The sequence below is a fragment of the Chryseobacterium hilariae genome, from assembly GCF_051400735.1.
In the GTDB taxonomy this organism is placed as follows: domain Bacteria; phylum Bacteroidota; class Bacteroidia; order Flavobacteriales; family Weeksellaceae; genus Chryseobacterium.
Genome location: NZ_JBLFFJ010000002.1, coordinates 461,371 through 519,041 on the forward strand (window position 1 = coordinate 461,371; position 57,671 = coordinate 519,041).

Below are 57,671 nucleotides of genomic sequence, written 5' to 3' on the forward strand. Positions count from 1 at the left end.
GGACTGGGCGCGGTAACGCCTTTGGGGAACAATGTCGAAGATTTTTGGCAAAATAGCATTAACGGTGTCAGTGGAACAGGTTTAATTACTCATTTTGATTCAGAAAAATTTAAAGTGCACTTCGCCTGTGAGGTGAAAAATTTTGATCCGAAAATTCATTTGACCCACAATGAAATAAAAAGAAGCGATTTATTTTCACAATATGCTATGTATGCCTCCACGGAAGCGATTCAGGATTCAGGTCTTGAACTGGAAAAAATGGATCCATTTGACACGGGCGTGATCTGGGGAACCGGACAGGGCGGTATGGTGACATTTGAGACCGAGGTTATGAATTTTGCAGAGGGAGACGGAACACCAAAATTTAATCCTTTCTTTGTGCCTAAATTTATCGCCAATATGGCTTCAGGGATGATCTCAATGAAATTCGGGCTGAAGGGAATCAATTATACAACTATTTCAGCCTGTGCCACAGGAAATACAGCGCTGATGGATGCATTCAACTATATTCGTCTTGGAAAAGCAAAAGTGATCATTAGTGGTGGTTCTGAAGCTGCAATCACACCTGCTTCTATAGGTGGTTTCTCAGTTATGAAAGCGATGTCTACCAGAAATGATGATTTTGCCACAGCAAGCCGTCCTTATGATGCAGACAGAGACGGTTTTGTCATGGGTGAAGGTGCCGGCGCTTTGATCCTTGAAGAATATGAGCACGCCAAAGCAAGAGGTGCTAAAATTTATGCTGAACTGGCTGGTGCCGCTATGACAGCTGACGCTTATCATATGACTGCACCTCATCCGGAGGGAATCAGTGCCATTAAAGCCATGCAGCTGGCCATGAAAGAAGCAGGAGCCAATATTGAAGATCTTGATTATCTTAATCCTCATGCTACTTCCACTCCGCTTGGAGATCTGGTAGAGCTGAAAGCAATCAGTAAGTTATTCGGAGGAAATAAAAAACTTGATATCAGTGCCACGAAATCCATGACAGGACATTTACTAGGGGCCGCCGGCGCTGCAGAAGCTATTCTTTCCATTAAGGCCGTGGAAAAAGGAATTATCCCTCCTACGATCAATCTTCATCAAATTGATGAAAGCATTCCGAAAGATATAAATATTGTTTTTGGAGAAGCCAAAGAAAAAGATATCAATTTCGCTTTAAGCAATGCCTTCGGGTTTGGAGGGCATAATGCGACTTTGGTTTTTAAAAAATTCAAATAAATTTTATAAAAAAAGCAGTCTGGTTGACTGCTTTTCTGTTTTATCAATTAATTTAAAATAGTTTCCTCTACTTCGCATCAGCAATAAAATAGTCTTCTGTATGATCAGCAATCGGGATATAAAGCCTCTCCCATTTCTCATCCCCAATCATATCCCAACTGTGACCTTCTCCTTTAGTATCTTCAGCCAAAAGAATAATGCCTGGCTCAATAAGAAATGTAGAACCATTGCTTACTTTGAACCTGATCTTTCCTTTTAATGTTACCACATACTGTCTTCTTGGAGCGGGATGAGTAACTTTTTCCCATTCTTCAACTGTGGTACTTATCCAAAAAGTATTGATATTCAACGGCTTTAAAGTCGGAATCTTCCCTTTTTCGAAAGTACTTGTCCCATCGGGGTTATTCATCAGCCTGACAGCAGAAATAAATTCTGAAGTATCCTCCATTCTCAGACTGTTATGACTTTAACCATTCCGAAGAGGAAAGGTAATTCTGATCGGGATAATAAATAAAAAGACAATTTCGTCCTTTTATGGTATTAATGATCGGCTGCGTTAATGATCTCGGTACTGCCGGGCATCCCCAGCTTCTTCCGATTCTTTTGTGCATAGATGCAAACTCGTCGCTTACATAATCTGCTCCGTGCATCACGATAGCTCTTCTGTAGGCCGCATCATTAAAACCTTTGTCCATCCCAAGCAATTTCAAAGAATACCCGTTGTCTCCCTGGTAAGTAGCATCTGTGATATAAAATCCTAGGCTGGTCTGCAGCGAACTTTCCGTATTAGAAAAATTCGTCGCAAATTCTTCGCCTGTATTTTTTCCGTGTGCTACCAGTGAATTGAACAGTACTTTCTTCTCATCAGTATCAATTACCCAAAGTCTTTTTGTATTTGAAGACATAGAAAAATCGCAGATAGTCAATAAATGCGAGTCTTGGTTAAGCAATCCTGCTTTCTTTAAATTTTCAAACCCTGTTAATGCTTTTGCGAAAACTTCGTAATTCAGCTCATGTTCAGGGTCAAATGGAATTGATTTGTACAATTCTTCTGATGAAGATGCTGTACCAGCGGTCTTCTCAGTTTTCATCTCTGCTACTTTTTCAATTTTTGCTGTATTGACATTCTCATTCTTTACTGCCTTCTCCGGCGAAAGATAGAATGATGTTGTGACCATATAAACCAGGCCTAATACACTATAAATTCCTTTCATTCAATAATATTAAATTCCAAATTAGTGTGGCAAAATTATAAAAACATAATTACCAGACACTTATAAGTCCACAAAGTTTAACTGAATTTAAGAAACTTTAACGTCCTGATTTTGTGAATTAAAGCTTTATATTTTTGTTAATCTGCAACAAATTCCAGGCTTATGGAATTCATGCAATAACGCAGCCCCGTAGGTTCCGGACCATCGTCGAAAACGTGTCCAAGATGAGAATCACATCGTTTGCAAAGCACTTCTACCCTTTCCATTCCATAGGCAGTGTCTCTTTTGTAATAAACGCCTTCTTTATCTGCTTCAAAAAAGCTCGGCCATCCGCAGCTGCTCGCAAATTTTGAGGTAGAACGGAAGAGATGATTACCGCAGACTGCACAGTAATAATCTCCAATTTCATCGAATTCATTATACTTTCCGGTAAATGCTCTTTCTGTAGCCGCTTCTCTGGCGATGGAATATAAATCCGGGGCAAGGATCTTTTTCCACTCATCATTAGAAATATCAAGTTTTGAAGTGTCGGTTCTGGAATAGTATGGATTGTTTTTTGCTTCTTTATTTTCCATAGGAAGTTTTAATAGGCTTGGGTTTCTGCGGACACGCCAGCAAAAAGGTTAATAATATGATGAAAACTAAAAATTTCATTGTAAATTTTAGTCCTGAATTTCATCCCGGTTTAGGATGATGGTTTCATTACCAAATTTAGTAAATTTGAGCATATGAATGACGAAGCGAAAAGAAAACAGCTGAGAAAATATAAAATGTTTGCCACCGGACTATTTGTCCTGATGGCCGTTATTTTTATTGCCACCACCCTACTTCAAAAGTCGAATCCATCTCATTGGCTTGGTTATGTAAGGGCTTTTTCCGAGGCGGCAATGGTTGGAGCTTTAGCAGACTGGTTCGCCGTGACAGCGCTTTTCAGGCATCCGCTTGGGCTTCCTATTCCGCATACGAACCTTATTGAAAACGGTAAACAGAGGCTGGGTGATAATCTGGGCAGCTTTGTGGTGAGTAATTTCCTTTCACCTCAAAATATTCGTCCTTATATCCAGAAGCTTAAAATTTCGAATTTCGTCGGAGAATGGCTTGGGAAAGAAAAAAGCCAGGAAATCCTGATCAGGAATCTTTCGGATATTGTTCTGGATATCCTCAATAAACTTGATGATACTTCTGTGAGCCAGTTTATCAGCAAAAAGGTATCTGAAATGACGGATGATATCAAGCTTAATAAAGTGGTGGGAAACGGTATCAGCTATATTCTGGAAAAAAATGATCACCAGAGAATTGTTACCAATCTTTCCAGACAGATCAAAGAGTATATCGTCGAAAATGATGAAATGATCAAAGACCGGGTACAGAAAGGGAGTTATTCATTCATTCCTTCTTTTGTTGATAATAAAATTGCGGATAAAATCGCCAGTGGACTTTCAGATTTTTTCAGGGAAATAGAAGAAGATCCTGGCCATGAAATCCGAAATCTGATTACCCGGAGAATCCAGGATTTTTCTACCGACCTGAAGGAAGATCCGAAATGGGATGATGAATTTAAAACGATCAAAAACGGCCTTCTGAAAAATGATAAACTGGATGAATACTCCAATGACATCTGGATTTCCATTAAGAAAACTTTGATGAAAGAATTACAGGATGACCAGTCTTCTTTAAAAAATTATCTCACGAAAAACCTTAATGAATTTTCTGAAAATTTAAAAACGGATGAAAATTTACAGAATAAGATTGATCATTGGGTAAGGGTGACTGCTTATAAATACATCCTCAAAAACACCCATCAGTTCGGAAACCTCATCAGTTCCACCGTAGGAAACTGGCAGGGCAAAGAATTAAGCGAAAAAATGGAACTTGAAGTGGGAAAAGACCTGCAGTTTATCCGTGTAAACGGAACACTAGTTGGAGGACTGGTGGGGCTGATCATCTATACCATCGCTAATTTCTTCCTCTAAAACTATTCAAACCAACCATGAAAAAACTATTAATCACTTTGCTTATTCCTCTTTTTGCACTCTGTTTCTGTCAGAAAGTTGAATTAAAAGCAGTAACGGATTCTTCGCAGATCTTCAAAGGAGAGATCGCAGGAATGCCTGTTACCATGCAGCTTTATTTTGCCGGAATTGCTGATTGCAGCCTTTACCAGTATTTTGTTGACGGTTGGTATTATTACGACAAGTATCAGAAAAAAATACCCCTGATCGGTATTTACGATTACGGAAAGCTTTCTTTATATAATTTTGGAAAGAAACAGAAGCAAAATTCCAAAGTATTTAAAGATCAGATTACTTCACCTCAAAAAGTGGAAAGAATCGCTGAAATTGCAGAAACGCTGTCTCCAAAAGAATCCATTGTTTTTGAACAGGATAATCCTAAGGGAAATTCAGTCTCAGGAAATTTTTATTTGAATAATAAAGCTCAACCTGCCAAGTTATTTACCGGCAATGATATGGTCTACCGTTATAATAATTACCTGACCTTACCCAACAACAAAAAGATCAATACATTTGATTTTATCAATAAGCATGGCGGAAATCAACTGATTTCTTATGCTTCCGGAGAGAATGGAAATCGGGTTTTATTATATTTTGAGCATTCGTCCAATTTCAATGCATGTGGAAGATGCGGCGCCAGTGAAGGAGAAAAAGGTTACAGAATTCTGTACTTTACCAAAGACTGGAATTATAAAAACTATGAAGAATTTCTGACAGAAAGCTGTTTGGAAAATATTTACGATACCATCGAAACAAAATCCCGTGATCGGAAAATTTTAAAATATAAAATCAATAAATCTTCATCTTCTCCTGCCTGTATCCTTACAGTTGACATAAAAAATGCAACGGTTGTAAAATCAAAATAAAAAAGAGAACATTACGCTCTCTTTCTTTTTTATCTTGGAAGCCTGCTGGCTCTCTTTAACAGTTCTTTATTGATCTCATTGATCAGTTCGGGACCTTCGTAGATAAATCCTGTATAAAGCTGTATCAGGCTTGCTCCGGCATCCAGTTTCTCTATAGCATCTTTTGCACTATGGATTCCTCCCACTCCGATGATTGGGAAAGCTCTGTTGCTTTTATCGGAAAGGTATTGGATCATTTTTGTGCTTCTTTCACGGATAGGCTTTCCACTCAATCCTCCATTTCCTATCTGTTCCAAAGCTTCAGGAGAGGTTTTCAGACCTTCCCGGTTGACAGAGGTATTGGAAACAATCACCCCATCAATTTTTGTCTCTGCAATCAATTCGACAATTTCATCTAACTGATTGTTATTAAGATCCGGAGCAATTTTCAGTAATATAGGTTTCTGTACAGATTTTGACTGATTGATTTTTTTTACTGCTGTAATCAGCTCACGCAGATACTCTACATCTTCCAGCTTGGCGTGGCTTCCTACATTCGGACAGCTTACGTTCAGTACAAAATAATCTACATGAGGATGAAGGCCTTCAAAACAGTCGAGATAATCCTGGGTGTAATTTTCAGGGCTTGTGTCGGTATTTTTCCCGATGTTTCCACCGATGATTATTTTTCCTTTATTTCCTTTGAGTTTTTCTATGGCAGCTTGAAGACCATCGTTATTAAACCCCATTCTGTTGATAATTCCGCCATCTTCAATTAAACGGAACAGTCTCTTCTGAGGATTTCCTGCCTGAGCTTTTGGTGTTACGGTTCCGATTTCTACAAATCCGAAACCAAGATCTCCCAGCTCGTTGAACAAGACTGCATTTTTATCAAAACCGGCAGCCAATCCTACAGGATTTTTAAATTTTAATCCGAAAACTTCTCTTTCCAGACGCTTGTCTTCAATAGGTTTGGGTAAAAATAATTTGGTAAGAAATCCAAAATTTTTAAGCATTGAAAATGTAAAATGATGAACTTCCTCGGGATCAAATTTGAAGAGAATGGGTCTGATGATACTTTTGTACATTGAAAAAAAGTTTTACAAAAATACTCAATTTAAAATTAATGTCCGGCTAACCTGTGATATTTTATTGAGAATTGTTTTATAAATATTATCTATATATAACAATTATATGATTGATTTGCAGATCAGCGAGATAAAGAAACTATTGTTTCCTGGAACCTTTGTTCTTTAATACCGAAATTATTCAATAAAATGTTTGCGTTTAAATCAGGAATACGGTTTCAAATCCAAATTTAAAATATCACCTACTCTTTTGAACTCATCATCTATGGTGGCATTTACCGTAATTCTCTCGTTAGAAACAGGATGATTAAAAATCAATTGATGGGCGTGAAGCGTCATTTTGTTGATGTCAAATGTTTGAAGCCACAATTTATTCTGTTTATTGCAACCGTGTTTCCGACAACCTAAAATTGGATGCAGAATATGTTTAAAATGTTTTCTCAACTGATGAAATCTTCCCGTTTCAGGAATGGCTTCTACCAGACAATATCTGGAAGTCTGATGTTTTAAAAAAGGTAAATCTATTTCCGAAGTCTGCAAACGACGATAGTAAGTAACTGCATTTTGTTTGACTTCATTTTCATTAATCAAATCGTAATCGATCGTCTCTTCTTCTTTTGTCCAACCACGAAGAATGGCTATGTATTTCTTTTCAACTTCCCGTGATGCAAACTGATCGCTCATGGTTCTCAATGTTTCTTTATCTAAAGTGAACAGCAAAACACCCGAAGTTTTTCGGTCTAATCGATGTACAGGAAAAACTTTTTGCCCAATTTGATTTCTCAACTCCCGAATAGCATAAGTATCAGCTTCTCCTGAATAAAAAGATTTATGAACCAATAGTCCGCTTGGCTTATTGATGGCAATAAGATGCTCGTCACGATAAAGAATTTCTAACATGGGACAAAAGTAGAAATTTTATACTGATTTAGCCCTGATGGCAGCGACATCCTTTTGCGAAGCGAAAGATACAGCGGACAGCAGGTTCCCGGCTCCTTAAAAAGCAAAAAAGGAATCAGTAAGCTGATTTGATGAAGCAGAAGTTTGTTTGTGCCCATGTTGGTTAATTGGAAAATTGGATGAACAGCTCTTTTTTCGGTTAATACACTCTTTTTTTATTTGAATTTCATGAATTTGGGTTCCAAATTCATATTTTTGCACATCAGACGTAAAAAAATTATGGCAAAGCAAGAAGATGTTTTCAAGAAAGTGATTTCTCACGCTAAAGAATATGGTTTTATTTTCCCTTCCAGTGAGATCTATGACGGTTTATCCGCTGTTTATGATTATGGACAGAATGGTGCCGAATTAAAAAACAATATCAAACAATATTGGTGGAAAGCTATGGTACAGCTTAACGAAAATATTGTCGGCATTGATTCGGCAATCCTTATGCATCCTACCACATGGAAGGCATCGGGCCACGTAGACGCTTTCAACGATCCATTGATTGATAATAAAGATTCTAAAAAACGTTTCAGAGCAGATGTTCTGGTAGAAGACTACTGCGCAAAAATTGAAGATAAAGAGAATAAAGAAATTGAAAAGGCAGCGAAAAGATTCGGGGATTCTTTTGACAAGGCTCAATTTGAAGCTACAAATCCAAAAGTTTTGGAATACAGAGCAAAAAGAGAGGCAATTCTTTCAAGATTGGCAAAATCTCTGGAAAATGAGGACCTTGCTGATGTAAAAGCTTTAATTGAAGAACTTGAGATTGCTGATCCTGATACCGGTTCTAAAAACTGGACGGAAGTAAGACAGTTCAACCTGATGTTCGGAACTAAATTAGGGGCTTCTGCAGATTCTGCGATGGATCTTTATTTAAGACCGGAAACAGCTCAGGGTATCTTCGTTAACTTCCTGAATGTACAGAAGACTTCACGTCACAGGCTTCCTTTCGGTATTGCTCAAATTGGTAAAGCGTTCAGAAACGAGATTGTTGCCAGACAGTTTATTTTCAGAATGCGTGAATTCGAGCAAATGGAAATGCAGTTTTTTGTAGCTCCGGGAACTGAACTGGAATTCTACGAACAGTGGAAAACAAAACGTCTGAACTGGCACTTAGCTCTTGGATTAGGCAATGAAAATTACAGATTCCACGATCACGAAAAACTGGCGCACTATGCCAATGCTGCAGCTGATATTGAATTCAACTTCCCATTCGGATTTAAGGAACTGGAAGGTATTCACTCCAGAACTGATTTCGATTTAAAAGCTCATGAAAAACATTCGGGAAGAAAACTTCAGTTCTTCGATCCTGAAAGAAATGAAAACTATGTTCCTTACGTTGTAGAAACTTCTGTAGGTTTAGACAGATTATTCCTTTCCATATTCTCTCACTGTCTGAAAGACGAAGTATTGGAAGATGGTTCAGAAAGAACGGTTTTATCTTTACCTCCGGCTTTAGCACCAATTAAAGCAGCAATTCTTCCGTTAATGAAAAAAGACGGTCTTGCTGAATACGCTGAACAGGTGTTCAATGACCTGAAATATGATTTCAACTTATTCTACGAAGAGAAGGATGCCATCGGAAAACGTTACAGAAGACAGGATGCCATCGGTACGCCTTACTGTATTACTATCGATCACGACTCTCTGACAGATCATACGGTTACGATAAGAGACCGGGATACTATGAAGCAGGAAAGAGTTCCTGTTTCTGAACTAAGAAGGATCATCGACGAGAAAACGAATTTCAGAAATTTACTTTCTAAAATATAAATCAAAGCCCCAGCATTTGGGGCTTTTTTTATTTCTTATAAGCACCTAATACTGAATATTTTTAAGCTCCCGCAGGTTTAACAGACAGTTCAGATTCTTTTTTGCTTTTTATTTTCGATAAAGAAAATGAAACTTCTCCGACATATGTGTTAATTTCCTATTTTTGGAAAAATAATAACTATGAAAAAAATATATTTTCTGCTCTTTGGATTGTTTCAGACTTTATCCTATTCCCAGACCCAAGACCTTACAACACTCGCAGCCGGCGATCATGTAGGCATGAATGCCTTGTTCGATGATAAAGATAACCTTTATGGCTATGTCTCTCTTTATTCTTATGGAAAAGCAGGTGATAAGACTAAGAAATTCGAATATGTAATCCTGGACAAAAACCTTAACCCCGTTGCCAATAAAGAGTTTGAAGGTGATATTACAGCCGGTTCATACCTTGGGTATGTTGACTTTAAGGGACAGATCATTCTAAAACCTTCCATGATGGATTATTCCCTGGTAAAAAGCAGAGAAATTTTCACACCGGTTTCTATGGTGATAGATCCGAAAACCAATACGATCAAAAGAAAAATATACTATGATTATCTGGAAGACGGCACCTTCAAGGAGATCAATGAGCCTAAAAACTGGAAAGCACAGCGCAAGGAAAACCGTGAAGAGAAAAAAGAAAAAGGCTATAACTATGTTTCCGCTGTAGGAGAAGTAAAGGAAGGAGGCTATTTTGCCATAGAGTATAAAGACTACGGAAAATATGTGAACAATAACAGCATCATTAAATTTGATGACAATAAAAAGGAGCTTTGGCGATACAAATACAATACTGACGGCAGCAAAAAGGTTTTCTCCACATTGTCCGTTCTGGAAAGGGATGAGAAGTATATGTACTGCATCATGAAAAAGGCAGATGATGATAAAAAATCTTTCAGTCTTGTGGTGATCGATATGAAAACCGGAAAAGAAACTACCAATAAACCTATCACAGGCCTTTCCGATACGACCATCGACCTCATCGACAGTTTTTCTTTGGGCTATGGCAGCAGCCTTGACAATGATAAGACATTTGATGATAAGATCGTTTTGCTGGGAAGAAACTTTGCTAAGTACGACTTTATAGGCTATGCCAGAATGATGGTCAATAAATCGGATTTTACCGTAGATACGAAAGAGATCAATTTCAAGCCGGATTTTGCCTCATTCCTTCCGAAGATTAATTCCAATGGAATGGTAGAAAGCGGTTACATGCTTCAGACTAAAGATATGTATTTTATGAATGACGGAAGTGTTGGGATTCTTACAGAGAAATACAAGCCGGCCGGCCAGTACAACGCACCTAAAACTACCGATCTTGTTTATATTTACACAGATAAAGATTTCAAGATCAAAAATGTTCAGGTTTTTGAGAAAGAGAAAACGAAATGGGTGAACAGTGATTATCTTTTCTCCCAATACCTTAACGGCGGAAAAGATGTTGTATTTTTCTACCGTGACTATCAGAAAGATGAAGTTACCAGACAGAAAAAATGGAATCTTTTCATCAATACGGTTATTGACGGAAAGTTCAAACAGGAAATCATTCCTATTTCTGAGAAAGACAATTATGCCGTTACGCCGTATGTTGGAAAAGAAGGGTATATCCTTCTCCGTGAGTATAACGAGAAAGAAAAATTCAATAAAATACGTTTAGAAAAACTGAACTATTAAAAATAAGAATCCTGATTGTACATCAGGATTCTTTTATTTGTTAGCTGCTTTGGTAAAAGTCTGCTATATTCTTTATATCATCCAGGCTCAGATTCCACATAAAGTTCAGGAACTGCTGATAGCTTTCACTTTGATTTTTAGGCTCTATTCTGTCCAGATAGCGGTTCAGATTATAATTTTTACGGGCCTCATATATTTTCGAAAAACATTTGCCCAGCCAGCCTTTATAATACTTTTCCTCTTCGCCGTCTTGCAGAAATTGCATGGATGCATAAATTCCCAGCCCGTAATCTTCGGAGTGATAGTAATTGGGAAGAATTTCCATTCTGGCCATTTTCTTTAATGTTGTAAAAGCATCAGAAGCCTTGTCCGGCTCCGCAGATGTTTTCAGTTCTGTGAAGCTTTTTTTAAGTCTTTCGATCCTTCTGGACATTTCGGGATGTGATGCCAGGGAATCTTTATCCAGTTTTTCTTTGTAAAAATTATAATTATACAGCGAAAAATCTTCCTTTTTCATCCACTTTTCATTGAAAGCCTGCTTTGGAAGATCAAAAAGTTTTTTATAGGTTTCCACTTTTAATTCACGGGGAGAAATTGTGTCAAAATCCCGCAGCCGCTGAAGTGCATTAACAAACTCAGCTTTTTTAAAATCACTGTTTTTAAAGATCACATAACCCAGCGAGTCAGCCTTCATTTCCTGCTTCCTTCTTTCCACCCCTTTTTTATAAGCCCGGTTCTTCAGGATGTCGAAAGCCTTTTGGTTTTGGCCCTGGCTACGTCTCTCTGTTGTTTCCTTCAGGTTCTGAACGGTCATTTTATCCAGCTGGTTCTGTTCAATGATGTTTAAAAATGTCTTCAGCGAATGTTCATCTATTTTATGTCCTAATTCGTGAGTGATCACTGCAGCAATTTGGTCTTCGCTGTTCAGCCAGTTGTAGAGCCCCATATTGATCACAAATGTACCGTCTGCAAGGCAGTAAGCATTGGGAGTATTGTCCCTTGCCACCAAAATGTTCAGATCCTGGGGAATGCTTGGGTTATTTTTTCTGAGACGCTGGATCAGGCTTTTTATTTCAGTTTCAAATTCAGATTTGAAAATAAAATCTTTGTTCTTCACCTGTTTTTCGAAATCAGTCCCGAATTCTTTATAAATTCTGGACAGTTCAGAACCGGTCTTCCCGGAATACTGTGATCTTAATTTTTTAATAAAAACCTCGTTATTTCCGGCAAAACTTTTTAAAAATTCTTTTCTCTGCAAATAATCTGCGGTATCAATCATTTTATAGGTCTGGGCGGCTCCCATCACCGAAAAAATGAAAAACACAAATACAATGAGTTTTCTGGTCATATTTTTCATCATTAATCGCAAAAATAGTTTATTTCCCGTTTCTTTTTTATTTTCTTATCAAAATTATTCTAAATTTGTTTGAGACTGATACTCATAACTATATGAAGGTATTAAAATATGTAATAGGCGGAGCAGCTTTAGGTGTAGCCGCAGTTTATCTTTTGGGATACGACTATTTATTCAGTGGAATTTCCAAAACATATTTCAAGGGAAGATCAAGCGCTTATATTGACGACGGAATACTGTTCCCCGGAAACCCCATCGCTACAAAAGATCCGGAACGATGGACAGAAGATCCGGAATATAATAAAAAGGAGCTTCCGGAAAATATTATCGAGAATTTAAAGCATTCCAAAACAGCCGCTTTTGTTGTTATAAAAAACGGAAAAATCCTTCATGAACAGTATTGGGACGGCTATAACCAGCTTTCACAGACCAATTCTTTTTCTATGGCAAAGGCTGTTACTGTCATGTTGTTAGGAAAAGCTTTGGAGGAAGGGATCATTAAAAGTATTGATGAAAAACTTTCTGATTTTTATCCTGAGTTTAAAGAAAAACAGTTCGGGAGAGATGTTACGCTTAAAAATTTAGCCCAAATGGAAGCGGGGCTCGACTGGGATGAAAATTACAATAATCCTTTTTTGCCGAACGCAAAAGCCTATTATGGCAGGAATCTCATTAAAGCAGTCTTCTCAAGGAGGTTTAAAGAAGAACCGGGCACCCTATTTGAATACCAGAGCGGATCTACACAACTCCTCGGTTTTGCTCTGAAGAAAGCTCTGGACCGGACACTGGCAAGCTATTTATCAGAAAAATTCTGGATCCCGATGGGAATGGAGCAGAATGCATCATGGAGCACAGACAGTTATGGAATGGAAAAAACATACTGCTGTATTCATTCTAACGCAAGAGATTATGCGAAACTGGGGCAGCTGTTTTTAGATAATGGAAAGGTAGGAGATCATCAGATCCTCAACAGGGATTTTATCGAACAGATGAGAACACCTACCGAAAAATCCAGAGAAATCTACGGAATGGGCCTCTGGATCAACCATGACAACCCTATTAAACATTATTACTTTCTGGGACTTCAGGGACAATATATTATTATGGTTCCTGATCACAATATGATTATTGTAAGAACCGGAAGCTACAGCAATAATCCTAAAAACGACAGAGAAAGACCGGATCAGGTAAGATTCCTTGTCAACGAAACCGTATCATTATTTCAGTAAAAAGCTATGGGAAATTATCATATAAAAGTCGATGAGTACATTGAAAAGTCTCCGTATTTTGCAAAACCTATTTTAAATTATCTTAGGGAAACTATTCATGAATACTGTCCTGAAGCAGAAGAAGCCATAAAATGGAAATTTCCCACTTTCATGTATAAAGGAAAAATCCTTTGCTCAATCACTTCTTTCAAACAGTATTGCAGTCTGGGATTCTGGCTTCATCAGGATATGAAAACTTTAAAGGAAATAAAAACGACAGCCAAAGAAAGTTCAATGTTCAGTTTAGGCAAGCTGACCAAAATGGAAGATCTGCCTTCAAAACCTCAGCTTAAAAAGGCGATTAAAGAAGCAATGGAACTTACAGATATGGGTGTTACCATGAAGAAAGCAGCACCATCCAAAGTGGAAACTGAAATTCCTGATTATTTTCAAAATGCTTTGAAGAAAAATAAAGATGCCTTAGCCGTCTTTGAGAAAAAATCGCCTTCTTTCAGAAAAGAATATATCAACTGGATCGCTGAAGCTAAAACTGAAACAACCAGAAATAAAAGAATGGAACAGTCTTTGGAATGGATAGCCGAAGGAAAATCCAGAAACTGGAAATACGAAAAAAAATAAACAAATTAAGCACAGATGGGGAAAAAAATTACACTCTTTCTCTTCCTTATATTTTCAAATTCCCTATTCTCTCAACATTTTGATTTTGAGAGACAGTATAAATATGCCCGGTCACTTTCTTCTAAAAATCCGGACAGCTCTGAAATTGTCCTGAATGCCATCATAGATTCTGCCCAGAGAAAAAACCAGCCTAATTATATTGCCAAAGCTTATTATCTGAAATCATTCAACAGCTATTTAAGATCGGATGCAAAAGAAAGCCTTGATTTTGCAGAAAAAGCCCTGAAAATCTCTACAGAGAACAGCTATGCCCCTGGAAAGGCGCTTGCCTACAGGATGCAGGGAACACAGTATGCAAAACTCGGGCTGTTAAAAGAAGCTTCGCAAAGCCTGAATAAGGGTTTGTCCGAAATAAAAAACGAAAAAACGGATGAGAGCCATGAACTGAAAGGAATGATCTACAATTCTTTTCTGATCCTTTTTAATCAGAATGAATACCAAAAGAAAGAATCTTATTCTAAAAATGCAGTCCGGGAATTTCAGCAGATCAAAAATGTTCAGAGAAGAAATGAGCTTTTGGTTTCTGCATATACCAATCTGGGTTATAATCTGTCTGAAATTAAAAAGTTTGAGGAGGCCCAGTCTTATTTTGTGAAGGCTCTCGCCCTGGTTGGGAATGATAATTATTATCTGAGATCCAATATTCTTCATGATATAGGATTCTCGTATTCACAGCAAAATAAACAGGATAGTGCTGTTGTATATTTTAAAAAGGCTTTAAAAATTGCCAGTCAGTATGGTTTTACCGAAAAGAAAATAGAAATTACAAAAGGTCTTGAGGAAGCCTACAAAAAATTGAATGACCCTGAAAATGTCCAGAAATATAAATTAGAAAACCTTGAATTAAAAGACAGCGTTGCCTACAATCAGAAAATGGCCGTCAATAAAACCCTTACCCAAAAGGAAGAGAATTTTGACAGCCAACTCATCAAAAGCCATAGTCTCTCAAAAGGCCTGATTGCAGCCTGTATCATACTGCTTCTTGTTTTGGGAGCGGTTATTTTTAATATGATCAGCCTCCAAAAAAAACACAAAAGAACCGTAACCCAAATTTATCAGCAGGGAATCACCCCTGTTGCGTACGAAGAAGATCCTAACGAGGCTGAAGATCAACCGGGAAACAGCATTCCGGCTGATATAAAAATTTCACCAGAAACAGAGGAACACATTTTAACAGGCTTAAAGGCCTTCGAAGAGAACTTTGACTTTAACAACAAAAACATTTCACGCTACAACGTATCTAATACCCTGAACGTGAACACAAAATATCTTTCTGCGGTTATCAGAAAGCATAAAAATTTCAATTTTAATCAATATATCAATCATCTGAGGATCAATTATATTGTTGATAAGTTAAAAAATGATCCTCAATACCGTAAATACAAGATCAATCACCTCGCGGAAATCACAGGATATTCCTCTCACAGTGCTTTCTCCCTTGAATTTAAAAAAATAACGGGAATACACCCTTCTGTATTCATCAAAGCTCTGGAAGGAATATCATAATTATTGTTCCGCTATGGTCAGGTTATTATATCCTCCCGTATTATTCAACGAGAAACCTGCTGTATTTAAGCCATTTAAATTGAACCAGATATAAGGCATCAAACGTTGTCCAGCAGTCATATAAAAGGAAGCTGTGCAATTACTTCCTGCATCAATATTCCCGTTACTATTTGAAGACATGGTGTTGACGCATTTTACGGTATTTACAATATTGGCGGGCAGTACTCCTGCTGTGTTATCATAGAGTTGCCAGATCGCTTCTATCTGGATAGGATTCAAAGGATCTGCTGTATAATTAATGGCAAGAGGAGCCAGATCTGTAGTAAAAGAAGCTACATAAACTCCGTTCCGGGGTGCAGTAAAAATTCCTGTAGAAGCATTGAAACTGCTACCTGAATTGCTTTCAAAAGCTTTCGTCCAGCCCACCAGATAATTGCTTGCACGGTTTTGTAAACCTGTAGTGGTAGCTGCAGCAGGAGAGACCAGCTTTACCGTATTGTCCGTTTTTGCAGCGATAACAATAACCTTATTGACTGCCGGCTGAGCGGTAAGCAGGGGAAGCCACTGATTTCCGTTGGAATATTCCATTCCGGTATTGTAGCGAACGGCACCTTCGTCTGCCGCTGCTGCTGTAAGTGAAGATGTTCCAAAACCGATTGCTCCGTCCCCTGAATTTCTGGCATCTACTTTTACAGTCGGGCTGTGTGTTCCCGCTCCTATTCTTCCGGTGTTCGTGATCAAAACATCATTAGCCTGCTGAGCAGGTGTAAAGGAAGATCCTGACACGGGATTGTCCTTTTGCCCGTCGGTATGAAGAATCCCTGCTGGGTTCGGTGTATTAACCCCAACCTGTGAAAATGCAAAATTGAAGCTTGAGGCTAAAATTATTATTAAATATCTTTTTTTCATCATTCCTGTTTTTTATAATCCGAAAATGCTTAGAGAAGTCAGTGAGCCGTCCGTATCTAATGTTTTTGTAGTTCCTAAAGCCTGATTGAGGCTTACTGTGATATTGTCTCCTTTGTTAAGGTTAAAAATTCCGGAACAGTTTCCCGCAACACGGTTGGAAAGGGAATTCGTTCCCGGGTAGCTTCCGACACATTTGAAGACCTTATTCGTCGTTGAAGAGGCGGAATTGGTCTGAATAAGGGTTTCATAGCGTGAATCATTGGCAATAGTCCCGGAAGCCAGTGAAAACGTGAAAGAGACAATATATACTCCGGTTTTGGAAGCAATAAAAACTCCCGTTCCTGAATTAAAACTGCCGTTAACGTCTGTCTTTTTCGTCCAGTTAGTAACAGCTGTCTGTGTCTCGCTGGTAAAACTCTGTGCCGAAGAGTTTTCGGCATCTACAAAATCACTGGAGACTTTATGTGCCAGTGTGACCCATGAAGTTCCATTGGAATAGCTTAGATCCTGTGTTCCGGTATTGTACCTCATCGCACCTGCTTTTGCTGCAGAAGCGGTCTGTAATGTTCCGCCAATACCTATAGCATTCACGCGTTCAGCGGATCTTAAATCCAATCTTACTTTGGGTGATTTTGTTCCGGCTCCCATATTTCCTGAAGAAGTAACCACTACATCATCATAATAGCTGGCCGGAACTGCCGAAGCCGTATTTTTCTGTCCGTCTATATGAAGTATTGCTTCGGGAGCAGATATATTGATTCCTATCTGTGCCTTAATCAATAGGCTTCCACCCATCATTAAAGCAATTGCTAATCTTTTTTTCATATCAAGTGTGTTATTGTTCTACAATGGAAAGATTCACAAAACCGTACTCATTACTGGCTGGGGTGATATCTGTCCGCAGGCTTAAGCTTCCGTTATACACCGACTGGTAAATATGCGGCTGAAAAGTATCTCCTTTATTGAGCTGTACTCCGGCCACGCATGAACCCGCAACCTGTGCCTGCTTTGAAGTATTCGAAAAAGATTTTACACATTTTTTAACGATAGTGCTTCCGTTCACAACGTATCTTGCTTCGGAAAAATATCCTGAAACAATGGGGATCCTTACAAAATCATATGTAAAAGAAATTAAGTAAACACCGGTTCTTGGCGCTGTGAAAATGCCCGTTCCGGGAGTGAAATTAGCAGTAGGGTCAGAAATTTCTGTCCATGAGGAGATTCCTGTAGAAACCTGATAAGGAACTTTAACAGCAAAATTAGCAGCCTGGAGATTGGCTACTACAACAGCCTTTGTGGGTGAAGAAATAAGATCCTGCCAGACAATTCCGTCTGAATACTGCATTTTCCCACCATTCAGCGGGTTATACCTCATCGCTCCTGAACCTGCCACGGATGCTGTCTGGGTAGTCTCTCCTATTCCTATGGAATTATCTGCATTATTAGCAGACCGGACGTCTATTTTTACCGCGGGAGCAAGAGTTCCCACACCTATTTCCCCGTTGGCGGTGAACACCACATCGTTCGCTGCCTGGGCAGCAGTTGGGATTCCGGAGACAGGATTATCTTTGGCACCATCGGTATGCAGTACGGCTTGAGGACTTGATGTATTAATGCCAACTTGAGCATTAGCAAAGCTCATCAAAAAGCATCCTCCAGCCACTACACTTTTCATCAATGTGTTTATTTTTTTCATGTAATTTGTGGTTTTTAGAATGTAAAAAATTCTTCTGCAAAGATAGATTGAAGTGAATCACTTGTACAATACATAAATTGGCCAGATAAATTCAACACACTGACAATGTATCAATTACAAACTTTTAAATAATATCAAAATTCGGAATTTTAATAAATTTTGATGACAAAATTCAAAAAAACGTGTATTTTTTTAACCGGAAGTATATTTATAAGAAATATATAAACATTAATGAAACCTGAAATTGGCTTCAGGGAGTGTATTGTTTTTTAAGAATGCTTCATATTCCGGAGACAGCCTGGCCCGCCCGAATGTATTCTCTCCGCTCATGCTTCCGAGACGTACTTTATCTTTCCCGAATTTTTTATTCATGGCATCCATTGCCCTCATGACGGGAAGATGCTGGTTTTGGGTATCTTCTTCAAAGAGGCTGATCAGTCTTTCGTTTTCAGGAACGAAATCATTGACGATAACCCCTGCTCTTTTGTAATGGAACCCTTCTCTGTAAACAGCCTCAAAAAGCTCATTCACCACCCGCCCTATCAAAATAGAGGAATTCGTAGGGTTAGGAAGAATTTGCGTCATTGCATTTTTATACTCGGGAAGGTCTTTTCTGAAACGATTGGTCTGGACAAAAACGGTAACCATTCTGCAGCATGTATTTTGTTTACGGAGCCTTTCAGAGCAATACATCCCAAAGGTTTCCACACGCTCCCGGACTTCTTCTTTTTTACTAAGCATTTCCATAAAGCTTCGGGTAACTGCAATTGACTTTTTAGGAGATGGGGCATCAAGTTCCAGCTGGCGGATTCCTTTCAGCTCATTGATCATTCTTACTCCGTGGATCCCCATAATTTTCCGAACCCACATTTCAGGCTTCTGGAGAAGATCCCAGGCTTTATAAACACCGCTGTCATTCATTTTTGCGGCAAGTTTCCGTCCTATTCCCCAGACATCGCCTATATTGAGCCATTTCAGGGCTTTCTCAATTTTTTCAGGGGTATCGAGGGTATAGACTCCGTCGAACTGATCCGGAAATTCTTTTACAATCCTGTTGGCTACTTTACAAAGCGTTTTAGTGGGGGCAATTCCTATGCTTACGGGAATATTTTCCTGGTTTTTGATATCATTCTTAATCTTAAGGCAATAATCATGGATATCTATATATTTAAAACCTGAAAGCTCCAAAAAAAGCTCATCGATGCTATACACTTCATATTCCAGAACGTATGACCTTGAGATTTCAATAACCCGCTGGCTTTTATAATTATAGAGTTCAAACTTTGCAGAAAAACTTTTTACATCATGCTGCTTGAAAAGGTCTTTATATTTGAAAGCAGGAGCAGCCATAGGAATACCCAGGTCTTTTGCTTCTTTGCTTCTGGAAACTACACATCCGTCATTATTAGAAAGCACCACAACAGCTTTTCCCTCAAGAGACGGGTCCAGAGTTCTCTCGCAGGAAACAAAAAAGTTGTTGCAATCTACTAAAGCATACATGATAGAATAATGTAATTTTAATGCAAAATTACATTTTAAAAAATAATTATCATCTTTTACATTAAATATTAACACGATATTTAACGCTCTGAATATGATATAGTTATTTATTTCAAACACGTCAAGTTTTGTCGCATTAACCCTATAATTTGTACGCCCTGAATTCAGCGGTTCCAGATTATTTTTAAGCGTTTTTCCTTCAGATTAATCTGGCATAAGTGCTGACGAATGACCTCTTCATTAATGGATACATCTTATTAAGGTCTGAAATATTGCTCTGACTTACGAGCATTTCAATAAAATGATTTTGTATCTGAACTTAAATTTTTACTGAGTTGTAAAGAATTCCCCGATCACTGAATTTGTACATTAAATTTTTAAAATATCATCTATTGTTAAGGCATAAGGTTGCATGAAAATTTTTATATTTAAAATATATTTTTATTTAATATTTTCATTAAACACGTCAAGTTCCGTCGCCCTTAACCTATACTTTTGTTTCATAGAATAAATAACAATGAATCATGGATAAAGTAACGTCAGAAAGAATAAATAAGCTTCACCCTTCTGTAAGAGATGAGGTAAAACAGATCATAAAAGAATGCGATGAAGCTCTTAACGGAAGAGCTAAAGTAAGAATCACCCAAGGCCTGAGATCTTTTGAAGAGCAGGAAAAACTGTATGCCATTGGAAGAATTACGTCCGGAAAAAAAGTAACAAATGCCAAAGCCGGTCAGAGCATCCATAATTATGGACTTGCTGTTGACATATGCCTGATGATCGACGGAAAGGTTGCAAGCTGGGATACGGTGAAAGACTGGGACAATGACAGGGTAGCCGACTGGTATGAATGTGTAAAAATTTTCGCAAGACACGGCTGGGACTGGGGCGGAAACTGGAAAACCTTCAAAGACCTTCCCCACTTCGAAAAAAAGAATATCCAGACTAAAAAAGGACTGGTAAAAACCAACTGGCGAATATTATCCAAGATGCCAAAGGATAAACAAAATTATATCCTGTTTTAATTCCCTTTTACTTGAAAACAATTATATTACGACAAGTTCTGTCGCTTCCCCGGCCTACCTTTGTTTTATAAGAAAATGTTAGTTAACTGAGATCTCAAATACTAAAACCAGCATCCGCTTTTAAAGGCAGAAAGTTGGTTTTAGTTGTCTCAGGACCTTAATTTTCTTTTAAAACCAACAAAACAACACATGAAAAAGACAACCATTCTTTCTTTGGACGGGGGCGGAATAAGGGGTATTATCACCTGCATTATTCTCCGCTACATAGAAGAGCAGCTTCAGTATCATGATAATCCGGGTGCCAAACTTGGTGATTATTTTGATCTGGTTGCAGGAAGCAGTACAGGAGGACTGATCGCTTCTATTATTCTATGTCCCGATGAACACCGAAAGGCGAAATATTCTATCCAGAAAGGGCTAGAATTATACGCTGAAAAGGGAGGCGACATCTTTCAGGTTTCTTTTTGGGAAAAGCTGGTCAACCCGTTTGGCCTGCTGAATGAAAAAATTTCCCAGGATGCACTTGAAAAAAATCTGAATGACTTTTTTGGAACTTTGGAACTTAAAGAATTTATAAAACCATGTTTAATAACCAGCTATGATATTGAAAACAGAAGAGCAAAACTTTTCAATTCCTGGGAGGCTAATCTGAGTACGGATAACTTTTATGTAAAAGATATCTGCAGAGCGACAGCAGCAGCTCCTACTTATTTCAGTCCTGTACAGATCAAATCGATGTACGGACAGATCTTCAGCCTGATTGACGGCGGCATGTTTGCCAATAATCCTGCTCTTTGTGCTTATGCAGAAGCCCGAAAAATTCCTTTTGCAGAAGTATTGAAGAATCATCAGAAGGCCAATCATCCCGGTGTAAATGATATGATCATGGTTTCTATCGGAACGGGTATTGAGGCCAAGCCTTATTCTTTCAGAAAACTTCAAAAGTCAGGAAAAATAGGCTGGGTAAATCCAATCATTGATATATTAATGTCTGCGAATGCGGAAACTGTAGATTATCAGCTTTGCCAGATGTTTCAGACTTTAGGCCAGCGAAACCAGAAAAATTACTACCGCCTGAATCCTTCGTTAAAAAACGCGTCTCCGGCAATGGACAATGTCAGAAGATCAAACATTGAAAACCTGATTCAGGCAGGATTGAGCTATATTGATGATAACAGAGAAATTCTGAACCAGATTGTACAGAAGCTGATTAAAAATAAAATATAAGTTTTTTACCTTATAAAGGACCCATATAAGCTAAATAGCTAATATTTAAAAAATGTAAAAAGTTTTAAAAACACGTCAAGTTTTGTCGTCTTCTCCCACTATTTTTGGAGTATAAACAAAGACACAAAAAAACAATCATTAAAATTTTAAAAAGCCTTTGAATTCAACATTTATTAATGCTGGACAGCCAGAAATATGTTCAAAACATAACCTCAACCTTAAAACACAAAACATGCAAACACCAGATCCCAATTCAGATATTCTTTTCGATGAAGATCTCTATACTATTGAATGGAGCGATATCGAACATGCTGAGATGGACTATGAAAACTATCTCAATGACATTGAAAGTTTTTTCAGGGAAGACTTTGAAGATGCTATTCCTGAAAAAAATATATACTAAATAAATTAATACGACGAGTTCTGACGCTGTCCGGAATTACCTTTGAAACACCAAAATCAAGACACCTAGCAGTATCCAATAATCATTTCAAAAAACACCTTTGAATCTATCATTCACAAAATGCCGGACAGCCAGAACTATGTCTAAAAATCCATAAAAAATATGAAACGTAACTGTAAAAGTGTGCAGTCAGCAATCACTATAAAATTAGACTAAAACCTGAAGAGATTTTAATAAAAGACTCTTCAATCATAACCTATTAATTAATCAACAAAATCACACAATTTTATTATGAAAACAAAAGAAGAATTAAAGCTTTTATTCGAAAACGGAGACAAGCCCGTACAGGAAGATTTTTGGGCTTTGCTGGACTCTTACTGGCACAAGGATGAGAAAAATACCCAGGATACATTTATCGAAAATCCTGTGATTGGGGATAATGGCTTGGACCTAGTAATATTTTATACTGGTGAAAATGGAGTTCAGCAACGTGGAGTTTGTGATCTTATGCCTTTTAAAAATAATGTTCTGGCAGATGCTAATTCAGGATATAAAGGATATTTAAAAAAGAATAATGCTGCACCAACACAAACAGGATTGTATAGACTGTTAGAAAAAGGGAATTATCCTAATTTAACCCCTGCTATTGATGAAAATGGAGCAACAACAGTTATAAAAGCAGAAAATGGCAAATTAAATGAAGCCTATTGGAATGGAACTGCCTGGACACAGCCGGGAATTGAATTACCAACAAATGAAGTTGCTCTCGAATTTGACTCTCTAAATGCTGTTGATCCACAAGGGGGGAAACAGATTAACGACTGGCTTTTCGGAAATGATCAGAATGTAGATTTAGGAACAGTCGCAGCTATTACAATGTCAGACATGAATACATTTTATGCCACAAATAAAACAATCACATATTGGCTTGATAAGTACACAGTGCCCTACTCAAAATCAGTTCTTTCAGAATTTAAAATAAACATGGAGCTAGCGGGAGATTTATACATAAAACGATATAAAAAATCAGGCTCCGGATCTTCAGTATTATTCACATTTCAAGAGCAAAAGGTTTATGCTGTAACTGCAGGAATGAATACTATAGATATACTGACCCAACCGGATAAAAGTGGAATAATAAACAATTTATGGCGATGGGATTCGGATGACATAATATCTGTTTATTCTACAGCCGGTATAAAATGCACTCATGGCCCAGATCCTTTATGTGGAATTTATGGATATGGTGCTGTTCCTTCGAATGTAACTACAAATTTTGCAGTTTCCAGTTTAACCAGATCTGAGGTTGGTGTTTTGGTTTCAGTGAAATTTACAGAACTAGTATCTGCACCTATTGAGGCCCAAGTTGTTGATAAAATATCATTGGGCAACGCAAAAAATATTCCTAATGTAAAAGCAGTTATGGATTTTGCAAATTCAAAATTAAAGGAATTAACTGAGATCATTTTAGTCCCTTCATTTGGACAAAGTCTGGCTGGGTCAACTAACGGAGGTCCATCAACATTTTCAAATACTATAGATATAGCATTTAATACAAGTAATGTAAATTCCAATGTTCAAGATATGAACGGAGGTTACATTGAGATGTTTAAAGAGCTTGCAAAACATAATAACTATAGTTTACCTGAAGGGTTTAAGTTTATGACAAGCGTCGCATATCTTGGAGGCTCCTGCATAACTGATCTTTCAAAAGGGTCAGCAACATATAATTCATTAATTTCTCAGGTTCAAACAGCAAAAAATACAGCTAGTGCCTTAGGAAAAACATTTTCAGTACCGGCATTTTGCTGGACGCAAGGAGAAGAAGATTATAGAGCAGGCGGGGCAAATGGTGCTAATTATGGCACAACGAAATATGTTCCAACTGAGTATTCAACTAAGTTAATCAAATTAATAAATGATTTAAACTCAGATATTAAAGCAATCACAGGTCAAACAGATGATGTTAAGTGTATAATGTATCAGTTGGCAAGTCAAAATCCTTATGGTCGCTATCCTAGAATAGCAATAGAACAGTTAAAGGCAGCAATACTTGATAAGAGAATCGTCCTTGCAAAAACAATGTATGATATAGAATATGATATTACTGATAATGTACACGTTCCTAATAAAACTTATCGTAATATCGGAAATCATTACGGGATTGCCCTTTTTGATGCAATCGTGAAAAAAGAGCATAAATTACCGATTTATCCTATTAAAAGTACCGTAGTAGGGGCTGCCATATACATTCAATTTCATGTACCTATTAAACCGCTTGTATTTGACGAAAGTTGGGTAAGTCCACTTACAGATGGTAAAAAAGGATTTAATCTGGTTAATGTTACAAATGAATTTACGACATCTGCAACTATTGCCATTTCGGAAACTACCATAACAAATGTTGAATTAGTGAATGCAGACACAGTGAAGATAACAATGTCCGGAACTCCTGCTGTAGGCACACGCCTGACATATGGCGTAAATGGCACAGGATGGGACATAGTAAATGGGAATACTTCAACAGGAGCTAGAAGATCTGGAAGAACAGAGGGTGCACGAGGAAATTTAAGAGATAGTCAAACATATTTTAATCCCGTGGCAAATTACTTCAATTTATACAACTGGTCCCCTATTTTCGAAATTATTTTATAACAATATCCCCCAGTATGAATTATCTGTTATTCGTACTACTGGTGAGCCTATAACAATTTTTTTTTTAGGATAATACTTTTTTATCCATCTGAATTAAAATCATTTACACTCCTTCTACTTGAAGAAATAATGCTCAACTGCATCAGTTCATTGCTAATATAAAAATGGTAAGAATTGTCAGAAGAATACTTATCAGCGAACCTTAAATATATGAAAACAAAAGAAGAACTAAGGCTTTTATTCGAAAACGGAGACAAGCCTACCCAGGAAGATTTCTGGACATGGCTGGATTCTTACTGGCACAAAGATGAGAAAATAGACATGGTTAAAATTGCAGGTCTGGAAAATGGCCTCCCACGCTTAAATGATTTCTATGCAGATATAGATGAAGATGGAAATGCATCTTTTGCGAGTTTATCTGTCAGGAAAATATTTATAAAACCAGGAACATTAAAAATTCCTGATCAGTTTGCCTCTAATATGGGACTGTCCGTTCTATTCCTTGCAGATAGCGTTACCACTATTGGTTCAGATGCCTTTAGTATTAATAGTCTACAATCATTAACGATTCCCGAAAATGTTACGGAGATCAATGACAGGGCTTTTTCATCCAATCAGCTGTCATCATTAATCATTCCTGGCAATGTTAAAGAAATTAAAGATTCTGCATTTGCCTCTAACAGATTAACCTCATTACAGATTGCCAGCGGTGTAGCAAAGATTGGGCACTATGCTTTTAAATATAATCCGGATTTAAGTTCAGTTACTTTATCCCCAAGCACGCAATACTATTCAGACTCATTTGATTCTAATATTCAAGTTATTGGTGGAAATCTTATCAGTTAATTTTAAATAAATCACAAAATGAAAACAAAACAAGAATTAAAACAATATTTCGAAAACGGAGATATCCCAGTACAGGAAGAATTCTGGGAGTGGCAGGAATCTTACTGGCACAAGGATGAAAAGCTCCCCCTGGACAATATTAATTATGATTTTTCTCAAAAGGCAGATGCAAATGCTTCCAATGTAAGCCCGCAAAATGCCCAGCTTTGGAAAGAAAAAATAGAAACACAGACATCAATTCAGAATCCGGAACTGAATGGAAATATTTTAACTGTATTTTATACCGGTGAAAACGGCATTCAACAGGGTAAGGCGGTAGATTTAAGCAGTTTGATAACCAATAACATCCGTATTGAGAATGCAGAGTATGACGCCTCTCAAAATATCATTACAATTACTCAGAGTGACGGATCTTCGTTTCCGATCAATCTTTCTGAATTTAGTATTGTCCCAACGACCAATGTAGACGGAAGTGTTTCTTTGGTTCAGGAAGGTGTCGAAAAAGTAAAAATACACAAAGTTGGTATTTCAGGCAGCTATAATGATCTGAGTGATAAGCCGGCTTTTACCGAAAATGACACATTACAATCAGTTATAGACAAAGGTAATTCCTCCACAAAAGCTATTGTTTTTAATGCTGATCAAGGCAGAGCCGGAGAGTTGAACTTTAACAAAACTCTTTACTCTCATTATTTTGGTAATATTAACTCATCACAAACAGGTTACTACAATATGTCTATTGGTTACAATGCTTTGCCAAAAGTGACTACAGGTGGAAATAATATTGCATTGGGTTCTTATTCTTTTTCTGAATTAACGACAGGTAAGTGGAATACAGCAGCCGGGATATTAAGTGGTTCTAAATTAACCACAGGTGAATACAACGTATTCATTGGCACCGCATCAGGTGAAAATGCAACAACAGGCAATTCAAATACGATGCTCGGTGATGAAGCAGGAAACAGAACCACTACCGGATATAAAAATACATTTGTCGGAATGGGTGCTGGTTATTTTAATACAACTGGAAACCTGAATACATTAATAGGCTGGAAAGCCAATAATCAGTCAAATTTAGGTGATAGAAACATCATGATTGGCGTTTCAGCTGGTATGGGTGTTACAGGCAATAATAATATTCTGGTTGGTACTGGAGCAGGAATGAACGACGGAGCAATCAATAATAAATTAATTATCCATGGTAATCAAACATTAACAGGATATTCAAATACTGTTGAAGGAAATTTTGGAAGTTTCCAGCAAGGTCAGTTAAACAGAGCTTTAATTACAGGTGATTTTGTAGATCGCTGGGTTAGAATGAATGCTGGATTTCTACAAATTGGCTCTCCTGCTTCAAATGCTGATGATATAACCATAACTCCCACAGCGGGAATAACAGCAGCTAAATTATATACTCCTGCAAGTAATAACGATTATGTTCAACGTGGCTGGATATTTAACAATTACTATAACCAGACTCAAATTAATTCTCTATTAAGTAGGACTTATCGTGTAATGGGATCTGTTGTCAATTTTGGAGCTTTACCTTCAACAGGCCAAACAACAGGTGATGTATGGAATTTACTTGATACAGGTGAAAACTATGTTTGGGTTGACAATTTGAATAACACCGGCATTGCTGGCTGGGATAAGCTTTCAGGAATGGTTGACGTTTCGGGTTATATACCGAGAACAGGAACCGCTACAGGACAGCCTATAACTGGTGATATTGAATTCTCAACTACAACACCCGCATTATTAAAAAGTGGAAATACCTGGGTGGCAATCAATAATGGAACTTTTGATGTTTCATCAGGTACTTCAGTTTCAGCAACGGATAAATCATGGTTAGTTGTCAGTCAAAATGAAATCTATTTAGGTAAGCAAAATTTAGGTAGTCCAGGAAAACATATATCTATATCGAATTCTACTAATTATATAGATATAGGAGCTGAATATGATGGTCCCGGATTGGTGGGTTCAAGCTATTACGGAGACAATTATGCTGATCAGTCTTTTATCCAAAAGAAATATGCTGATAAACAGCATTCTTATACTCGTCATGAAGAATTAACTGGCGGAACATGGATTAATAACAAACCTGTTTACAAGAAAACTCTGTTTTTAGACCAAATTCCAAGAACCGGTGTGATTGATCTCACAGCTGAATTTCCTGATCTTGAAACCATCATTTCCAACGAAATGTTCACAGAATGGTATGCTCTGGATACAGCATTTGCAGGCAACCAATGGCGAACAAAAATCTACATCACTGTAGAAAGAGACAAGGCTACAATTGAGCTGTTAGGTGACCCTGATTATGATTATTCTATCATTAATTCTTTTACACTGACTCTCGAATACACAAAAAAATAAATTATTAAAACAAAATATTAAAATGGCAACAAACAATGCACCAACAATGTCCGCATTCACTGTAGGAGAATCCTTAGTGAGCGAAGGCATTATTAACTATAAAGCAACAGAAGGTATGAACCCAACAAATAATGTATCACAGACTCTTTTCAGATTTGTGAGTTTAAGAAACCCGCAATTAACAGAAACAAAAGACAAAAATTTAGGATTTATCCACAGACCAAAAGGCGCCACCGGTATTTTTGATACTGCAGTCGCCGGAAGACCTGCCAAAGCTACCAAGTTTGGAGAAATGAAAAGAGCGGCAAGCGGATTTAGCAATCTGGGATTTGAATCAGAAAAGAAAATTGAACAGGGAGTATTTGGAAATCTTCTTGTTATCGGACGAAAGCTCTCTAAAAAAGAGACATTAGGCAGTAATGACCTGGCTTACGTTACAGATTATTACAAAACCCTTATTGATGCCAATAAAGAGCTTAATGCTGAAGGAATCCAGACATTTTCCCTTCTTTGGAATAATTTCATCTATCTGATTGTTACCCAGGGAGACTTCTACATTAAAGAAGCGATCAGCCATATTCTGATGGCTATTCAGCTTGGTTTTGCCAACAATCAGGATCTTACAGATCAGGAAATCATCAAGATAAACGGTGAAAAACCTTTAGAAAAAGCGATGAATGGAAAAGTAATATTACCAACATCTTTATTTTCAGAAGATTATTCGGAAACATCTTTTTCAGCTTCGGCCACAACATTTGAAGCTTCCGCTCCGGTTCTTGGCGCAAAAACCCTTCAAAGATTGGAATCTGAAGCAAGGACCCTATTGACAGCCAGCAGAGCGACCCACAGAAAAGAAGGTTTGAGCAAGCTGAACACTGAATTGGAAAAACTTCAGAAAAAGTACCACAAAACCCGTTACCAGGCTTACCAAGACGGCTATTCCAGATATATGGATGAAAACAGAGAACGTATAGATCTCTATGACAGAAAGCTGGCCGAAGTAGAAAGCAAAATCACCCCGGAAACTCCGGAAGAAGAAAAAGAACGTTTGTATAACAGCTTAAAGGAATATGAAGTTCCGTCTTTTGTATTTTCATACAGAAATGAAATTGATTTAGAAGATTTGCAGGCAAAGCTTTCTCCGGAATCTTTCGACCTTTTTGTTGAGCTTTTCTCAGAATTTGATGCAGAAAAAGTATCTAATGTTCCAGCTACAGAAAAAGTTCAGCTTCTCTCTGGCAACACATTAATGATTGGTGACCAGACCATTATCCTTGATGATGAAATACAAAGCTATGCTGATGCTTTGCTTGTTGTACAAAACAATATTTCCTCATCAATGGAAACCGCTTTGCAAAACAGCCCTCTTCTGGAGCAGCAGTATGCAAATATCGGTGGAGCTTCAGTTCCTCTTATTCAGAATACTTCCAGAACGCCTATGGCATACAGCTTATATGCACACAACTCTTTCAGGCTGTCCGGCAGTAGAGGATTTGTTAATTTTTCTTTTGAAGTTGAAGATGTTTCCTGGAGTGTTGCCAATGCCAAAATCATTGCCACCACAGACGCTGCCGGAACTTTTGAAGAAAATTACAGCAATCTTCAGGTCATTGATAATAAAATCACGTTACCGACATGTTTAGTAGATAAGTTCCGAAACAGCTTTAGCTTCAGAATAGAAATTATTTTTGATAACGGAAGTCAGGCATACGGAGACATTCCTGTACAATATCCAAAAGAAGACCTAAACCTCACCGGAATGCTTACCCTGAAACGTGCTGTGGTTGAAAACCCGGGTGAACCAGAACCAGTGACAATTCAGAAACGTAAAAATTTCGGGATCAAAAGACTCGGAGTTGCAGATTATCTGAAAGTGGTTCAAAGTCTTCATGCCTATGTTCCGGGAGAAGTTTCGAACATTGAAAATGTAATGGCCAGTGAATTGAGACATAAGTCTTCTGTTGCAAGAGATTATTCTGAAATTACAGATACCACATCCAAATCTGAAGAAACCGAGAAAATCTCCGATACTTCAAAGACCTCCAGAACAGATATGCAGACTGAGGTTGCCAAAGAAATTGACAAGCAGCAAAGCATTACTGCCTATACAAGATTCAGCTATGGAAATGACAGTGCCATGAAGTTTGAAATCGGAGCAGATTATGCCAATAATACCGCACAGCATGACAGCACAAGACAGGCAATGATGAAATCTCAGGAGATCACGGAAAGAGCCATGGAAAGAGTTCTTACCAAAATTTCCGAAGAAAGAGTACAGAAAATCATCAAAGAATATACGGAGACCAATGTTCATGAATTTGATAACAGAGGGAAAGCTCTTACCACCAATCTACCGCCACAGCACATCACAGGAGTTTACAGATGGGTAGATAAAAAGATGAAAAACCAGATCTACAATTACGGTAAACGTACCATGTTTGAATTTATGGTCCCTGAGCCTTCAAGATTACACCGCTTGGCTCTTACCGTTGCTAAAGCTCAGGTGCTTACTGCTCCTGTAGATCCTAGAAAAGCTCCTGAACCATGGTATATGCCAGATCCAAAGTCTGCAACGATAGTACAGATCCAGCATTGGGCACAGATTTACGGGGTAAATTTAGAAGCTTTTCCAGAGGCTACCAAGCAAGTTATATATAATGCTGCAAGTGTACCTCAAACCAATGATGATTTTGGAATAGATAATTGGCAGATAGGTATACCAGATAATTATGCTGGAAAAAATGCAAGTTTCAGCTGCAGATCATCCCGAAACAGAGGTGGCGGATGGGATGGGTCCCGTTATTCCGAAGTATTCTGCTCCAATTTAAAAGGAGATATGATCGGCCGATCTGAGCGTGGTGATATTAATTTTGACGAAGGATCATCCGGTCTCAACGTAACCGGCCCTGTATCTTTTCAGGTGAGAGGACATAATGTTAAAAATTACAACATAAAGGTAACTATAAATTGTGAGCTGAGTGATGCATACATCAACAACTGGAAAACAGAAAGTTTCAATGCCATTATTAAAGCGTATGAAGAAGCTTATGCAAAATTCCAGGAGGAGCAGGCAAGATTAGATGCGGAACAGAAAGAAAAAGAGGCTCAGGCTAAAGAAAGACAAGATCATTTCTACCGTTATATGGAACATGATGTCTTAAAGCACAACTGTATTGCATACCTGCTGCAGGATTATGTTAATACATTAGGGCAGGCAACAACAAATGGAGCCGATGATAAAACAACTATGGATAACTTCCAGGTATACCTGAATGAAAACCTGGATAAATATACCGCCCTCGCCAAGTTTATGGAACAGGCATTTGAATGGGAAATCATGGATTATACCTTCTATTCGTACTATTGGGCTAACCGTAAGAGCTGGCAGGAATTCTACCTGAGCGAAAGTATGGATCCCTTATTCAGAAGCTTCCTACAGGCAGGTATGGCAAGAATTATCGTTACCGTAAAACCAGGCTTTGAAAACGCCGTACAGTTCTTCCTGGAAACAGGTCTTATCTGGAATGGCGGTGAAGTTCCGGTAATCGGAGACCCAATGTACATGAGTATTGTGGACGAAATGAGACAACCTACAGGAGAGCCCCAAGGTAAATATTGGATTACCAGACTGCCTACAACACTTACCATTCTTCAGGATAAGTCTACAGGGCTTCCGGTGGATCAGCCACTGCCAATTTTCCCGGAAACTGATCCTAAAAATTGTGAGAATCCTTCGGAACTGGAGTTTGAAACGAGTTTCAGGTTGGATTTGGATGCACAGTTATCACATAGTGATAAACCTACAACATTGCCTACAACAATCGTGGGATAATAATAACCTTAATGGCGGTGTGAAATATCACCGCTGTTTTTTTACAATTTTAATCTCAAAAACTTAAAAATGAAAAATATAGATATTAGGAATCTCGCAACAATCGGAGTCGCAGATGTGGACGTTTATAAGACTGACAGAAAGAAATTTGCAAAATATAAACTTGAAGGTGATATCACATTTTATCGTTCAAAAACAAGTATGAAAGATAAGTTGAATATAAATGGAAAGCTCGGTTTGGATGATTCTGGATATATGGGACAATTTGGATTTGATAAACATAACATAGAACATTGTCCTACTGGAAGTATAATACATTATAAAAACAAAGAAGGAAAGAAGATTACTGATAAGCAGTATACAGGATATTCTTGTCCATATATAAGTATTTGGCCTCCTAAAATAAATAAAGAAAAAAGCTATGTTCTTTTGTATGTAAGCACAGATAATAATAATGAAGTACCGGAATTATTGGAATACGAGTGTAAAGAATGGAATAAGAATAGTGAATCCTTTGTAACCATGACAAACAAAATCATTGTAACAAAACAGCGTACAGAAACAGCTACTAATTCTGATGACAAATATTATAAAATAAAGATAGAATGTATAGAACCTTTTGAAAATGATATAAGTGTTGAAGCAAAATATGAAAGCAAAACAGTTGGAAGATTGATTGTAAAAGCTAATGCAAAAGTATATGAAACAATTATACAACCAGTTTTTATTTCTTTTGACTCCACTCCTTCCACAAATGTTGAACTAAAAAATCATAAAGAATTTGAATTTGTTAATAAACTACATGACTTTTTTAATAAACAATCTTTTAATCAAGCTTATATTAGAGGCAATCTTGCTGAACATACCCATGTTGTAAAGTTGGAAAAAAGTGACTTTCTTAAAGATGATGTAGTTAAAATGAAAGGAAGAAACCTATTTGTCAATTACCAGGAAAACAACCAAAGAAATGCATTAATATACAATGATTTAATTGAAAATAAATATTCTGCACTATTCTATAATGTCACAGTAATTCAAAAAAACATTGAAAAAATGAATGCTTGTATAAAAACAATAATACAAGCATTCAAAAAGAATTTTAAATATGATAAAGAGTCTAATCTGAAAAAAGCTAAAAAATTTCATGAGGATCATACTGCCACAAACGCTTGGAATCAAATAAAAGATACATTATATAAAGAATATCTAGATTACAAATCAGAATATTTAAAAAACAAAGTTGTACATCTTAATCAAAAAAATATTATTTACGTATTTATAAACACCTCTATTGAAGGTGGTAAAAATGAAGATGCTAAAACACAGGCTTATTCTTATCGAAGTTCAGGGATTACCCATATTTTTAAAAGTGCCATTAAGGACGACGATGCACTTGCCCTAGTCATTCACGAACTTGGACATTCTCTTGGTCTACTTCATACCTTTGATGATGAAGCCAGTAAAGAAATTGACAAATTAAAAACCTTAATTGTACGTAAAAAAGCTGAATTAGATGAATTAAATAATGTAAAAATTGATTTAAAAAAATATTTTCCACTTGACACTAAATATAGAGTTATTCAATCAGTTATTGAGAATTCTGAAAAATCTCCGATTGATATTGAAGATTTTGAAAAAAAATTTTTAATCAACATTATTGGTGAAAGCTCTTATTTCAATGAAAAATCAGAACTCATAACAGATAAAAAAACTTCTGTAATAGAACTTGAAAATATTAATTTACCTGACTTCGATGCTGAAACTACAAAAAAGAAAGTTAGCAGTGATATAAAAAATTATGAAGTCCAGATTAGATATTGGACTCCTTTTTTAGGTATTGTTAAAAATCAAAGCGAAACTTTGGAAAACATAATGGATTACAGACAATTCGCTGAATCACAAGAAAGCAATGTGACAGAAGATGGAAAGCCAAATTTTAACCCAAAGTTTAAATATAAATCTTTTTATCAATGGCAATGGCAAAAAATGATAGACAAATCTCTTGATTATGATTATATTAGCCAGATAAAATTATAAACAATGAAACTTATTATTTTTTTACTTATATTTTTAATAAATTTTTTTGGAGCACAAGAGTTTCCAACAAAATTTGAAGAAAATGGTAAATTTGGATTAAAAGCTCAAAATAATATCTTACTTCCTGCCATTTATAATCATATTTCTACCCATATTTTGATTATAACACATAAATCTGATGAGATAAATATTTATGATCAAAAACTATCCATTTTATATAAAGATCAAGAACTTCTTACTTATCATTACTCTGAGAATCCGGATATTTTACAAATTATTTTAAAGAATGGGACTTTGTTAACTTATACACAAAATGGATTACTAAATGACTATTCTCAATTAGCCCTACAAAAAGAATCAGATAAATCATATAAAGAAAATGCCAGCAATGGTTTCCAAATCTATACAATTGAAAAAAATAAAATCCAGGAAAAATCGTATCATATTTTTGTTGAACCAGAAGATGAACTTTTAGATATTAAATACCTTATTTATGGCCAAGATCCAAAGTTTTTAAATAATAAAAAAAGTTTAGAAATTGAATATACTTTGAAAAGAAAAAGTAAACTAAATGAAAAAATTATAGAGTATGGATACAGTGAAGAAATGCTATTTACCCCATTGAAAATATCTTATATTATTTCAAAAATAAAGAATAAATATGGAATTTGGGATTTTAAAGATCAAAAAATAATATTGCCGTTTGAATACAGTGAAATCATTTCTTATCAAAAGTACCTTCTTTTAAAGAAGAATAGATTGGTTACTTTTTATCCTAATATTGGTTCTGAGCCAAAGTACAAAAAACTTGAACCTTATGTAGGGAATTTCGCCAGATTTGAAACTCCAGAAGGTAAAAAAGGATGGGTAGATATAAAAGGAAAAGAATATTTTGACCAATAATCCGTAAGCCACAGAAATACTGTGGTTTATTTTTTTCTCAAAACTTCCCACAAAAAAAATAAAACACGACACGTTTTGTCGCATTAAGCCTATATATTTGTCTTATAAAATTTTACCATGAATGCAGCAGTGCTGCCCTATAAAATACAGACGAATGAAAAAAGACTTTTATCTGACAAGATATGCCTTAATTATCAAAAGATTAGAAAGTTCTCCGGCTACCTATTCGCAGCTGGAGGACTATCTTTTAAACTCTTTCGAATTCCAGGATGCAGGGATTAAGAGCTACTCGATCCGTACGCTGCAGAGAGACATTCGTGAGATTTCCGATCTTTTTAATCTTTCCATTCACAATAAAAAGAAAGGTGACAACAGGTATTATATTGAGAGCCGCCCGATTATGGAAGTGGACGAATACAACCAAAAATTATTGGAGTCTTTTCAGGTAAGCAACGCCCTGAATCTTCATCCGGATTTTTCAGATTTTATCTTTTTTGAAAGCAGAAAGCCAACCGGCATAGAGCATTTTTATGATCTTTTCTTCGCCATCCGTAATAAAAGAGTCGTTAGTTTTGAGCATTATAACTACAAAAATAAAGTCATGACTTCACGGAAAGTGCATCCGCTGGCTTTAAAAGAATCCAAGGACCGATGGTACCTGATCGCAATTGACACTAAAGACAAAACCTTAAAGTCATTCGGATTAGACAGAGTCAATTATCTGGATGTAAGCGACAGCAAATTCCGTGAAAAGTATAACTACAATTTCAGGGAACATTTCAAAAATGCATTCGGGGTTATGAATCTTGCAGAACAAAATCCTCAGAAGATCATTATGAAATGCAGCAGGCATCAGGGAGAGTATATCAGAAGTTTTCCGCTTCACCAGTCTCAGAAAGAAACCAAAGAAACACCGGAAGAAATTTATTTTGAGTTCTTCCTCCACCCTACTTACGACTTTATGCAGGAAATCCTTTCCTATGGTAAAGAAGTCACAGTTCTGGAACCGAAAGGTTTAGTTGATGACATCCGGACCCATCTCCAGGAATCTCTGAACCGTTATCTCGAAAGCTGATATTGAAGAATAAAAGTTCCCATTTTTTAATTATATTTACATAAATATACTCTTTTGAAAGCTTTATTCCTTTGCCTGTTTTACCTTACTTTCTCTTTCTGTTTTTCGCAGCAGAAGGAAGAATTCCGGCAGGTTAAAAACTATTATAACCACCACAGGAATATGCTGAATACAGAGTTTAAAAAGAAGTTTGACGCAGAACCGGATTCTTTCAAAAAAGCCAATATAAAACTTGATTTTATGCTTTTCATGAAAAAGATGGACAGCATTGAAAACGTAGCGATGATAGGAGCTTTATTAAAAGTAAGAAACCTGGAAGATTTGCAGTCCCTGAAGAGTCCGAAAGGCATAGCGGTAAACAACACTCAGAAATCTGCTGTTTTTGAAAAATCTGCGGACTATCCTGGCGGATTCAATACATTGAGACAGGAAGTTGCTAATCTTTTTTATACGGGAGGGGTTTATACTGAAACAAAAACAGTAAAAACAAACGTAGCTTTTATTGTTGAAAAAGACGGAAGCATCAGTAATGTACATGCACAAGGGGATAATTTCACCTTCAACAGGCAAGCTGAAATTGCACTGTATTCCGTTTCGGAGAAATTTTCCCCGGCTGTTAGCAAAGGCGATCCGGTAAGATATTACCTCAGGCTTCCTTTAACCTTAACTATTGAAGATTAAAAATGTTTACCGACGAATATTACATGAAAATGGCCCTGCAGGAAGCAGAAGCCGCACTGGAAAAAGATGAGGTTCCCATCGGATGTGTCATTGTTTCCAACAATCGCATTATTGCAAGAGCTCACAATCTTACGGAAACATTAAACGATGTAACTGCCCATGCAGAAATGCAGGCCATCACTTCCGCCGCCAATTTTCTGGGTGGAAAATACCTGATCAACTGCACGCTTTATGTAACTCTGGAACCGTGTGTGATGTGCTCCGGAGCCTTAGCCTGGGCACAGATCTCCAAAGTTGTAATTGGGGCCAGAGATGAACAGAGAGGATTTATCAACAAGCATCTTTCCTTGCATCCAAAAACAGAAATGGTAACCGGAGTGATGGAAAATGAATGCTCAACTATCGTTAAAGAATTCTTTAAAAACAAAAGATAATTTTATTTTGAACCTTTGCAGTGTGGAAAAGAGGACGTAATGCCTTCCTTTATTTCCATTTCAGTCTTTTGCCATATTGAATAACCAGGACTTTTTGAAAGAGATTAATTTGGAACATGACGTCTGCTCCACGAAAGGTTAGAACATTACTTATTTTTAAAAACAGAATACATCATAACATCAAAATATTCATCTTCTTTTTTGAGATGCTGTTTTAACAAAGCTTCCTTTTCCATTCCAATTTTCTCCATGATTCTTCCGGATGCAGGATTATGTAGAAAATAAGTAGCATAGATTTTATTGAAATGCAGCACCTTAAACCCAAATTCAATTAAAGCTATAGCAGCTTCCGTTACGTAGCCTTGGTTCCAGAAAGGTTTCCCCGTCCAATATCCCAGCTCAGCTTTATCATCGTCCCTGTCGTGAAGACCAATCGCTCCTAAAATCTGTCCTTCTTTATTGCGGACAGCAAAAGTATATCCTGTATTGTTCTCAAAAGACTCCCGGGACATTTTCACCCAAAGTCCGGCATGTTCCTCGGTATAAGGATAAGGAATATTGGAAGTAAGATCTGAGAAAATTTTATCCTGCAAATATTCAGTCACAAAAGGAATATCTTCTTTCAGCTGGGAAAGAATCAGTCTTTCTGTTTCTATTTTGGGAAATTCTTTTAATTTTCTCATAATACGTTTTGGTTCATTGGAGTTTTTCCTATAAGTCTTTTCCTAAAAAATAAAGCCCTTTCAGTGTATGAAGTCTGTCCATCACATGAATTTTTTCCGTCAGAGGCTTATAAACATGAGAAACACCGCCTGTCGCTACCACAAAACACTCGTCATTCACTTCCTCATTGATGCGGTCTATAAAACCCTCCACCATTCCAAGAAACCCATATACCATACCACTTTGCATACAGGTTACGGTATCCAGACCTAATACGGATTTAGGTTTTTTCAGCTCAATATCCGGAAGCTGGGCGGTTTGGCTGATCAATGAATTTAAGGAGGTTACAATTCCGGGAGCAATGATCACTCCTAATGTTTCTCCGGTTTCGGTCACACAGCTTGCTGTAAGAGCCGTTCCAAAATCAATGATGATCTTTTTTCTGTTTGGGTAAAGATTATGGGCAGCTACAAGATTAGCGTAAATATCAGTTCCCATCTGTTTGGATTTTGCCTGAACCCCGGAAGGTGTAGACCTGTCTACAATCACAGGCTGAATTCCATGGATCTTTTTGATCGCCGAACCCATGACTTTGGTAAGCTGTGGCACTACGGACCCTATGATGACTTTACTGATATCCTTGGGTTCTACTTTGTAGGTCTGATAAAGCATGAGAATCTGTACATACAGCTCATCTACCGTTCTGTATGGCTTTGTGTTGATCACCCATGAAATATCACAGTTGTCCCCATTGAAAAGTCCGAATCTGATGTTGCTGTTTCCTACGTTGATTACAATTGAATTCATTTATTTTTTAAGCTAATCTGGGTTAAAAAACGGTTGTAAAAATAAGCCTTTATCCTCAAAAATAAGCAATATCTATATTATTTAGAATAATTCATAACCCTATATTTATTGCTGTGCTGAGTATCATCATTAAAACATTGATTACAAGCATCTACCCTCACATTATTTTATTAAGGCAACACATAAACTTGAGCCTGAAATTTAGAAGATTGGAAACATTTAATTATCTTTAAAACAGAAATATTTTATTCCGCTTCCATGAAAAAACTGATCTTAACCATATTCTTTTGTATTGGCCTGAATACTTTTGCCCAATCCGGAAATCAGGTAAAAGAAATATTCCTGAAAATAAAGCAGGAATCGAAGATCGACCGGAATGATAAGGCTGTTTATGATATTCTGGACGAATTTTATACTAAAAGCCTGCAGGCAGAAAATGACGAAATGACACCGGAAACGGTCCAAAGAATTGAGAAGCTGGCCTCTAATCCAGAGACGAAAAACCTTCACATCCTCTTGCTTTTCCTGATGTATCAGCAGCATCTCAGCCGTACTTCTATGATTGGAAAAAAACCAGACACGGAATTCCAGATAGAAGCTATGAAACTTCTGGAAAGTGAAACCTTCGATATTTATGGAAAAGTGCCCGCTATTATTTACATCTATAAAGCTGAGGCGCTGGACGGAGCAGGAAAGAAGGAAAATGCTAAGGTCGCTGTAAACCAGGGATTAAAAGAATATCCTGATTCTGTTCCTTTAAAAGTATACAGCTATCTCAATACAAAAGATGAGGTTTTAAGAAATAATCTTGTAAAGAATCATCCTAATCACTGGATGGTCCTGCAGTTTGGGATTAAATAGGATATGGTAAATTTCAGATTGGTAGTGATATAGTTGTGAATGGTGAATTTTTGCTTCGCAAGTGAATAGTGAACTTCAAGGTCTGTACTAAAATCCAGGATGCTAAGGAACGCTTAGAAGCTTTTTATACCAAATAAAAAATCCCACAGAAAAAGCTCTGTGGGATTATCTTTTATGTTATATGACCTACTATTTTACTTCTACAATATTATCATTCATATTGACATCTGCTATTCTCTGGCTTAAATCTATTCCTAAGACAGACAGCTGAGCTTTGGTGTAAGGAATTGTCAGTATATATTCTTTTTGAGTCCATGGCCAGTAAGGCATGGTTTTAAAGTCTCCATAAATATCTTTTTCCTTCCAGGTACGTGTCATATTTAAAGGAATCTGATAAGTAACGATCTTTTTATCTGCCGTCACTACATTGAAATCAACAGGCATTGGAACCTGCCCGTTATTCACTAAAGTAATAGTGGTAGATTTTGCATCGTATTTCACATCTTTTATTCCGTAATCGATGGTTTTTGTGGTATTGATCCAGTAATTGTGGAACCACTTCAGATCCATCCCTGAAACTTTTTGTGCAATATGAAGAAAATCCCTGTCAGACGGGTGTTTCATATGCCATTGATCATAGTATTGCTTTAAAGTTTCAGCCAGTTTTTGCTCTCCCATGATGTAGCCCAACTGCACCAGATATAATTCTCCTTTTACATAGGAAGCATACGTGTAAGAGGATCCGTTATCATGATGATCACCTAACCATACAGCCGGTTCTTCAATTCCTTTTTTAATGAAGTTTCTGTAAGCATTCACAGTATTGGCAAAAGGATTCGGAAGTTCTTCCGGAAACAGCTGATACATGACATAACCTTCTGCGTAGCTGGTAAACCCTTCATCCATCCACGGACGTACAGATTCATTGGTGGCCAGCATCTGCTGATACCATGAGTGTGCACCTTCATGAGCCATTAATCCCATTAAACCTTTAATATCTTTAGCTTCTCCCAGGATCATCGTACACATTCCGTATTCCATACCACCATCACCTCCCTGGATAAAAGCGTATGTAGGATACACATACTTTCCGAAATGGCTGTTCATCAACTGAAAATATTTAGTAACATAAGGTTGGGCTTCTTCCCAAACTTTTGTTTTTTCATTCTGCTGATACACTAAAAATACTTTCGGACCTTCCGGAACGTCAAAACTCTTTACAATATAGTCTCTGTCCGCGCTCCATGCAAAATCCAGCATATTTTTTGCCGTCCATCTCCATGTTGCTTTTTTATCCTTGTCGGCTTTTATTTTTGCATTTGTGTCATAACCTTTAACTTCTGCTGGGTTTTCAAGGATACCTCCTGCTCCAATTACATAGTCTTTGTTGATTTTAATGGTAACATCAAAATCTGAGAATGGCGCATGGAATTCTCTTCCGATATAGTCAAAGGTTGCCCAGCCATCATAATCGTATTCAGCAATTTTCGGATACCACTGTGTCATGGTCATGTCAACTCCTTCTCTGTTGTTTCTTCCGCTTCTTCTGATCTGTTGAGGAATCACAGCATCCCATTCCATGGTAAAAGTTGTTGATGAATTAGGTTTAACCGGTTCTGCCAGATACACCTTCATGATCGTTTCCTGGATCTCAAACTTCACCTCTTTTCCGTTTTGTTTAAGCCAGTGGATATTTTGTGCTCCTTCCTCATTTTTAGGAATTGAAGCTAATCTTGAAATACCGTCCTTTTGCAATCTTGAGTCTCCATTTTTACCCTGGCCTGCAACTCTCTGATCCATCATGGAATTGGGTTTAAAGGCATTCCAATACAGATGGAAATACACTACATTGAGCTCGTCCGGTGAGTTGTTTGTGTATTCTAAGGTCTGATTTCCCTGGTAAGTAAATTTTTCAGCGTTCACATCAATATTCATCTTGTACTTCGCACTCTGCTGATAGTAAGCTCCTTGCTGAGCCTGAAATTGAGAAATGATAAACGCAAAAATGATTGCAACCGATTTTTTCATTTAAAATTTATTTTTTTTAAAGGTAGGTAAATTATGTAAACCCTTCAAATATGAAGCTATTTTAGGGCTTTTTGATCTGTTAACACTTTAGATGGGTTTTCATTCTGATGGTTAAGTTTGCTCATGCAGATTTTGCTTTTTTTAAACACTCATGATTCGTGAAAAATGTTAGTGGTATTTGTGTTCCAAATTATGGATGAGTCAGCATCTTTTTAATTAATGTAATCTGTCCCAAATGATAATAAGAATGCTCAATCATTCCATCAATATTCCTTATATATGTTCCGTATTTCTCATCAACAAAAACTTCATCCATTTTAGAATCAGGCAGTTGCTCCAATAATGATGCAAATTTCTCAGAATCGCTCCAAAGTTTGTTTAAAAGCACTTCCCATTGTTCCTGAGACTCAATGGGCGGAAGATCGAAACTGTACTTATCTCTTATTTCCAAATCGCCACCTTCAAAAACATTGATCAATCCTGCAATATAATAATCGATATGAAATGTAAGCATAGCGATTGTGTTTAAGGAGTTTACTTTTGTGACCGCCTGTTCCCAGGTAACATCTTTAAGCTGATCTTTAAAATTGGTATTGGCGATCCATAAGCCATCCAGCAAGACTTCCCTGAATCTTTTTGCTAATTGTGCAACTGAGCTCATTGTTTGAAATTTATGTTTTCTAAAGATAATTATTTTTATTTGCTCTGATTTTTAAAATTTTATCAACAGATTCTCAGATGATTATACATATTTTCTGCAATCCTTGTCAAGATTAGACCTTGACAGGGATCATTCGTCTCATCCCTGAAAACATTTGTATCATTAGTGCTCAAAACAAAAAAACCTCAAATGTAAAATACATCTGAGGTTCATATATGATTTAAAATCAATTATTTTTTAGCCGGAATTTCTTTTTTCCCGCTTTGTAAAATCTTTTCAAGGATTCTTAAAGTGATCAGATAAGTAGGCTTTACTCCTGTAAGACCTAAACCTCCTGAAGAAAGGGTACTTCCTGTTTCCAATGGATTATCCGAAGCATAGTATGCATAACACACGAACAGGTCCGGTGCAATATGATGTCTGATCTTAGAAGCTACCTGAATGGCTTTCTGGTAATGCGCTCCTTCCATTTCAAGACCGATGGCTTTCCATGAAGTATTCATAAAGTAAGAAAGGATATCTCTATTTTGAAGTGATGTTCCCAAAACTGTAATCATAGGACCTTCAAATGCTTTCAGTTCATCATCTTTAAAGTCATCCAGCTTTAAAGCATTTTCAAAAGGATAGTTATCCGCTGTTCCTTCAAAAATATGGGCGGTAGGAATCATGATATCTCCTTTTCCTCCGGCAAGAATTCCTGCTTTACCCATAATGGAAACGGATTTCACTTTCATCATATACACCTCTCCTTTGTGCTCGAAAGGCCTCAATAATTCGTCCATCACCTCAAATGCCTGCTCTCCGAAAGCATAATCGAAAACCATGATCACATCGTCTCCGCCATATTTTATACCGTTGAACGGAGTATTTTTAAGGTCAGTCTTGCTTAGATCAATGATCTGAACATCTATATTACTTCCGCTCTTATCATTAATATAAATCATTCCTTCTTCCAAAGCATATTTGGAAACTTTGTCGCGAAGCTCTTTTTTATCGGAAATATCTCCGTAAAGTTTGTAATCTACTTGTTTGTTGTCTTTTTTCTTTAAGGCATCATTTCCGTACAGCATATTTTTCACAGAGTGCATATTGGCAGAAATGATGTGAAGCGGACGCATATGAAGATCGTTTTCAAATAAAACTTCTTTCACTTTGTTGGCCCATTTTTCACCAAAATAGTGATGTCCCACTCTTTCCTTTAATATAGCACTGAAATGAATCTCTCTTTCTCTCGTCTGTTTTGCATCTTCCAGACTTACTTTTCCTAAGTTGTAGATGATTTTGAATAAACGGTCTGGATTTTCATCATCCCCGAATGCATTGTAAGCATTCAGCGTTTCTTCAAAAGTTCTTCCTATTAATGAAGATAAATGAATAAGAGCAACTTCTTTTTCTTTTCTGCTGAATTTCTTTTCACCTTTTACTACTTCTTCAATAATTTTAAAAGCGCGTGTCGGTTTCCAGTTTTCATCCTGAATGAAAGCCAGGTTCCTCACTTTATCTGCTTCTATAAATAAGAATGTTAAGTGGGTAAGAATGTCATAAATTTCAGAACGTCCCAAAAGAACTTCAATATTCATCTGGTGTTCATCTATACGGTAACAGTTTCTTCTTCTCTTTTTAGGTACAATGGGTTCGAAACTTCCTTTATCAAAACCTTCATCCGATGTAAGATGAATAAAAGCACATTCTTCAATCCCTTCCGGAAGTCTGTCTAAAACGTACATCAAACCATCCAATTCCATCTTATTAGGAATATTCATGGTACCATATATCTCTGGATTGATAGTCTTTAACAAACTTCTGATACTTTCTCCAGAAACACCGGCAGGTTTAAAAAAACCTCTGTAAAAGAGGTGTCTCATAGAAATATACAATCTTTCAATTGCTTCCGTTGTTTCTCTAGCTCTAGAATTTGTCATAAAATAAATTTCACACAAATATACAAAATCTTCGCTCAACTTATTTTAAGTATCTTTTAACAGCAGTTTAAATTTGTATCTTTAAAATTGTATAATGCATATCATAAAAATGCATTGTGATGTTTATTAAAGGGCTAAACATTACCTTTCACCAGCCCATCACCCTATTAAAAATAGTTAAACCATCGTTTGATTTTAATAAATTTTACAAATACCCCTAAAAAATATAGGGGTGAAATATTTTGAATTCATTTTTTTTGTAAATTTGCCCTGTAAAAATTAACCTTATTATGTCAACTTTAAGATTCAAAGCGTTAGAAACTTTACCATTTAAGGACTTCAGAAGAGATAATTCTGTTGAGGTTCCCGGAAAACTGTCAGAATTATTCTGCCAGAATGTTTTCTCAGAAGAGACCATGAGAGAATATTTAACTAAAGAAGCATTCCAGTCTATTATGGATGCTATTAAAAAAGGAACAAAGATCCAGAGACACATTGCAGACCAGGTAGCCGTAGCTATGAAAGACTGGGCAATGAGCAAAGGAGCGACTCACTACACACACTGGTTTCAGCCTTTGACAGGAACTACTGCAGAAAAGCACGATTCTTTTTTCACTCCAATTGAAGGAGGAAGAGCTATCGAGAGATTCAGCGGAAACTTATTGATCCAGCAGGAGCCTGATGCTTCTTCTTTCCCGAACGGAGGAATCAGAAACACTTTCGAAGCAAGAGGTTATACGGCATGGGATCCTACTTCTCCTGCATTCATCATGGGAACTACTTTATGTATTCCTTCTATCTTTATTTCTTATACAGGAGAAACTTTAGATTATAAAGCACCTCTTTTAAGAGCTTTGAATGCTGTAGATGAAGCTGCAACCAACGTAATGCAGTATTTTGACAAAAACGTAACAAAAGTAACTCCTACTTTAGGATGGGAGCAGGAATATTTCTTAGTTGACTCCGCATTATACCAATCGCGCCCGGACCTTGTTTTAACAGGGAAAACTTTATTAGGACACTCTCCTGCTAAAGGGCAGCAGCTGGATGACCACTATTTCGGTTCTATCCCGACAAGGGTAATGAACTTCATGAAAGAGTTGGAAATTGAATGCATGAAGCTGGGAATCCCTGTAACGACAAGACATAACGAAGTTGCGCCTAACCAGTTTGAGCTTGCACCCATGTTTGAAGAAGTAAACGTTGCCGTAGACCACAACTCTTTATTGATGGATATCATGGCGAGAATTGCTCACAAGCACCATTTCCATATTTTATTCCATGAAAAGCCATTTGCAGGAGTAAACGGAAGCGGAAAACACAACAACTGGTCTTTAGCTACTGATACAGGCGAAAACTTATTAAGCCCGGGGAAAAACCCTAAGAAAAACTTACAGTTCTTGACGTTCTTCGTTAATACAATCAAAGCAGTTTACGAATACGCTGACCTTTTAAGAGCAAGTATCGCTTCTGCAAGCAACGACCACAGATTGGGTGCCAACGAAGCTCCACCGGCAATTATCTCCGTATTCATCGGAAGCCAGCTGTTCAGAGTATTGGAAGAGCTTGAAAAAGTAACGGAAGGGAAACTTTCTCCGGACGAAAAAACCGACCTTAAGTTAAATGTGGTTGGAAAAATTCCTGAAATTCTTTTAGATAATACTGACAGGAACAGAACTTCTCCATTTGCATTTACAGGAAATAAATTTGAAATCAGAGCAGTAGGTTCTTCTGCAAACTGCGCAGAATCTATGACGGTAATGAACACAATTGCCGCCAAGCAGCTTAACGATTTCAAAAAGGAGGTAGATGCTCTTATTGAAACAGGGCTTAAAAAGGATGAAGCGATTTTCAATGTATTAAGAGAATACATCAAGCAGTGCAAGAGCATTATGTTTGAAGGTGACGGATATTCTGATGACTGGGCGAAGGAAGCTAAAAAGAGAGGTTTAAATAACTTAAAGACTACTCCGGAAGCTCTTAAGCAGGAAATGGATAAAAAATTCGTTGATCTTTATGAAGAAATCGGGGTTTTTACTCACAGAGAGGTTGAGGCAAGAAACGAAATCAAGCTAGAGAAATATTCTACTGTCATTGATATTGAAGCAAGAGTGTTAAGTGATATCGCAAGAAACCACATCATTCCTTCTGCATTAAATTATCAGAACAGATTGATCGAGAACGTAAAAGGTCTTAAAGAAATATTCCCGGATAAAGAATTCAGAACATTGGCAAAAGAGCAAATGAGCCTGATCACGAATATCTCTGAAAACGTTTCCAAGATTAAACTGGGCGTTGAGGATCTTATTAAAGCGAGAGAAGCAGCGAAAGCTGTATCCAATAGTCAGAAGCAGGCAGAAACATACTGCAGCAAAGTAATTCCTTTATTTGATGTAATCAGAGAAGCTTCTGATGATCTTGAAATGATGGTGGATGATGAACTTTGGCCAATGACTAAATATAGAGAAATGTTATTTACAAAATAACATCTGTAAAGTTCCATATTAGTTAAATTCCCCGGCTTTCCGGGGAATTTTTTTTGTTTTATTAACAACCTAAAAATTAGAATTTTAAATCATAAAATCCGATTAATAAAGGAAAAGTTATTTATTATGTTAAAGAATCTTAATAAAAAAAACCGCAGACTCACCAAAAATAGGCGGTTGCGGTTTGTTTTTCTTTAACATACTTAAATAATATGTTAAAATGTGTTAAATAAAGAACCTGACAATAATCATATCAGAGGTCTTTTGCTCGGAATCTCTACTTTTGTAATGCTTTTGAAAATAAATATTCCTTTTAACACGGATAATCAAATATATATGAAGAAAAGAGTTTTGTTTTATTTAGTTGCTTTAGTGTCTACAGTTTCAGTTCAATCTTGCGCTACAAATTATGTAGTTTCACAGCCAGCAACTTACGCTAAAGAATACAAAACAGATGCCAAACTAGCTTCTATTGATAATAAGAGAATGGAGCAGGATAAGCAAAGACTTATTGATTCTTTCCTGGCGGAAAAGGCGGCATCTATCGCAAACGCGAAAAAAGCTATTAAGAATTCTGAGATTGCAAAGGCAGTCAAATACAATAAAACCATCGACAATATCCTTACAGAAGCTGAAACATACCTTGGAACTCCATACAGATACGGAGGAATGACAAGAAGAGGTATTGATTGTTCGGCTTTCGTTCTTTCTGTATTCGGAGCAGCAGCAGGGCTTAGCTTACCAAGAGTAGCAGCTTCTCAGGCTCAGGAGGGTGAAAGTATTGATAAAAGTGAGCTTCAGAAAGGAGATCTGATTTTCTTTTCACACGGAAGAAGAATCTCTCACGTAGGTATCGTAGAAAGTGTAACTGAAGAAGGTGAAATCAAATTCATCCACGCAGCCACTTCTAAAGGGGTAATGATCTCATCGCTGAATGATTCTTACTGGGGACCAAAATTCAGGTTTGCAAAAAGAGTGATCAACGAGAACGGAGACGCTTATAACAATTTAGCTTCTTCTACTCCATCCGCAGCGACAAGTTTTTAATTTTAAATAATTGATTTAAATAATGAAGCCATCAGAATCTGATGGCTTTTTTATTTTTAGAATTACATCTACTTACCATCTAACTTCTAATCCCTATCAATTTCAATGTCCAGCTTATAAAGAAGTCCATGTACCTCAGAAAGAGAAAATTTAGCCTTTTTAAGACGATTTACGGAAGGATCTATAGAATAATTGAAGGAAGTCCTGAAATCTGTTTTTTCAAGGTTGCTATTGTCGAAAATAGCCCCGGAAAGATCACAGCCTGAAAATATTGAATTGGACAGATCGCATTCGGCAAAATCGGTTTCAATTAACCTGGAATTTTTAAATACCGTTTTCTTAATTGAGGTTTTGTAGAATACACCATTATTCAGTAGACATCCATCAAATGTAAATGAAAGTCCGAAATCGTTGCAGTCATTAAACTGAAGCCCGAACATTTTACATTCTTTGAAAGCTGTGTCCTGAAAAGAGGTTTTCACCAATTTTGCCATACTTAGATTACATCCGGTAAATTCACAGTCTGTAAAGCTGAAACCGGAAAGATCTGCATATTCAAAGCTGCAGTTCCTGAAGGTACAGTTTTCGTACTCACCTTTGTCGAAAGGGTGCTCAGTAAAATGTATGTTCTGATAATTTTGATCCAGAATATAAGCTTGCATCAGATCGGTGTTTGTTTTACGGAAGGTTTCTATTTCCCTAAGTAGGGTATATCTATTTATAGTTTATTGTTTATACCAAACTGTTCTTATCCGAATAATTCAGTTTAAAGAAAATAAAGGTCATCATAGAAAAGGCAAGCAGCGAGCTTCCACCATAACTGAAGTAAGGGAGTGGGATACCCACCGTCGGAAAAAGCCCCATAACCATTCCTAAATTGATCGTAAAGTGCATCATCAGGATGGAAGCAAAGCAATATCCGAATACCCGGTTAAAGGTGGATTTCTGTTGTTCTGCGAGATAATAGATCCGCCCGATGTAAATCATATAGCATAAAACCAGCACCGCACTTCCTACAAACCCCCATTCTTCGCCTACTGTGCAGAAAATATAATCGGTTTCCTGCTCAGGAACGAATTTTCCTTGCGTTACTGATCCTTCGCGGTATCCTTTTCCTAAAAGACCGCCGGAACCTATAGCTGTTTTTGAATATAATAAGTTGTATCCGGAAGTATCTCTGAATGCTTTTTCTCCTTTATAAAGAACCTCAATTCTTTCTCTCTGGTGCTTTGGAAGTTTTTCCAGAATATAGGGTGACCCGAAAGCCAATCCGCACAGCAGCAGGACTGAACCGGCAATTCCTGAAATAGAAATTACATCCCAGGACATTCTGTGATAGTTCATCGCAATTAAAATCCCGGCAATTACCACAACCGTTAATGCTACATAAACAGGAGGTATGGCAAGAGACACCAAAAAGACTCCGGCAAAAACAAATCCTACTCCAAATAGAAGACCACTCAGACCTTCCCTATATAAGGCAATAAAGAAGGCAATAAATACAAGCATGGAACCGACATCCGGAATCGCCAGAACGACTACTGCCGGAATCCCGATAATGGCTAACACAGTCCAGAGTGATTTTTTAACTTTCAAGTTAAAATCCGGTCCGGAAACATAGTTTGCAAGCATAAGAGCGGTTCCTATTTTCGCAAATTCCACTGGCTGCATGGTAAAGCTTCCAAACTTATACCAGTTTTTCTGACCAAGAATTTCTTTTCCAAACGGGAAAAGTCCAATCAGAAGCAAAACACCGCCAATATAGATAATGGCAGACATATTCTCGAAGAATTTGCTTCTTCCCACGAATATAATAAGCCCTACAAATAGGGATATACAGAAGAAAATCAACTGCTTTTCCCCTAATTTCTGGTCAACACTGTAAATATTTGCAATTGCAAAAATGCAAAGCAGGAAATACAGCCCGAGGCCTAGTTTATCTATTCCTTCTGCCCACTTCATCGCTTTACGTTTTTAGTGTTGTTCTTTGTTTCTTCTTGTATTTTTTTCTGCAGCTTTATTTTCTGCTCTTTGATAAGGTTCAGACTATCCTGCTTTCTTTTCAGTTTCACAGAGTCTGCTGCAGGGTCTTTATATAATCCTTTGCGTTTAAGATCCGCAATCCACTGTCTTTTATACTCAGGCATGAAGCTGGCACTGGTCATCTTCTTGTAAAGGTGTTCCCTCTTAAGATCTCCGGTTATGTACTTTTCAGCGATCACAGTACAGGCTGGGCCCGCCCATGTTGCCCCAAATCCGGCATGTTCCATTACTGCCGCCACAACAATTCTAGGCTTGTCTGCGGGAGCAATCAATACAAAAATAGAGTTATCTTTTCCTTGAGGAACCTGTGCAGTACCCGTTTTTGCAAGCTGGGTAAAGTCATTGGATTTCAAGCTTCTTGCGGTTCCTCTCAATACTACAGCCTCCATTCCTTTCAGTACAGGCTCGAAATGCTTGGGATCTACAAGGGTTTTATGTTTTGTTTTGAATCTTGGATCAGGATTCGGCTTACCATCAATAGATTTAACGATATGAGGGGTATAAAACCAGCCTTTATTTGCAATGGCAGCAACATAATTCGCCAATTGAAGAGGAGTAACCAAAACGTCACCCTGTCCCATTCCATTAAAAATAGAACCGTTCATGGTATAGTCGGAACTCCAGTTTTTCTTTCCGCTTCTTTTTTCATAAAACTTCCCGGAAGGGATTCTACCCGGAGAGCCTACGGCAATATCATTATTCAGGTATTCTCCTACTCCAAAGCTGCTCATGATTTTTTTCCATTCATCAACTCCTTTGGAAGGATCGCCCGGATATTTATTCATAATAGCAATAAACGCATGCGAGAAATAGCAGTTACTGGAAACTTGAATAGAAGGAATAAGAGGATCAGCTCCACCATGTCCCTTAACTCTTAAACCTTTATAATAAAAGCCGCCTCCACAAGGGAAAACCGTATTTTCGTCCATTACTCCCATCTGCATTCCCGCCAGGGCAGTTAGCAGCTTAAAAGTGGAACCAGGAGGATAGGCCGCCTGCACGGATCTGTCAAATGTAGGCTTGTTTTCGTATAAGGTATCTTTTGATAATGCGTACAGATTTTTTGATTTGTAAGGCCCTGTAAATAAATTAGGATCAATATCCGGACCTGTTGCCAGGGTGAGGATCTCACCGTTATTTGGATCTATTGCTACAATTGCCCCATGTTTTCCAACCAGCATTTCCTCAGCCATTCTTTGCAGGTCGTAGTCAATAGTTAAGGTAATATCTTTTCCGGTAACTACATCTTTGTCTAACGCCCCGTTTTTATATGAACCAATATTCCGGAGTTTAATATCCTTCTGAATATATTTCATTCCTTTTATACCGCGAAGATCTTTCTCATAAGATTTCTCAATTCCTGTTTTCCCGATAAAGTCACCGGGAAGGTAATATGTGGAATCTTTTTTAATTTCTCTTTCATTCACTTCACTGGTATATCCTAAAAGGTTTCCGGAAGTAGCTACTTCGTACTGACGCTGAGGTCTGGAAACAATACTGAATGCCGGATATTTGAAAATAATTTCTTGTACCCTGGCAATATCTTCCCTGCTGAGGTCCTTCAGAAAGGTCATAGGAGTCAGCTTTGAATAGTATTTTTCTTTTTTGATGATCTCGATTCTTTTAATAAAATCCGCCTTACTGATCTGCATCAGGTTACAGAACCCAAGGGTATCAAAATCCGGTTTCATTAAGGCCTGCGTAAAGGAAATTTCGTAGGCAGGCTGATTCCCTACAAGGATCTTTCCATTCCTGTCAAAAACAACCCCTCTCTGCGGGATAACGTATTCAATTTTAATAGATGTGTTTGCTGCATTTAAGGCATAACGGTCTGTAAACAGCTGCAAATAAGAAAGCCTCGCCACAAAAATAAGAGCGATGACTACGAGAGCAGAAAAGATTTTTAAATAACGTGTGTTCAAACTTTTTGTTTGATTTTAAATATTAATGCGTAAACCACTATAAATATAAAGGAAATTATACTTGTGATCACCACATTAAGTAATATTTCAAAAAAACGGCTAAATTTAAAAAATTCTATATACTGCACTAAAAGCTGATGCAGGAAGATACTCGAAAACAGAAACAGTAAAAACTGCGCCCATTGAAGGGACTGAAAAGAGAAAAAGTCTGTAGAAGTATCTGTGGAAGTTCTGAAGATCAATGTTCTGAAATAAGCAATCAGCGTTGTTGCAAAGGCATTGATTCCCCACGAGTAGAGAAACGCATCTACAGAAAGTCCGATTAAAAAGCTTAAAGCTAAAAACTGATATTTATTTCTGAAGAAAGGATAGAACATGACGAACACCGGATAAAGAACCGGTGTGTACTTTCCGAAAATCGTGATCCTGTTGAGTACAAAAATCTGTAATGCAACCAGGAAGATCATGATCAATATATCGGTAAATAGAGTCCTGCTAATCATTTTCTTTTTTTATTACAGCCTGCAATGTATCCTGAATTTTCTGTACTTCGGCTTTTTTAAGGTTTTTCACAACAAATACTTTGCTTAAAGCACCCATTTTCTCGCTCAGCTCTACTGAGATATCCCAAAAACCAGTTTTATTGTCTACAGAATATCCTGCAATAGTACCAATCATTACCCCTTTAGGGAAAATAGCTGATTTACCGTCTGTAACAACGGTATCACCTACTTTTAAAGCAACGTATTTAGGAATGTCTGCAAGATGCATCACTCTTGAATTATCACCATTCCAGGTTAAGGTTCCGAAATATCCTGAATTTTTCAGTGAAGCGTTGATTCTGATCCTGTTAACACTCAAAACGGACTGAACCAAAGCGTAGCTGTCTGTAGAATTGATTACAATCCCGGCAATCCCTTTAGGAGCCATTACGCCCATCTGAGGGAAAACACCGTCTCTGCGGCCGCGGTTAATTGTAAAGTAATTATTTCTTCTGTTGATACTGTTAAAGACAATCTCACCATCTACAAAAGTATAGATCTGTCCACCGCCTAATGTATCATGTACTTTTCTGAATACAGGATTTTTCGCACCTTCTTTACCATAAAGCTGGGTCATCAGGGCTTTATTCTGGGCAACAAGACCTTCATTGATCTGTTTCAGCTTCAGATATGAAACCCCTTCATCAATATACCCCGAAATCCATGAATTCAGCGCAGCCGACTGGCCAGCTACCCATGATTTCTGCATGGCGTTTTTAGAGAATATCAGAACCAGAGCAACAATCTGCAGGAATATAAAGAAGACAAAAAGGGCGTTCTTCGAAAATAGTCTCAGCAAAAATCCCATTCAGATATATAGTCGTAAAAGGTTAAAATTATTTAATTAAGAAATTGAATTTATCCATATTCTTAAGGGCAATCCCTGTTCCGCGAACTACAGCTCTCAACGGATCTTCTGCAACAAATACAGGAAGACCTGTTTTTTTGTGTAATCTGTCAGCAAGGCCTCTTAATAAAGCACCTCCTCCTGCAAGATAGATACCTGTCTTATAAATATCGGCAGCCAATTCCGGTGGAGTAAGAGATAGCGTTTCCATTACGGCATCTTCAATTCTGATGATCGATTTGTCTAATGCGCGTGCAATTTCCTTATATCCTACCATGATCTCTTTTGGCTTCCCTGTAATAAGGTCTCTACCCTGTACCGGGATATCTTCGATGTCAACATCAAGATCTTCCACTGCAGAACCTACTTCAATTTTAATTCTTTCAGCTGTTCTTTCCCCGATGTAAAGGTTATGGTGAGTTCTAAGATAGTAAGCAATATCATTTGTAAATACATCACCTGCAATTTTCACAGATTTGTCACATACGATACCTCCTAAAGCTACCACTGCAATTTCTGTAGTACCACCACCTATGTCGATGATCATATTTCCTTCAGGCTTCTGTACATCAATTCCAACTCCTATTGCCGCAGCCATTGGTTCGTAAATCAGCCTTACTTCTTTTGCGTTTACTTTTTGAGCAGAATCTCTTACTGCTCTTTTTTCAACTTCAGTAATACCGGAAGGGATACAGATAACAATTCTTAGTGCCGGCTGAATAAATCTTCCTTTAATTCCGGGAATCTTTTTGATAAATTCCTTAATCATGTGTTCAGAAGCATGGAAATCTGCAATAACACCATCTTTCAATGGACGGATTGTCTTGATATCCTCATGAGTTTTACCCTGCATATGCTTAGCCTGCTCGCCGACGGCAATCGGCCTACCCGTAGAACGTTCAATTGCAACAATTGACGGTTGATCTATAACAATTTTATTATTATGGATGATAAGGGTATTGGCAGTACCAAGGTCTATCGCAATTTCTTGCGTAAACATATCAAATAAACTCATATTTTTCTTCTGATTTTAAGTTTACAAAGATATAAATTTAACACCACTAAAGAAATTTAACATGAATATAATTTGGTTAAAATTTTATTAAAATTCACAATTGTTTATTAACTTTTGGTTTAATCATTTACGGAGCCTGATTTAAACTAAAATTGACAGACTGAAAGACGGAAGCCAGGAGATGAGGATATTTTATGCAAAATAATTCCAAAAAGGCTTATTCTAAATGATAAATTGTTGATTATAAAATATTTTCCAGGGTACAAAGGCATTCCATAAATCTAAATTTTCCCTATTCTGCCTACTGCTTTCCTTGCCTGTTACCATAGTTTTTCACGATAATTATCATATACATTATCAGAGGCTGGTTAATTAAAAAATCCGTAAATTTGCGACTGCTTATGTTACAGTATTCCAATATTCATCAGACATCAAATTTTGCTGTACTTTCCATCAGCTACGAAAAGGCTGATGTGGAAACGCGGGGGAAGTTTGCATTTTTTGATGATAACATCAAGAATTTTGTCGCCAGGGTCCACAATATGGATTTAGGGGACGCATTTGTGGTTTCCACATGTAACAGAACCGAGATCTACACTACTTCTCCGAATTATCTCCTGGTAGCAGAGGAATACTGCAAAACAATCGGAGTACACCTTACAGATTTTCTTCAGTTTGCCAATATTCTTACCAAAGAAGAGGCACTTATCCATCTTTTCAGGGTGGCAGCCGGGCTGGAAAGTCAGATTATTGGAGATTTTGAGATCATAGGGCAGATCAAAAAAGCATATAGCCGTTTTAAAAAAGAAAGACAGAACTCCAATCCATATCTGGAGAGAGCAATTAATGCAGCAATTCAGATTTCGAAAAGAATTAAAAATGAGACCGGAATTTCCAACGGAGCCGCCTCTGTATCTTATGCTGCAGTTCATTATATTTTAAACAGCCAGAAGAAAATTACAGAAAAGAATATTCTTCTTTTGGGTGTGGGAGAGATCGGACAAAATACGGTTGAAAACCTGGTTAAGCATGTCTACCAGCCAAAAATTAAAATTGCCAACAGAACTCAGGAGAAAGCTGAAAAGATTTCCCAGAAATACAGTATTCCTCATGTTGATTATTCTGATTTTGACAGGGAATTAAAAAATACTGATATTCTTATTGTTGCTACAGGAGCCAGACATCCTATTATTAATAAATCTCATTTTCCGAACGGAAAAGAAACTCTTGTGATTGATCTTTCTATTCCTCACAACGTTGAAAAAGATGTTACCGAGAATGAAAACGTAACCCTGATTGATGTAGATGAGCTTTCAAAGCAGATCCAGGAAACGATTCAGCAGCGGGAAAAAGAGATTCCAAAAGCTGAAAAAATCATCAAAGAACTGATGAAAGAGTTTCTGGAATGGGAAAAAAAGAGAAAGCTAGCACCCAATATTCACCATTTCAAAGCGGTTCTGAAGAATATGGAACGCAATGAAATGCATAATTTTTATAAAAAAAATAAATACATAAACATCACGGACATGGAGCTTTCTGACAAAATGATCCAGAAAATCACCAACCGTTTTGCAAAATTTATCATCGACAATCCTTTAAAAGCCGAAGAAATTAGTAAATTAATGCACGAAATATTAGTTGAACAACCAAACAACGAATTCAATGAAAAGCATTAGAATCGGAACACGAAATTCCGCACTTGCACTTTGGCAGGCAAGAGAGGTTGCCAGGCACCTACAGAACCGTAATTATTTAACGGAAATCGTTCCTATCATATCTTCCGGCGACAAGAACTTAAATCAGCCGCTCTATTCATTAGGAATCACCGGGGTTTTTACAAGAGACCTTGATGTTGCCTTATTGAATGACGAAATTGATATTGCCGTACACTCTTTAAAGGATGTCCCTACGCAACTGCCTCAAAATATTGAGATTGTTGCTTACCTGGAAAGAGATTTTCCTCAGGACGTACTCATCAGAAAAGAATCTGCAAGAAATAAAGAGTTCCATGAATTTAAGCTAGCCACAAGCAGCTTAAGAAGAAGGGCATTCTGGTTAAAAAATTATCCTCATGCTGAGTTTTCTGACATCCGCGGGAATATTCAGACCCGTCTTCAGAAACTGGAAGAAGGAGATTTTGATGCCACCATTCTGTCTCTGGCAGGAATCAAGAGAATGAAAATGGACATTGATTATGAAATGCTTCCGCTAATGATCCCGGCCGCTTCGCAGGGAGTCATTGCTGTTGCCGGACATTCTGATAAAACAGAGATCAATGAAATCCTGAGCCAGATTAACCATAAGAAAACCCAAATCTGTGTAGAGATCGAAAGAAGTTTCCTGAGCACACTGGAAGGCGGCTGCACGGCCCCAATCGGAGCTTTTGCTGAGATGATCGAAAACCAGATCCGCTTCAAAGCTGCTCTTTGCTCTCTTGATGGCAAAAACTGCATTGCTACCGATGAGAACTTTGAATATAATGACACCGAAAATTTTGGAAAGAAGTTCGCCAAGGTCGTTCTTGAAAACGGAGGAAAAGAACTGATGACTGAAATTAAGAATTCGTATTAGAATTTTAAGCAGATTAAACGTTTATATTCGCAAGTGCAGAACAATGAAAAAATCCTTTTTTTTATTCGTATTTCTATTTTGTGTATTTATTGCAAATGCGCAGAATAAATTTGGCCTTCAACTGTCCAATTCTGCTTTGACGCTAATAGACAGCTCCGTTAAGTACGATCCTGCCTATTTCATGCTTAAATATCCCAACGGCGATGTTCCGGCTGACAAAGGAGTTTGCACGGATGTTATCATAAGAGCATACAGAAAACTCGGTATTGATCTGCAAAAAGAAGTACACGAGGATATGGTAAAGAACTTTTCAAAGTATCCGAAAACCTGGGGATTAAAAAAGCCTGACACGAATATTGATCATAGAAGAGTTCCCAATCTTGCCGTATTTTTTTCAAAATTTGGAAAAGTAAAATCTATTGAAACCAACCCCGCACTTTATGTTCCGGGAGATATTGTAACATGGATTTTACCGGGAAATCTGACGCATATCGGGATTGTTGTTAATAAAAAATCTGCTGACGGAAAAAGATTCCTTATTGTGCATAACATAGGAGGCGGACAGGTTTTGGAAGACTGTCTCTTTAAATATACCATCACAGGACATTATCAATACCCCAAATAAGCTGCTTTTATGAAAAACCTCATCTATGCTTTATTTGTATTGTTATCATGTTTTACGAAAGCTCAAACCAACGAGTTTAAAATCGTCAGCAAGCCTATCGATTATTCTCAGGAGAGAGTCCGTTTAAGTTTGGAGTACCTCAAAGACCATCATAACATTGTACAAAACTCACCGACTATTTCTCCTAAAATAATTGTTCTGCATTATACCGCAGGCGGAACTGTTGAAACAAATTATAATTATTTCAATAAGACCCATCTGGAATCCGCCAGAAATGTTTTAAAAAAGCAGAGTACTTTAAATGTCTCTTCGCAGTTTATTGTTGACAGAGACGGTACCATTTACCAGCTTATGGAGCCTAATATGTTTGCAAGACACACTATAGGCCTTAATTACTGTGCAATCGGTATTGAAAATATAGGAAGCAGGAAGCAGCCGCTCACGGAAAAGC

Annotated in this window: 48 protein-coding genes (2 of these 48 only partly in view); 27 read left to right on the forward strand and 21 right to left on the reverse strand. The window is 37.3% G+C overall.

The genetic code is table 11. The features are described 5' to 3' along the window. Positions 1 to 1,221 carry the 3' portion of a beta-ketoacyl-ACP synthase II gene (fabF, locus tag ACMGDK_RS08880; RefSeq protein WP_436807604.1) on the forward strand. The gene continues 21 nt to the left of window position 1, outside the view, so 1,221 of the gene's 1,242 nt are visible here — the last part of the coding sequence; its start codon lies off the left edge, out of view; the stop codon is at positions 1,219 to 1,221. A 67-nt stretch (positions 1,222 to 1,288) separates the two neighbouring features. Here fabF and ACMGDK_RS08885 read toward each other — a convergent pair whose 3' ends face one another. From ACMGDK_RS08885 to msrB, 3 genes are all read right to left on the reverse strand, one after another. Further along, a complete protein-coding gene (locus ACMGDK_RS08885; RefSeq protein ID WP_436807605.1) occupies positions 1,289 to 1,669 on the reverse strand; it encodes a cupin domain-containing protein in 381 nt (126 codons plus the stop codon). 10 nt (positions 1,670 to 1,679) lie between these two features. Next, positions 1,680 to 2,435 (reverse strand): murein L,D-transpeptidase catalytic domain family protein, encoded by a 756-nt coding sequence (locus ACMGDK_RS08890; RefSeq protein WP_436807606.1) that lies wholly within the window; start codon positions 2,433 to 2,435, stop codon positions 1,680 to 1,682. Positions 2,436 to 2,572: 137 nt separating this feature from the next. After that, a complete protein-coding gene (gene msrB / locus ACMGDK_RS08895; RefSeq protein WP_436807607.1) occupies positions 2,573 to 3,010 on the reverse strand; it encodes a peptide-methionine (R)-S-oxide reductase MsrB in 438 nt (145 codons plus the stop codon). Between the two features lie 153 nt (positions 3,011 to 3,163). Here msrB and ACMGDK_RS08900 point away from each other — a divergent pair, with 153 nt between their 5' ends. Next, a complete protein-coding gene (locus ACMGDK_RS08900; RefSeq protein WP_436807608.1) occupies positions 3,164 to 4,408 on the forward strand; it encodes a DUF445 domain-containing protein in 1,245 nt (414 codons plus the stop codon). Between the two features lie 17 nt (positions 4,409 to 4,425). Further along, entirely contained in the window at positions 4,426 to 5,313 is an 888-nt protein-coding gene (locus ACMGDK_RS08905) for a hypothetical protein (protein ID WP_436807609.1), read from the forward strand. 29 nt (positions 5,314 to 5,342) lie between these two features. Here ACMGDK_RS08905 and ACMGDK_RS08910 read toward each other — a convergent pair whose 3' ends face one another. Next, positions 5,343 to 6,380: a quinone-dependent dihydroorotate dehydrogenase gene (locus tag ACMGDK_RS08910; protein ID WP_436807610.1), complete on the reverse strand. Its 1,038-nt coding sequence runs from the start codon at positions 6,378 to 6,380 to the stop codon at positions 5,343 to 5,345. A gap of 204 nt (positions 6,381 to 6,584) precedes the next feature. Beyond that, positions 6,585 to 7,280, reverse strand: a complete 696-nt coding sequence (locus ACMGDK_RS08915; protein ID WP_436807611.1) for a pseudouridine synthase — start codon at positions 7,278 to 7,280, stop codon at positions 6,585 to 6,587. A gap of 279 nt (positions 7,281 to 7,559) precedes the next feature. Between ACMGDK_RS08915 and ACMGDK_RS08920 the strand changes: the two genes are divergently transcribed. Further along, complete coding sequence (locus tag ACMGDK_RS08920) at positions 7,560 to 9,101, forward strand: glycine--tRNA ligase (RefSeq protein ID WP_436807612.1); 1,542 nt, start codon at positions 7,560 to 7,562, stop codon at positions 9,099 to 9,101. A gap of 180 nt (positions 9,102 to 9,281) precedes the next feature. Next, positions 9,282 to 10,814: a hypothetical protein gene (locus ACMGDK_RS08925; RefSeq protein WP_436807613.1), complete on the forward strand. Its 1,533-nt coding sequence runs from the start codon at positions 9,282 to 9,284 to the stop codon at positions 10,812 to 10,814. A 40-nt stretch (positions 10,815 to 10,854) separates the two neighbouring features. Here ACMGDK_RS08925 and ACMGDK_RS08930 read toward each other — a convergent pair whose 3' ends face one another. Further along, positions 10,855 to 12,162, reverse strand: a complete 1,308-nt coding sequence (locus ACMGDK_RS08930; RefSeq protein WP_436807614.1) for a M48 family metalloprotease — start codon at positions 12,160 to 12,162, stop codon at positions 10,855 to 10,857. Between the two features lie 101 nt (positions 12,163 to 12,263). On the opposite strand from ACMGDK_RS08930, the gene ACMGDK_RS08935 reads away from it, so the two are divergent. The 3 genes from ACMGDK_RS08935 to ACMGDK_RS08945 are packed head-to-tail and all read left to right on the forward strand — an operon-like array spanning position 12,264 to position 15,581. Beyond that, on the forward strand, positions 12,264 to 13,397 hold the full coding sequence (locus tag ACMGDK_RS08935) for a serine hydrolase domain-containing protein (RefSeq protein ID WP_436807615.1): 1,134 nt from the start codon (positions 12,264 to 12,266) through the stop codon (positions 13,395 to 13,397). Positions 13,398 to 13,403: 6 nt separating this feature from the next. Next, on the forward strand, positions 13,404 to 14,015 hold the full coding sequence (locus ACMGDK_RS08940; protein ID WP_436807616.1) for a YdeI/OmpD-associated family protein: 612 nt from the start codon (positions 13,404 to 13,406) through the stop codon (positions 14,013 to 14,015). 15 nt (positions 14,016 to 14,030) lie between these two features. Further along, complete coding sequence (locus tag ACMGDK_RS08945; protein ID WP_436807617.1) at positions 14,031 to 15,581, forward strand: tetratricopeptide repeat protein; 1,551 nt, start codon at positions 14,031 to 14,033, stop codon at positions 15,579 to 15,581. On the opposite strand, the gene ACMGDK_RS08950 is transcribed toward ACMGDK_RS08945, so the two are convergent. The 4 genes from ACMGDK_RS08950 to ACMGDK_RS08965 form a co-directional block, all read right to left on the reverse strand. Then, the gene (locus ACMGDK_RS08950) at positions 15,582 to 16,493 is read right to left on the reverse strand and encodes a hypothetical protein (protein WP_436807618.1); all 912 of its coding nucleotides are present in this window, start codon (positions 16,491 to 16,493) and stop codon (positions 15,582 to 15,584) included. It lies immediately after the preceding gene. A gap of 9 nt (positions 16,494 to 16,502) precedes the next feature. Then, on the reverse strand, positions 16,503 to 17,315 hold the full coding sequence (locus tag ACMGDK_RS08955; protein ID WP_436807619.1) for a hypothetical protein: 813 nt from the start codon (positions 17,313 to 17,315) through the stop codon (positions 16,503 to 16,505). A 10-nt stretch (positions 17,316 to 17,325) separates the two neighbouring features. Beyond that, a complete protein-coding gene (locus ACMGDK_RS08960; RefSeq protein ID WP_436807620.1) occupies positions 17,326 to 18,186 on the reverse strand; it encodes a complement C1q domain-containing protein in 861 nt (286 codons plus the stop codon). Between the two features lie 228 nt (positions 18,187 to 18,414). Continuing rightward, a complete protein-coding gene (locus tag ACMGDK_RS08965; RefSeq protein ID WP_436807621.1) occupies positions 18,415 to 19,686 on the reverse strand; it encodes a Y-family DNA polymerase in 1,272 nt (423 codons plus the stop codon). A 524-nt stretch (positions 19,687 to 20,210) separates the two neighbouring features. Here ACMGDK_RS08965 and ACMGDK_RS08970 point away from each other — a divergent pair. From ACMGDK_RS08970 to ACMGDK_RS09025, 12 genes are all read left to right on the forward strand, one after another. Next, the gene (locus tag ACMGDK_RS08970) at positions 20,211 to 20,711 is read left to right on the forward strand and encodes a M15 family metallopeptidase (protein ID WP_436807622.1); all 501 of its coding nucleotides are present in this window, start codon (positions 20,211 to 20,213) and stop codon (positions 20,709 to 20,711) included. 189 nt (positions 20,712 to 20,900) lie between these two features. Continuing rightward, complete coding sequence (locus tag ACMGDK_RS08975; protein WP_436807623.1) at positions 20,901 to 21,938, forward strand: patatin-like phospholipase family protein; 1,038 nt, start codon at positions 20,901 to 20,903, stop codon at positions 21,936 to 21,938. Between the two features lie 232 nt (positions 21,939 to 22,170). Continuing rightward, a complete protein-coding gene (locus tag ACMGDK_RS08980) occupies positions 22,171 to 22,341 on the forward strand; it encodes a hypothetical protein (RefSeq protein WP_436807624.1) in 171 nt (56 codons plus the stop codon). Positions 22,342 to 22,632: 291 nt separating this feature from the next. Beyond that, complete coding sequence (locus tag ACMGDK_RS08985) at positions 22,633 to 24,996, forward strand: sialate O-acetylesterase (protein ID WP_436807625.1); 2,364 nt, start codon at positions 22,633 to 22,635, stop codon at positions 24,994 to 24,996. A 210-nt stretch (positions 24,997 to 25,206) separates the two neighbouring features. Beyond that, the gene (locus ACMGDK_RS08990) at positions 25,207 to 25,842 is read left to right on the forward strand and encodes a leucine-rich repeat domain-containing protein (protein WP_436807626.1); all 636 of its coding nucleotides are present in this window, start codon (positions 25,207 to 25,209) and stop codon (positions 25,840 to 25,842) included. An 18-nt stretch (positions 25,843 to 25,860) separates the two neighbouring features. Then, entirely contained in the window at positions 25,861 to 28,218 is a 2,358-nt protein-coding gene (locus ACMGDK_RS08995; RefSeq protein WP_436807627.1) for a hypothetical protein, read from the forward strand. 22 nt (positions 28,219 to 28,240) lie between these two features. Continuing rightward, positions 28,241 to 32,050 (forward strand): hypothetical protein, encoded by a 3,810-nt coding sequence (locus ACMGDK_RS09000; RefSeq protein WP_436807628.1) that lies wholly within the window; start codon positions 28,241 to 28,243, stop codon positions 32,048 to 32,050. Between the two features lie 69 nt (positions 32,051 to 32,119). Continuing rightward, positions 32,120 to 34,087, forward strand: a complete 1,968-nt coding sequence (locus tag ACMGDK_RS09005; protein ID WP_436807629.1) for a hypothetical protein — start codon at positions 32,120 to 32,122, stop codon at positions 34,085 to 34,087. A 3-nt stretch (positions 34,088 to 34,090) separates the two neighbouring features. Continuing rightward, positions 34,091 to 34,990 carry a hypothetical protein gene (locus ACMGDK_RS09010; RefSeq protein ID WP_436807630.1) on the forward strand — a complete coding sequence of 300 codons (900 nt, stop codon included), beginning with the start codon at positions 34,091 to 34,093 and terminating at the stop codon, positions 34,988 to 34,990. Between the two features lie 154 nt (positions 34,991 to 35,144). Then, on the forward strand, positions 35,145 to 36,065 hold the full coding sequence (locus ACMGDK_RS09015; RefSeq protein ID WP_306840693.1) for a helix-turn-helix transcriptional regulator: 921 nt from the start codon (positions 35,145 to 35,147) through the stop codon (positions 36,063 to 36,065). A gap of 54 nt (positions 36,066 to 36,119) precedes the next feature. Continuing rightward, complete coding sequence (locus tag ACMGDK_RS09020; protein ID WP_436807631.1) at positions 36,120 to 36,746, forward strand: energy transducer TonB; 627 nt, start codon at positions 36,120 to 36,122, stop codon at positions 36,744 to 36,746. 2 nt (positions 36,747 to 36,748) lie between these two features. Further along, positions 36,749 to 37,180 carry a nucleoside deaminase gene (locus ACMGDK_RS09025; protein WP_436807632.1) on the forward strand — a complete coding sequence of 144 codons (432 nt, stop codon included), beginning with the start codon at positions 36,749 to 36,751 and terminating at the stop codon, positions 37,178 to 37,180. 146 nt (positions 37,181 to 37,326) lie between these two features. On the opposite strand, the gene ACMGDK_RS09030 is transcribed toward ACMGDK_RS09025, so the two are convergent. Next, entirely contained in the window at positions 37,327 to 37,863 is a 537-nt protein-coding gene (locus ACMGDK_RS09030; RefSeq protein ID WP_436807633.1) for a GNAT family N-acetyltransferase, read from the reverse strand. A gap of 28 nt (positions 37,864 to 37,891) precedes the next feature. Further along, positions 37,892 to 38,650 (reverse strand): type III pantothenate kinase, encoded by a 759-nt coding sequence (locus ACMGDK_RS09035; protein ID WP_436807634.1) that lies wholly within the window; start codon positions 38,648 to 38,650, stop codon positions 37,892 to 37,894. A 258-nt stretch (positions 38,651 to 38,908) separates the two neighbouring features. Between ACMGDK_RS09035 and ACMGDK_RS09040 the strand changes: the two genes are divergently transcribed. Then, entirely contained in the window at positions 38,909 to 39,511 is a 603-nt protein-coding gene (locus tag ACMGDK_RS09040) for a hypothetical protein (RefSeq protein WP_436807635.1), read from the forward strand. 189 nt (positions 39,512 to 39,700) lie between these two features. Here ACMGDK_RS09040 and ACMGDK_RS09045 read toward each other — a convergent pair whose 3' ends face one another. From ACMGDK_RS09045 to ACMGDK_RS09055, 3 genes are all read right to left on the reverse strand, one after another. Further along, complete coding sequence (locus ACMGDK_RS09045) at positions 39,701 to 41,539, reverse strand: M1 family metallopeptidase (RefSeq protein ID WP_436807636.1); 1,839 nt, start codon at positions 41,537 to 41,539, stop codon at positions 39,701 to 39,703. 190 nt (positions 41,540 to 41,729) lie between these two features. Then, positions 41,730 to 42,200: a DinB family protein gene (locus ACMGDK_RS09050; protein ID WP_436807637.1), complete on the reverse strand. Its 471-nt coding sequence runs from the start codon at positions 42,198 to 42,200 to the stop codon at positions 41,730 to 41,732. Positions 42,201 to 42,430: 230 nt separating this feature from the next. Further along, positions 42,431 to 44,122 (reverse strand): DUF6909 family protein, encoded by a 1,692-nt coding sequence (locus ACMGDK_RS09055; protein WP_436807638.1) that lies wholly within the window; start codon positions 44,120 to 44,122, stop codon positions 42,431 to 42,433. A gap of 290 nt (positions 44,123 to 44,412) precedes the next feature. Here ACMGDK_RS09055 and ACMGDK_RS09060 point away from each other — a divergent pair, with 290 nt between their 5' ends. Further along, on the forward strand, positions 44,413 to 46,608 hold the full coding sequence (locus ACMGDK_RS09060; protein ID WP_436807639.1) for a glutamine synthetase III family protein: 2,196 nt from the start codon (positions 44,413 to 44,415) through the stop codon (positions 46,606 to 46,608). Between the two features lie 336 nt (positions 46,609 to 46,944). Beyond that, positions 46,945 to 47,655, forward strand: a complete 711-nt coding sequence (locus ACMGDK_RS09065) for a C40 family peptidase (RefSeq protein WP_436807718.1) — start codon at positions 46,945 to 46,947, stop codon at positions 47,653 to 47,655. Positions 47,656 to 47,741: 86 nt separating this feature from the next. Here the strand turns inward: ACMGDK_RS09065 and ACMGDK_RS09070 are convergent, their stop codons facing one another. From ACMGDK_RS09070 to ACMGDK_RS09095, 6 genes are all read right to left on the reverse strand, one after another. Continuing rightward, entirely contained in the window at positions 47,742 to 48,317 is a 576-nt protein-coding gene (locus tag ACMGDK_RS09070) for a pentapeptide repeat-containing protein (protein WP_436807640.1), read from the reverse strand. A gap of 70 nt (positions 48,318 to 48,387) precedes the next feature. Further along, positions 48,388 to 49,617 carry a rod shape-determining protein RodA gene (gene rodA, locus ACMGDK_RS09075; RefSeq protein ID WP_436807641.1) on the reverse strand — a complete coding sequence of 410 codons (1,230 nt, stop codon included), beginning with the start codon at positions 49,615 to 49,617 and terminating at the stop codon, positions 48,388 to 48,390. Continuing rightward, positions 49,614 to 51,620 carry a penicillin-binding transpeptidase domain-containing protein gene (locus tag ACMGDK_RS09080; RefSeq protein WP_436807642.1) on the reverse strand — a complete coding sequence of 669 codons (2,007 nt, stop codon included), beginning with the start codon at positions 51,618 to 51,620 and terminating at the stop codon, positions 49,614 to 49,616. The genes rodA and ACMGDK_RS09080 overlap by 4 nt, the downstream gene beginning before the upstream one ends. Next, on the reverse strand, positions 51,617 to 52,123 hold the full coding sequence (locus tag ACMGDK_RS09085; protein ID WP_034724152.1) for a hypothetical protein: 507 nt from the start codon (positions 52,121 to 52,123) through the stop codon (positions 51,617 to 51,619). Before ACMGDK_RS09085 ends, ACMGDK_RS09080 begins: the two co-directional genes overlap by 4 nt. Then, positions 52,116 to 52,970, reverse strand: a complete 855-nt coding sequence (mreC, locus tag ACMGDK_RS09090) for a rod shape-determining protein MreC (protein WP_426049999.1) — start codon at positions 52,968 to 52,970, stop codon at positions 52,116 to 52,118. Before mreC ends, ACMGDK_RS09085 begins: the two co-directional genes overlap by 8 nt. Before the next feature lie 28 nt (positions 52,971 to 52,998). Next, the gene (locus tag ACMGDK_RS09095) at positions 52,999 to 54,024 is read right to left on the reverse strand and encodes a rod shape-determining protein (RefSeq protein WP_034700899.1); all 1,026 of its coding nucleotides are present in this window, start codon (positions 54,022 to 54,024) and stop codon (positions 52,999 to 53,001) included. Between the two features lie 401 nt (positions 54,025 to 54,425). Between ACMGDK_RS09095 and hemA the strand changes: the two genes are divergently transcribed. The 4 genes in view from hemA to ACMGDK_RS09115 are tightly spaced (at most 43 nt apart) and all read left to right on the forward strand, a layout consistent with a single transcriptional unit that may run on beyond the window. Next, entirely contained in the window at positions 54,426 to 55,700 is a 1,275-nt protein-coding gene (hemA, locus tag ACMGDK_RS09100) for a glutamyl-tRNA reductase (protein WP_436807643.1), read from the forward strand. Next, the gene (gene hemC, locus ACMGDK_RS09105; RefSeq protein ID WP_436807644.1) at positions 55,687 to 56,595 is read left to right on the forward strand and encodes a hydroxymethylbilane synthase; all 909 of its coding nucleotides are present in this window, start codon (positions 55,687 to 55,689) and stop codon (positions 56,593 to 56,595) included. The genes hemA and hemC overlap by 14 nt, the downstream gene beginning before the upstream one ends. Before the next feature lie 43 nt (positions 56,596 to 56,638). After that, the gene (locus ACMGDK_RS09110) at positions 56,639 to 57,220 is read left to right on the forward strand and encodes a DUF1287 domain-containing protein (RefSeq protein WP_436807645.1); all 582 of its coding nucleotides are present in this window, start codon (positions 56,639 to 56,641) and stop codon (positions 57,218 to 57,220) included. Between the two features lie 9 nt (positions 57,221 to 57,229). Beyond that, a protein-coding gene (locus ACMGDK_RS09115) for a peptidoglycan recognition protein family protein (protein ID WP_436807646.1) crosses the window boundary here: on the forward strand, positions 57,230 to 57,671 show its 5' portion. It continues 215 nt past the right edge of the window; only the first 442 of its 657 coding nucleotides appear in the window; the start codon lies at positions 57,230 to 57,232; its stop codon lies beyond the right edge, outside the window.

Coding starts and splice junctions, on each gene's coding strand:
- ACMGDK_RS08915 (WP_436807611.1), bottom strand. CDS start 7,280: ATGTTAGAAATTCTTTATCGTGACGAGCATCTTATTGCCATCAATAAG.
- mreC (WP_426049999.1), bottom strand. CDS start 52,970: ATGGGATTTTTGCTGAGACTATTTTCGAAGAACGCCCTTTTTGTCTTC.
- ACMGDK_RS08965 (WP_436807621.1), bottom strand. CDS start 19,686: ATGTATGCTTTAGTAGATTGCAACAACTTTTTTGTTTCCTGCGAGAGA.
- ACMGDK_RS09055 (WP_436807638.1), bottom strand. CDS start 44,122: ATGACAAATTCTAGAGCTAGAGAAACAACGGAAGCAATTGAAAGATTG.
- ACMGDK_RS08935 (WP_436807615.1), top strand. CDS start 12,264: ATGAAGGTATTAAAATATGTAATAGGCGGAGCAGCTTTAGGTGTAGCC.
- rodA (WP_436807641.1), bottom strand. CDS start 49,617: ATGAAGTGGGCAGAAGGAATAGATAAACTAGGCCTCGGGCTGTATTTC.
- ACMGDK_RS08950 (WP_436807618.1), bottom strand. CDS start 16,493: ATGATGAAAAAAAGATATTTAATAATAATTTTAGCCTCAAGCTTCAAT.
- ACMGDK_RS09110 (WP_436807645.1), top strand. CDS start 56,639: ATGAAAAAATCCTTTTTTTTATTCGTATTTCTATTTTGTGTATTTATT.
- ACMGDK_RS08920 (WP_436807612.1), top strand. CDS start 7,560: ATGGCAAAGCAAGAAGATGTTTTCAAGAAAGTGATTTCTCACGCTAAA.
- ACMGDK_RS09000 (WP_436807628.1), top strand. CDS start 28,241: ATGGCAACAAACAATGCACCAACAATGTCCGCATTCACTGTAGGAGAA.
- ACMGDK_RS08925 (WP_436807613.1), top strand. CDS start 9,282: ATGAAAAAAATATATTTTCTGCTCTTTGGATTGTTTCAGACTTTATCC.
- ACMGDK_RS08945 (WP_436807617.1), top strand. CDS start 14,031: ATGGGGAAAAAAATTACACTCTTTCTCTTCCTTATATTTTCAAATTCC.
- ACMGDK_RS08990 (WP_436807626.1), top strand. CDS start 25,207: ATGAAAACAAAAGAAGAACTAAGGCTTTTATTCGAAAACGGAGACAAG.
- ACMGDK_RS08955 (WP_436807619.1), bottom strand. CDS start 17,315: ATGAAAAAAAGATTAGCAATTGCTTTAATGATGGGTGGAAGCCTATTG.
- ACMGDK_RS09035 (WP_436807634.1), bottom strand. CDS start 38,650: ATGAATTCAATTGTAATCAACGTAGGAAACAGCAACATCAGATTCGGA.
- ACMGDK_RS09095 (WP_034700899.1), bottom strand. CDS start 54,024: ATGAGTTTATTTGATATGTTTACGCAAGAAATTGCGATAGACCTTGGT.
- ACMGDK_RS09085 (WP_034724152.1), bottom strand. CDS start 52,123: ATGATTAGCAGGACTCTATTTACCGATATATTGATCATGATCTTCCTG.
- ACMGDK_RS08960 (WP_436807620.1), bottom strand. CDS start 18,186: ATGAAAAAAATAAACACATTGATGAAAAGTGTAGTGGCTGGAGGATGC.
- ACMGDK_RS09010 (WP_436807630.1), top strand. CDS start 34,091: ATGAAACTTATTATTTTTTTACTTATATTTTTAATAAATTTTTTTGGA.
- ACMGDK_RS08995 (WP_436807627.1), top strand. CDS start 25,861: ATGAAAACAAAACAAGAATTAAAACAATATTTCGAAAACGGAGATATC.
- ACMGDK_RS09040 (WP_436807635.1), top strand. CDS start 38,909: ATGAAAAAACTGATCTTAACCATATTCTTTTGTATTGGCCTGAATACT.
- ACMGDK_RS09065 (WP_436807718.1), top strand. CDS start 46,945: ATGAAGAAAAGAGTTTTGTTTTATTTAGTTGCTTTAGTGTCTACAGTT.
- ACMGDK_RS09045 (WP_436807636.1), bottom strand. CDS start 41,539: ATGAAAAAATCGGTTGCAATCATTTTTGCGTTTATCATTTCTCAATTT.
- ACMGDK_RS08980 (WP_436807624.1), top strand. CDS start 22,171: ATGCAAACACCAGATCCCAATTCAGATATTCTTTTCGATGAAGATCTC.
- ACMGDK_RS08985 (WP_436807625.1), top strand. CDS start 22,633: ATGAAAACAAAAGAAGAATTAAAGCTTTTATTCGAAAACGGAGACAAG.
- ACMGDK_RS08885 (WP_436807605.1), bottom strand. CDS start 1,669: ATGGAGGATACTTCAGAATTTATTTCTGCTGTCAGGCTGATGAATAAC.
- ACMGDK_RS09030 (WP_436807633.1), bottom strand. CDS start 37,863: ATGAGAAAATTAAAAGAATTTCCCAAAATAGAAACAGAAAGACTGATT.
- ACMGDK_RS08905 (WP_436807609.1), top strand. CDS start 4,426: ATGAAAAAACTATTAATCACTTTGCTTATTCCTCTTTTTGCACTCTGT.
- ACMGDK_RS09070 (WP_436807640.1), bottom strand. CDS start 48,317: ATGCAAGCTTATATTCTGGATCAAAATTATCAGAACATACATTTTACT.
- ACMGDK_RS09005 (WP_436807629.1), top strand. CDS start 32,120: ATGAAAAATATAGATATTAGGAATCTCGCAACAATCGGAGTCGCAGAT.
- ACMGDK_RS08940 (WP_436807616.1), top strand. CDS start 13,404: ATGGGAAATTATCATATAAAAGTCGATGAGTACATTGAAAAGTCTCCG.
- hemA (WP_436807643.1), top strand. CDS start 54,426: ATGTTACAGTATTCCAATATTCATCAGACATCAAATTTTGCTGTACTT.
- msrB (WP_436807607.1), bottom strand. CDS start 3,010: ATGGAAAATAAAGAAGCAAAAAACAATCCATACTATTCCAGAACCGAC.
- ACMGDK_RS08970 (WP_436807622.1), top strand. CDS start 20,211: ATGGATAAAGTAACGTCAGAAAGAATAAATAAGCTTCACCCTTCTGTA.
- ACMGDK_RS08910 (WP_436807610.1), bottom strand. CDS start 6,380: ATGTACAAAAGTATCATCAGACCCATTCTCTTCAAATTTGATCCCGAG.
- ACMGDK_RS08890 (WP_436807606.1), bottom strand. CDS start 2,435: ATGAAAGGAATTTATAGTGTATTAGGCCTGGTTTATATGGTCACAACA.
- ACMGDK_RS09025 (WP_436807632.1), top strand. CDS start 36,749: ATGTTTACCGACGAATATTACATGAAAATGGCCCTGCAGGAAGCAGAA.
- ACMGDK_RS09015 (WP_306840693.1), top strand. CDS start 35,145: ATGAAAAAAGACTTTTATCTGACAAGATATGCCTTAATTATCAAAAGA.
- ACMGDK_RS08900 (WP_436807608.1), top strand. CDS start 3,164: ATGAATGACGAAGCGAAAAGAAAACAGCTGAGAAAATATAAAATGTTT.
- ACMGDK_RS09060 (WP_436807639.1), top strand. CDS start 44,413: ATGTCAACTTTAAGATTCAAAGCGTTAGAAACTTTACCATTTAAGGAC.
- hemC (WP_436807644.1), top strand. CDS start 55,687: ATGAAAAGCATTAGAATCGGAACACGAAATTCCGCACTTGCACTTTGG.
- ACMGDK_RS09050 (WP_436807637.1), bottom strand. CDS start 42,200: ATGAGCTCAGTTGCACAATTAGCAAAAAGATTCAGGGAAGTCTTGCTG.
- ACMGDK_RS08930 (WP_436807614.1), bottom strand. CDS start 12,162: ATGACCAGAAAACTCATTGTATTTGTGTTTTTCATTTTTTCGGTGATG.
- ACMGDK_RS08975 (WP_436807623.1), top strand. CDS start 20,901: ATGAAAAAGACAACCATTCTTTCTTTGGACGGGGGCGGAATAAGGGGT.